Origin of the sequence: Pseudidiomarina aquimaris, assembly GCF_003987395.1 — a bacterium.
Taxonomy (GTDB): Bacteria; Pseudomonadota; Gammaproteobacteria; order Enterobacterales; family Alteromonadaceae; genus Pseudidiomarina; species Pseudidiomarina aquimaris.
The window spans coordinates 1-57,671 of sequence record NZ_PIPT01000009.1 but is presented as its reverse complement, the minus strand read 5'-3'; the positions used below and the strand labels follow the sequence as shown (position 1 = coordinate 57,671).

Genomic DNA, 57,671 nt, shown 5'->3' with positions numbered 1-57,671 from the left:
GGTGCCCCTTGCCCGCAGCTTTGACTATGCCTGTGAGAGTGCGCCTGCGTGTGGAGTTCGGGTGAAGGTGCCGTTTGGCAACCGGTCGCTGGTTGGCTTCAGTTTGGGCGAGGCGAGTGAAAGCAAGAGTAATTACCAGCTAAAGCCGCTTACCGCGGTGTTGGACGAAACCCCCTTACTACCTCAACCGGTGTGGGAGCTTTTGCAATGGGCGGCCGACTATTACCACCACCCTTTAGGCGAGGTTTTAAATCACGGGCTGCCGGTACTGTTGCGCCAAGGTGAGGCCGCGAGCTATAAAACCACTGAAGGCTTTCGAGTGACCGCCGCAGGTGCTGAGATAGAGTTGAACAGTTTGCGCCAAGCACCGCAACAGCAGCGCTTACTGGCGGCCTTGCGTAATGGACCCTTGCTGCGTCGCGATATCACCGCACAAGAATTTTCCGCCTCCGCACTTAAAGCTTTGCAAGACAAGGGGCTGATTGAAGGCTTCCAGCATGCGCCGCAAACCAATGCTGATTGGTCTTTTGCTATTGGCAGCGAACCGTTGCAGCTCAATCCTGAACAAGCACTCGCAGTGGCTGCGATTGGGGCGGCAAGCAAGCCGCAAACCTATTTGTTGGAAGGCGTAACGGGCAGCGGCAAGACCGAAGTCTACTTGCAGGCGATGGCCGATGTGTTACGCAAAGGCAAGCAAGTGTTAGTGCTCGTGCCTGAAATTGGCCTCACGCCGCAAACCCTACGTCGCTTCCAAAAGCGCTTTGCGGTACCGATTGTCATGTTGCATTCGGCGCTAACCGATCGCGAGCGACTGGATGCTTGGCTGGACGCTAAAAACGGCGGTGCTGCCATCGTTATCGGTACACGTTCGGCGATATTCACGCCATTTAAGCGCTTGGGCATGATTATTGTTGATGAAGAGCACGACGGCTCGCTGAAGCAACAAGAGGGTTTTCGCTACCATGCGCGCGACCTTGCCGTGGTGCGCGGGCAAAAAGAACAGGTGCACGTTATTTTGGGGTCGGCGACGCCCTCACTGGAGAGTATTAATAACGTTGCGCAAAAGCGCTACGCCCATCTGCAACTTACCCAGCGTGCCGGCGGCGCCAAGCTCGCTCGGCAGACCGTGGTGGACATCAAACAATTGCCGCTCAAAGCTGGGCTCTCGCAGCCGCTCATCGAACAGATGCGTAAAGAGCTTGACCGCGGACAACAGGTGTTGGTGTTCTTGAATCGGCGCGGTTACGCTCCTGCGCTACTCTGTCACGAATGTGGCTGGCTCGCCCAGTGCCGGCGTTGCGATGCTTATTACACGGTGCATCAGCGCCAACAAATGTTGCAGTGCCATCACTGCGGCGATCAACAACGCCTCCCGCGGCAGTGTTTTGATTGTGGTTCGACCCAACTGGTTGGCCGCGGGACCGGCACCGAGCAGCTCGAGCAAAGTTTGGCCGAGCTGTTTCCCGACTATCCAGTGCTTCGAATCGACCGTGACAGCACCCGCCGCAAAGGCAGTCTGGCGAAGCTATTGACCGATGCTACCGAAAACAAATATCCCATTTTGGTTGGCACGCAAATGATCGCTAAAGGCCACCACTTTCCGCACGTTACTTTGGTTGCATTACTGGACGTGGATGGCGCCCTGTACAGCTCGGATTTTCGTGCGGCAGAGCGCTTGGGGCAGCTCATCACGCAAGTTGCCGGCCGCGCGGGGCGTGCCAGTGCACCTGGTACGGTGGTGCTGCAAACCCACCATCCCGAACATGATTTGTTGCAAGATCTTATCCATAACGGCTATGCCGCCTTTGCGCGCTCGTTGTTGCGGGAACGCCAGCTGACTCAGCTCCCGCCGTTCACGCAGATGGCACTGTTTCGCACGGAAGCGAACGATGCAGAGCAGGCGCAGCTGGCACTGCAGGCCATTGCTGCACAGTTACCGCAGCATCCTGACGTGATTGTTTTGGGCCCGATGCCCGCAGTGATGGAGCGCCGTGCCGGTCGCTACCGTTTCCAGTTGTTGGTACAGAGCCAGCAACGCGGTTTACGTCAGCAAGTTTTACAGCACACTCTCGCCAAGCTGGAGCAAATACCTGAATTGCGTCGCGTGCGCTGGTCCTTGGACGTAGACCCACAAGACTTTAGCTAGTAAAATGCGGCGACTCCCGTAAATGAAAAAGGTTGGACGTAAATGAAAGAGCAGTTGGAGCAATTATTGGCGGCCGCGGTGGCCGAATTACAAGCACAAGGCACATTACCTGCCGAATTGAGTCCGCGTATCCAACTCGACCGTCCACGCGATAAGAGCCACGGCGATTTTGCTACTAACCTTGCGTTGATGTTAGCAAAGCCTGCGGGGACCAACCCTCGCGCATTGGCAGAAGCGCTGATTGCCGCGCTGCCAGAGAACAGCTTGGTAGCCGAGGCGACCATCGCTGGCCCAGGCTTTATCAATTTTGTGATTAGCCAAGATCAACTCTTACAGCAGCTCGAAGCCGCCTACCAAGATGCTCATGTGGGTGTCGCTAATGCAGAGCAAAGCCAGCGCATTGTCATTGATTATTCGTCGCCTAACCTAGCCAAAGAAATGCACGTTGGCCATTTACGTTCTGCGATTATCGGCGATGCTGTCGCGCGCGTGTGCGAATTTTTGGGCCATACCGTCATCCGCCAAAACCACGTCGGTGACTGGGGCACCCAGTTTGGAATGTTGCTGGCACATATGGAAGAGCTCGAAGGTAGCGAGTTGGCAATGGAGCTCAGCAACCTTGAAACCTTTTACAAAGCCGCGAAAAAACGCTTCGACGAAAGTCCGGAGTTTGCCAATCGCGCCCGTGAACTTGTCGTGGCGTTACAGTCAGGCGACGCTAAGTGCTTGCAACTTTGGCAGCAGTTCATCGATGTCTCTTTAAGTCATTGCCAAGAGGTGTACGACCGCCTTGGGGTAAAACTCACGCGTGACGACGTCATGGCTGAGAGCGCCTACAATGACGACTTACCACAAGTGGTCGAGGATCTGCGCAGCCAAGGTTTGCTGGTTGAAGACCAAGGCGCTCAGTGCGTCTTCCTCGATGAGTTCAAAAATAAAGAAGGCGAAGCGTTGCCGGTGATCGTGCAGAAGTCCGGCGGTGGTTACCTTTATGCAACCACAGATTTAGCGGCTGTGCGTTATCGCCAGAACCAGCTGAAAGGCGATCACTTGATGTACTTTGTCGATCAACGCCAAGGTTTGCACTTTCAGCAAATCTTCACCTTAGCGAAAAAAGCTGGTTTTGCCCGCGAAGACTTACAGATGGATCATTACGGTTTCGGAACCGTGATGGGTAAAGACGGGCGCCCATACAAGAGTCGCGACGGTGGGGTAACCAAGCTCGCGGACTTGCTTGACCAAGCTGAAGCGCGAGCGTTAGCTCTGGTGCAAGAGAAGAACACAGGTTTATCCGCAGAAGAGCAGGCGCAAGTCGCTAAAGTCGTTGGTATCAGCTCAGTTAAGTACGCTGATTTATCCAAGAACCGCACCAGTGACTACATCTTCGACTGGGACACTATGCTCAGTTTTGAAGGTAATACCGCACCTTACTTATTGTATGCCTACACGCGTGTGATGAGCGTATTTAACAAAGCCGGCGTGCAACCTGATGCGATTTCTGGCACCTTTGTCTTGCAAGACGAACGGGAACAAGCGCTGGCTAATTTATTAGTACGTTTTAACGAAGTGGTCCACACGGTGGCGAACAAAGCGATGCCGCACTTCTTATGTGGCTACTTGTTTGAACTTGCGGGTGCCTTTTCGAGCTTCTACGAAGCCTGCCCAATTTTGCAGGCGGAAGACGAAGCACTGCAGCAAAGTCGCTTAAAGCTTGCTGCATTAACGGCGAAAACTCTACGCCAAGGCCTTGAGCTACTTGGTATTGAAACATTGGATAAGATGTAAGCATGGATTACGCAAACCGCAAACGCCCGCCGCAACGGAAACCCGGCGGCGGTAAGAAAGGCAGCAAAAAAGCACCGGAGCGCAATGTACCATGGGGTATTGTGGTGCTGGCTATTGTCTTAGTGTTGGCGTTGGTTATTGGTTTGCGTTTCATCGCCGGTGGTAACCCCAATGCACCTGAACCGGTCACGCAAGAAGTACCGCCGAGCCAGCCACAGCCGACAGTGGAGCCCATTCCGGAAAAGCCTGAAGAGCGTTGGCAGTACATTGAAGAACTCGAGAACCTCGAAGTTGAAGTCGATGTCCCCGAGCGTGAGCTGGGGCCGCCTAAGCTGATGCAATGTGGTTCGTTCCGCAAGCGCGCTGACGCTGAGCGCTTGAAAGCAGCGATTGCTATGCAAGGTCTCGAGTCTGAAATTTATCCTTCCAACGGTGGCACATGGTATCGCGTCGTATTGGGTCCTTACGAGACCAAGCGTGCGGCCGAAGCCGACCGTCATACGCTGCAGCGTGCCGGTATCCACGGCTGCCAGATCTGGAACTGGAATCTCTAAGCATTAGATTTCCGTAAAGCCATTGAATTTCGCAATTACGCCCTCATTAAAGTTGGCATAGCAACTTAAGAGGACGTAATTGTGACCACAATAGTTTCTGTCCGCCGCGGTGACAAAGTCGTCATCGGTGGTGATGGCCAAGCAACTCTTGGCAATACTGTCATGAAGGGCAACGTACGCAAAGTACGCCGCCTCTACAACAACCAAGTCATCGCTGGCTTCGCCGGCGGTACCGCAGATGCATTCACTTTGTTTGAGCGCTTTGAAGCGAAGCTCGAACAGCACCAAGGCAACCTTGCTAAAGCAGCCGTTGAGCTCGCCAAAGATTGGCGTACGGATCGCGCTTTGCGTCGTCTTGAGGCTTTGCTTGCGGTTGCCGACAAACATACCTCATTAATTATTTCAGGTAACGGTGACGTGATTCAGCCTGAAAACGATCTTATTGCCATTGGTTCGGGTGGTCCGTATGCCCAAGCTGCAGCGCGCGCGTTGCTGGAAAACACTGAGCTTGGCGCCCGCGACATTGTCGAGAAAGCTCTGACGATAGCCGGCGAGATTTGCATCTACACCAATACCAACCAAACCATCGAAGAACAGGAGTCTGTGGCCGATGTCTGATATGACCCCACGTGAAATTGTCGATGAGCTAAACCGTCATATTATTGGCCAAGACAATGCGAAGAAAGCTGTCGCGGTCGCTTTGCGTAATCGCTGGCGCCGGATGCAGCTACAAGATGACTTGCGCCAAGAAGTCACACCAAAAAACATTCTGATGATCGGCCCCACCGGTGTCGGTAAGACCGAAATTGCGCGTCGTCTAGCGAAGCTTGCTAATGCGCCGTTTATTAAAGTTGAGGCGACTAAATTTACCGAAGTTGGCTATGTTGGTAAGGAAATTGAATCGATCATCCGCGATCTTACTGATACTGCGGTGAAGCAAACGCGTGAACAGATGATGAAGAAAGTGCGCTTCCGTGCTGAGGAAGCCGCTGAAGAACGGATTCTTGATGCCTTGTTGCCGCCGGCAAAAGGTTGGGCGGACGAAGATAAAACCGAGCGTGAGCAAAGTAATACACGCCAAGTGTTCCGCAAGAAGCTACGCGAAGGTCAGCTCGACGACAAAGAAATCGAGATTGATATTGCAATGCCGCAAATGGGTGTTGAAATCATGGCGCCTCCCGGCATGGAAGAAATGACCTCGCAGCTGCAGAACATGTTCCAAAACCTTGGCAAAGACAAAAGCAAGCCGCGCAAACTGAAGATCAAAGATGCGTTCAAGCAGTTGGTCGAAGAAGAAGCTGCGAAAATGCTCAATCCGGAAGAAGTGAAAGAGCAAGCGCTGAACTCGGTGGAGCAAAACGGTATCGTGTTCTTGGACGAGGTGGACAAAATCTGTAAGCGCGGCGATACCAGTGGTCCTGATGTCTCGCGCGAAGGCGTGCAACGTGACTTGCTGCCATTGGTAGAAGGTACAACGGTGTCAACCAAGCATGGCATGGTGAAAACCGATCACATCTTGTTTATTGCCTCGGGCGCATTCCAGATGTCGAAGCCGTCGGACCTGATCCCGGAGTTACAAGGGCGTTTGCCGATTCGGGTCGAACTGGATGCCCTGACCAGCAATGACTTTGTGCGTATCTTGACCGAACCAAATGCGTCTTTGACCACGCAATACAAAGCCTTGATGGCGACTGAAGGTGTCGATGTGGCCTTTACTGAAGATGGGATTCAGCGTATTGCTGAGACTGCATTCCAAGTTAACGAAACCACTGAGAACATCGGTGCGCGGCGTTTACACACGGTATTGGAACGTCTGATGGAAGACATTTCGTTTGGCGCGAGCGATTTGCAAGGACAGCAAATTAGCATCGATGCGGCATACGTTGACGAGCACTTAGGCAAGTTAGCGCAAGATGAAGACTTGAGTCGCTTCATTTTGTAACGTTATCGGCTATACTGTGCCTGAAACTATCCTTCTATCAATGATGTAACAGGCAGGGGAACGGCAATGGAATACAATACTTCGGAGCTTTGCGATCTTTACCCTGACATGGTCGACGTGGTCGAGCCCATGTTTGTTCACTACGGTGGACGTGTATCGTTCGGTGGCCAGTTGGTCACCGTGAAATGCTTCGAAGACAAAGGCGTCATCGAAGAGGTGGTGCAGCAGCAGGGGACCGGAAAGGTGCTGCTGATTGACGGCGGTGGCTCAAACCGCCGCGCCCTGATTGATATCGCTGTTGCCGAACTCGCCCTCGACAACGATTGGGAAGGCATTGTCTGCTTCGGCGCGGTGCGCGACGTTGACGCTCTGGATGAGCTCGATATTGGCATCATGGCACTGGCATCCATTCCCGTCGGTGCGCCTGCAGAAGGCATCGGTGAAGTTGACGTTGCGGTAAATTTTGGCGGTGTTACTTTCTTGCCAGAAGATCACCTCTACGCCGACACTACCGGTGTCATTCTTTCGCCTGAGCCGCTTGATATCGAATAATTTATGTATTTAATTCCTTGTGATCCCGAGGCGTGGTGTAAGCCACGCCAAGGGGAAGTCCGTCTTGGACAAACCCTTCATGCCCTTCCCAATTGCGACACTCCCGCTAACTACCGTAGCGCCTTGCATAAGGCCCGTGAAAAGGGTGCAAAGGTGGCACTTATTGGCGTGCCTGAGAGCATCGGTCCACGCGGTAACTTAGGTCGTGGTGGCGCCGAAACGGCATGGCCGGCGGCATTGCAAGGCTTATGCAACCTACAGGCGAATGCATTCATTGCGAGTCACGAGTTGCTGTTAGTGGGGCATGTTGATTGCGAGGATTTACAACAGCAAGCGGCCGCGCTGCGCACCACCGATGCGAGTGACGTTCAAGGTTTACGCGATCTGTGCGAACAACTTGATCAGCGTGTGATGCAAGCGTTGTTGCCGTTATTCAGTGAAGGTTATGAAGTTATTCTCATCGGCGGTGGCCATAACAACGCCTACTCGCTGTTGCGTAGTCTGAGCGAAGCCACGGAGCAGCAAGTAGCGGCGATGAACTTGGACCCCCATGCTGATTTTCGCGCGCGTGAAGGGCGGCATAGCGGGAACGGTTTTAGTTACGCCCATACCGACGGTTTCTTGGCGAATTATCATGTGGTCGGTCTGCATGAAGGCAAAAATAACGCCGAGAGTTTGCGTCAATTAGCCGACGCCGGTTTCACTTATACCAGCGTGCATGAACTTTATCAGGCAAACTGGACGGAACAATTGGCGGCATTTAAGGCGCAAGCGCAAGCCTGGCAACGTCCGCTGGGTATCGAAATAGATGTTGATTCGCTACAAGGCGTGCCGGCCAGTGCGATCAATTTTAACGGCTTGGGTATTCAGCATGGCTATACCCTAATTGCGGAGTTGGCAAAGCTACCGCAAACGCGTTATCTACATTTGGCAGAAGCTGCACCAAGCCTCCATCCTGCCGGCCGTGACGCCGGCGATATGGCCTGTGCTCAAGTGCTCAGTGAGTTAGTGCTTGCTTACTTGCATGGCTTTCAACGGCGAACCCCTTGATGCCAACAGCCGAGTAAGCGATCGGTGCCAAACTGATAGGTAAGCTCGGCTGCTTCAGTACAATCCCACAAACATAAATCCGCCCGTAAGCCGGTGGCAACACGACCACGGTCGCTCAAGCCCAGTGCTTGCGCGGCATGCACGGTTACGCCCTGCAAGCACTCTTCAGGCGTCATACGAAACAGTGTCGCGCCCATTTGGAGCATCAATTGCAAGCTCAATATGGGTGAGGTGCCAGGGTTGGCATCGGTCGCGAGGGCAATCGGCACCCCATGCTGGCGCAGCAAGTCGAGCGGCGGCAACTTGGTTTCACGTAAGAAATAAAACGCCCCAGGCAGTAGTACGGCAACGGTGCCGCTGGCAGCCATGGCTTTGATGCCCTCTTCATCGAGGTATTCCAAATGGTCGCACGAAAGTGCCTGATAACGTGCAGCAAGTGCGCTGCCGTGTTGGTTGCTGAGTTGCTCAGCATGCAGCTTCACTGGCAAACCGCGCTGTTGCGCCGCCTTAAAGACACGTTCAGTTTGTGCCGGCGTAAAACCTACTTTTTCACAGAACGCGTCGACGGCATCGACCAAGCCTTCGTCTGCCAGAGTTGGCAAAATCGAATCGACAATCGTATCGATGTAGCCATCGGCGTTGTCCTTGAACTCAGGCGGCAGTGCATGTGCAGCGAGTAACGTGGTTTGCACGCTTACGGGGTGGGCTGCGGCGAGTTGCTTCGCCGCGCGCAATTGCTTGCCCTCATGCTCAAGCGAAAGTCCGTAACCTGATTTGATTTCTAAGGTCGTGACCCCCTCACGGATTAATGCCTGAAGGCGCGGCGTGGCAGCCTCGATTAACTCAGCTTCACTCGCCGCACGCGTGGCGCGCACGGTCGCCGCAATACCACCACCTTGGGCGGCGATGTCGGCATAGCTCACTCCGTGCAAGCGTTGCGCGAACTCATCAGCACGCGAACCAGCCCAGACAAGGTGGGTATGACAGTCAATAAGACCTGGCGTCAGCAATTTACCTTGGGCATCAATAATTTCTGCGTCAGGAGGTGTCGCAGGGGCATCTGCGGCGCTGCCAACGTAACTGATCGTACCAGCATCGATACACACCACGGCGTTGGGCAGCAAGCCATAGCCATCGCCGTAGTGAGCCTGATCCATGGTTGCCACTGTTACATTTTCAATACGCTGTTGGCGCTGAGTCATACAACTTTCTCCCTTGTAATGCTTGTATATACAATTCGAGTTGCCTACACTCTAGCACATCTTGAGCAAGGACACCTATGGGTAAGCTGACGCATGGCTAAATTCTCCGCAATCAAACAGCATGTCTACAACAAAATAGCCTCTGGCGAATGGCCCGAGAACCATCCGGTAAGTTCTGAGAACGCCTTGGCGCTGCAGTTTAAAGTAAGCCGCATGACCGCGCGCCGTGCTCTGCAAGAGCTTGCGAATGAAGGCATTGTTATTCGTACCAAAGGTTCTGGTACTTTTGTCGCGCCGATCAAGTCGCAGACCTCGTTCATGGCAATTCGTAATATTGCCGATGAAATTCGCGCGCGCCAACACCGCTATCATGCCCAAGTTCATGTGCTGCGGCGTGAACATGCTTCTGATTTAGTGGCCGAGATGCTCAATCTTGAACCAGGTGACATGGTGTTTCACTCGGTGATTAGCCATTTTGAAAACGACTTACCCGTGCAAGTTGAAGAGCGTTATGTGAATCCAGCGCTCGCTCCTGATTACTTAAAGCAAAACTACAACGATTTGACGCCGCACGAATACCTCTGTCAGGCGCAGCCACTGACCGAGGCGAGCCATCAAATCGAAGCGGTAACACCCTCAAATCAGCTCTGCCAATGGTTGCTGTTAACCAAGCCAGAGCCTTGCTTACGTATTAACCGTCGCACTTGGAGTGCTGAGGGCGTCGTGACCTATGCGGTACTAACGCATCCTGGTTCGCGCTTCAGTCTTGGCGGACATCTGCAATTTTAATAAAGGATAACTGACAATGAGCTTTACTCGACTCGATACCAGCCGTACGATTCGTGCCCCACGCGGTAGTGAACTCACCACTTGCAACTGGCAAGTGGAAGCGGCCAAGCGCATGTTAATGAACAATTTGGATGCTGAAGTTGCAGAACATCCCCACGCACTCGTAGTGTATGGCGGCATTGGTCGCGCGGCACGCAGCTGGGAAAGTTACGATAAAATCGTCGAGGTGCTCGAGCGCCTCAAACCAACTGAAACATTGCTCATCCAATCCGGCAAACCCGTCGGTGTGTTTCCAACCCATGAGGACGCGCCGCGAGTGCTGATTGCAAACTCAAATTTGGTGCCGGAATGGGCCACTTGGGAGCACTTTAACGAACTCGATAAAAAAGGTCTGATGATGTACGGGCAGATGACTGCCGGCTCATGGATCTACATCGGTTCGCAAGGCATTGTACAAGGCACCTATGAAACCTTCGTTGCAGTTGCGAAGCAGCACTTTAATGGTGAAACCAAAGGTCGCTGGGTACTGACCGGTGGTCTCGGTGGCATGGGCGGCGCGCAACCTCTGGCGGCGACGATGGCTGGCTATTGTATGCTGGCGGTTGAAGTCGACGAGTCACGGATTGATTTCCGTTTGCGTACCCGTTATTTGGACCATAAAGCCACGTCGCTTGACGAAGCATTGGCGTTAATCAATGACGCTAAAGCTGAGGGCCGTGCGATTTCGGTGGGCTTATTAGGTAACGCCGCAGATGTCTATGCCGAACTCGTGGAACGCGACATCACGCCAGACGTGGTGACCGATCAAACCTCGGCGCATGATCCTTTGCATGGCTACTTGCCACAGGGTTGGAGCCTAGACGACTACAAAGCCAAGCAAGAAAGTGAACCTGAAGCGACGGTTCTGGCAGCGAAAAAATCCATGGCTGTGCAAGTCCAGGCGATGCTGACTTTGCAACAGCGCGGCGCTGCGACACTCGACTATGGCAACAACATCCGCCAAATGGCAAAAGACGTTGGTGTCGATCATGCATTTGATTTCCCGGGCTTTGTGCCGGCTTATATTCGTCCATTGTTCTGCCAAGGCATCGGGCCTTTCCGTTGGGTCGCCTTGTCGGGTGACCCAGAAGACATTTACAAAACCGATGCCAAAGTAAAAGAGTTGATTCCAGACGATCCGCACTTGCACAACTGGCTGGATATGGCCCGTGAGCGTATTAGCTTCCAAGGCTTGCCGGCACGTATTTGTTGGATCGGCCTGAAAGATCGTGCACGCATTGCTAAAGCGTTCAACGAGATGGTGAAGAACGGCGAGTTGAAAGCGCCGATCGTAATTGGTCGTGATCACTTGGATTCTGGCTCAGTGGCAAGCCCGAATCGTGAAACCGAGAGCATGCAAGACGGCTCTGACGCAGTTTCAGACTGGCCGTTACTCAATGCACTCTTGAATACTGCCGGTGGCGCCACTTGGGTCAGCCTGCATCATGGCGGTGGTGTAGGTATGGGGTATTCGCAACACTCTGGTGTGGTTATTGTGGCCGACGGTACTGATGCCGCAGAAGCACGTATTGGTCGTGTGCTGTGGAACGACCCAGGTACTGGCGTGATGCGTCATGCCGACGCCGGTTACGACATTGCGATTGATTGCGCGAAAGAACAAGGTCTTGATTTACCAATGGTGGAGGACAAGTAATGGCAGTATTCACTCTGGAACCGGGCAAACTAAGCCTCGATCATTTGCGCCAATGGTGGCAGGCACCACAACAGGTCGCCTTACACGCCGACGCAGCGGCGGCCATCGAGCGCTCCTCAGCGACCATTAGCGAGGTTCTCGCCGCTGGTAAAGTGGTGTATGGCATCAATACCGGCTTTGGCTTGCTCGCCAATACCCGCATTCCGCCAGAAAAGTTAGAAGATTTACAACGTCGCATCGTACTGTCACATGCCGCCGGTACTGGTGAGCTGATGGACGATACAGTGGTTCGCTTGATGCTATTACTCAAGGTGAATTCGCTCAGCCGCGGCTTTTCGGGCATTCGCCAGCAGGTTATCGACGGCTTGCTAACGCTATTGAATGAGCAGATGTACCCCTGTGTGCCGAGCAAAGGCTCAGTAGGTGCCTCAGGTGACTTAGCGCCGCTGGCACACCTAGTCTTGCCATTGATTGGCGAGGGACATGTGCGTTATCAGGGCGAGATTTACCCAGCCCAAGAAGGTTTGGCAAAAATTGGTATGCAACCGCTGACCTTAGCGCCGAAAGAAGGTTTAGCATTACTTAACGGTACCCAAGCCTCCACTGCGTTAGCGCTGCACGGGTTATTCCAGATTGAGCGCGTGTTCCACAGTGCTTTGATCGCTGGCGCCATGTCGGTCGAAGCGGCAATGGGCTCGCGCGCACCGTTCGATCCGCGCATTCATGAAGTGCGTGGCCAGTTGGGTCAGATCGCCGTAGCTGCGAGTTTCCGTCAGTTGCTTACCGACAGTTCAGAGATTGCTGCAGACCACGAAGACTGTGAAAAAGTCCAAGACCCTTACTCGTTGCGTTGTCAGCCGCAAGTAATGGGTGCTGTTTATGACCAATTGCAGCATGCCAGCACGATTTTGACTCGTGAGGCGAATGGCGTGACCGATAACCCATTGGTGTTCCATGACAATGGCGACATTATCTCTGGCGGTAATTTCCATGCCGAGCCAGTCGCCATGGCCGCCGATATGTTGGCAATCGCAGCAAGCGAAATAGGTGCGCTATCAGAGCGTCGCAGTGCGTTGCTGATCGACCATCATTTGAGTAACTTACCGCCATTCCTGGTCAATGACGGTGGGGTGAACTCAGGTTTCATGTTGGCACAAGTTACGGCGGCAGCCTTGGCTTCAGAGAACAAAACCTTAGCGCATCCAGCCTCGGTGGACAGCTTGCCGACTTCGGCCAACCAAGAAGACCATGTGTCGATGGCCACCTTTGCGGCACGACGCCTGACTGACATCGCGCAGAACATTCGCGATATCGTTGCCATCGAACTTTTAGAAGCTGCGCAAGGAATTGATTTCCGTCGCCCGCTGAAAGCCTCGGCGGCAATTGAGCAGGCGCATGGTTTGGTGCGCGAGAAGGTCGCTTATTATGATCAGGACCGCTATTTTGCGCCAGATATTGAAGCGGCAGCAGCGTTGATTTACAGCGGAAAATTGGGAATGTTAGTTACCGAAGGAGCGACCTTTTAACGCTCACTTCAACTGAAAGAGGACGCTCAGGCGTCCTCTTCTTCATCTTTCAGCGCTTGGCAGTCGACGCAGAGCGCAACGTCAGGTTTGGCCGCTAATCGTGCGGCGGATATTTCGTCACCACACTCAATACAATAGCCATACTCACCGCTACGCATACGTTGCAGTGCGGCATTCGCCGACGTGGCAGCGCGACTGTCGGGCTGTTCGGCGACGACAGTTTCTAATTTACTGCGGATGCGTAACAACTGCTGGGCGGATAAAGATTCACTCATGCTTACGTCCTTTTTGAAATTATTTTTTAGCCAGCACAACAAACTGCCCGGTAAACTCGGCCACCGGTTTATCGCCATCGAATACTTGTGATTTAAGATTCACCCGTGCGTTTTGTCCACTTTTTAAACTGGAAAGATCGCCGTTCATGTCTAGCAAGCGCGCTACAGCTCGCGGTTCACGGGTGATCGGCTTGTGGTAGTGAATGTTGCCATCGGCTAACACCACCGCCCCCGGCAGTTGTCGCTCGCGCAATTGTAAATGCAGCAGCCCCCAGCACGTCAAGGTTGCGAGTGAATAAATACTGCCAGCGAACATAGTGCCATGCACATTAATATTGCGTGACAGCTGGGCATGGGTTTCAAATTCACGTCCGGTGTACTGGCTAATGCGGATGCCCATGGTTTCCGAGATGGGGATCTCTTCGTGCCACGTAGCTTGCAGTTCCTGGCACCAATCCGGCCGATAAATAATGCGGTTGTATTCGGTTAAGGTTTTACGCAGTTGATGCTCGGCGCCTGGGTTGCTAACAGTGTCCGCTTCTTCGACGAGTTCGTAACCGCATTTCTGATAGAAGCCGAGGGTGTTGTCACGTGAGTTAATAACGATATGCTTCGCGCCTTCGTGGCGTGCGAGTTGCTCTAAAGCGTAAACAATTGCTACGCCATGGCCTTCGCCCCGATGTTCTGGCGCTGACGCCATGAAGCGGATTTGCCCCTCATCAGGACTGTTGAAATGGAGTCGACCTACAGCGACGGCCTGCCCGGCGTCGTTCACCACCATGCGGTGCAAACCCACCTGATCATACTCGTCTTTTTCCGAGCCGCGGGGCCGCTGAAAGGGCTCCCTTAGCACCCGATAGCGCAGGTCATAATAGGTTTGCCATTGTTGCTCGTTCGCGGGACTTATGACTTGATACATAGTTAATTTTTCTCCGTGTCGAGCAAAAAGGTGACCGGTCCATCGTTGGTCAGCGACACTTGCATGTCAGCACCAAACTCGCCCGTAGCGACCTCAATATCCAGACGCTGCAAAGCTTTGACAAAAGCTTGGTAAAGCGGTTCTGCTTGTTGTGGTGGTGCCGCGGTTGAAAAGCTTGGCCGGCGGCCACTGTTGGTGTCGGCCGCCAAGGTGAATTGTGATACGACCAGTGCACCGCCCTGGATATCACTGAGGCTGAGATTCATTTTATCGTCAGCATCGCTGAATAGCCGATAGCCAGCGACGCGTTGAGCAAGCTTGCTGGCGGTGGCCTCGTTGTCGCTTGGGGTGATTCCCAAAAATATCAGCAGCCCACCGTCAATTGCGCCTACGGTTTCACCGCCAACCTCAACTTTCGCCTGCGTTACTCTCTGCAGTAGTGCTTTCATCGCTTTCCTCAAAAAACTCCTCGATACTGGCGGTCAATTCCGCCCCAATCAAGACGATGGTCCAAGACAAGAAGATCCACAGTAACAGAATTGGAATCGCGGCCAAAGCACCATAAATGGCCTGATAGGACGGAAAAGCCGTCACATAGGAAGCGAAAGCAGTCTTGCTTATTTCAAAGAGGACAGCGGCAAGCAAAGCGCCCCAAAAGGCGTGGCGAACCTTCACCACGCGGTTAGGAAGCATCACATACATCAGTAAAAAGGCAATCACCGACGTCACAATGGGCACAACACTCAATAAGGTTGTGCGGACGCCTGAAACATAATCTTCGGCAAACGAGGCCAAGGAAATCAGATAAGAGCTTACAGCCATGCCAGAGCCCATCAACAACGGACCCAAGGTTAATATCATCCAATAAACGGCGAGCGCTACGGCAAGACGGCGGCGCTTAGTGTTACGCCAAATGCGATTCATGGTGGCATCGATGGTCGAAATCAGGTTGACTGCCACGACAATCACAAAGACAACACCGATGGCGGTCATCTGTGAAACGTTGCCTACAAATTCATTCAGATAGCGTGAAATTTCTTCGCCTGAGGTGGGCAATAGGTTAGCGAATAAAAAGGCTTCGATTTCGGCTCGCAGGGCTTCGAACATCGGAAACGCAGAAAAAATCGAGAAAATAACCACCAGCAACGGCACCAGCGCGAGCATGCTGACGAAAGTCAGGTGCCCGGAAATAATGGTGATCTTGTCGTCCATACAACGTCTGCCGAAATACTTCAGAAAGCTGATGGCGCATGCCAATTTGGCGCGCCAAGGTGACGTTGTAGAGCTGGTTTCGTCGCTCATGCTATTCCTTATGTTGACTGTTAAGGAGTCACTATAATCCCAAACCGCGGCGTTTGCGTAAAGTTTAATAGGAAAAGCGTTGTTTGCTGTTCGCTGTTTGATGTTCGATGTTTGGGAGGGTAGTGAAGCATATGAGGCATATTTTGGTGGTTGGTGCTGGCGGGGGGCTTGGGCAAGCCTTGGTCAAACATTACTTGAATGAAGGGGTGCTGGTGACGGCGTGGAGTCGGCGAGAGGCGTCGTTTATGCATGACAATCTCAATTGGCGACAGCTTGCGGATTATCGGCAAGACCAAATTGAGCCCGAGCTCATGCATCTCAATGATCTCGATGGTGTGATAAGTACCTTAGGTATGCTGCATAACGACGATTTTATGCCGGAGAAGCATTTGGGAGCGGTCAATGCGGCTCAGCTACGGCATTCGTTCGAAGTAAATACGATTCTCCCAATTCTGCTGCTGCAACAGCTGGTGTCGAAATTACCGCGTAAGCAGCCGGCGTTCTGGGTGCAGTTAAGTGCCAAGGTCGGAAGCATTACCGACAATTACTTAGGTGGTTGGTATAGCTACCGCGCGAGTAAAGCGGCTTTGAATATGTTGTTAAAAACGGCTTCGATTGAGCTCGGTCGCAGCCATAAGCAACTGGTGATTGCCGCGGTCCACCCGGGAACCACCGATACCGAGCTATCGGCGCCGTTCCAAGAGCGCTTGCCCGCGGATAAACTTTACACGCCGGAGCAGTCAGCGCAGCGCATTGCGCAAGTGATTGAAAATTTGACTACGGAGCAAAGCGGTAAGCTGCTACACTGGGATGGAACTGAGTTGCCTTATTAATCTGTTTCCCTATCTAAAAGGAGAAGCGCGATGCGTTGGTTAACAATCGCGACAGCCGTGGTTTTTTTAGCAGGTTGTCAAAGCGCCTACTACGGTGCCATGGAAAAGGTCGGTATTCATAAACGCGACATTCTGGTTGATCGCGTTGATGACGCGCGCGATGCGCAAGCGGATGCCCAAGAAGAATTTAAATCAGCACTCGAACGCCTCGATGAAATGCTGCAAATTGATGGCGGCGAACTCGAAGCCCAATACAAAGCATTGAATTCAGATTACGAAGCGAGTGTCGCGGCGGCGGAGCGTGTTTATGACCGCATTGAAGCGATTGATGACGTCGCCCAAGACTTATTCGATGAGTGGCGCGATGAATTAGAAGAATACAGTAATGACAATTTGCAGCGCCAAAGTGAACGCTCACTACGTGACACTGAGCGACGCTACAGTGCGCTGTTGCAAAGTATGGAGCGCGCGGCCGCAACCATGGATCCAGTTCTGGAAAAGCTGCAAGATAATGTGTTGTACTTAAAGCATAATCTCAACGCTGCAGCGGTCGACGCCATTCGTGGTGAGTATCGTAGTTTACAAGCTGACGTTGCCGAGTTAATCAAAGAGATGGAAGCGGCCATTGCCGAGTCCGACGCCTTTATTCAAGCTATGCAAGAGGGACAGTCATGAGTCTATTAATCATCGCAGGAAGCAGCCGCCAAGCTTCAATTAATCGTCGCTTACAAGAGCGTTTAGCTGAGGTGGCTGAGTTAAACGGCGAGCAATGCTACGTCTACCCGCCTGCTGAACTTGATGCTCCGCTCTATCAAGGTGACTATGAAGAAAAAAACGGCGTACCGAGTAATATTCAGAAGTTAGCAACTGCTATCTCAGAAGCGAGTAAAATCGTGGTGGTGACGCCGGAGTACAATGCGTCGATTCCACCGTTACTGAAAAATGCGATTGACTGGAGTTCACGTCTCGACACCAATCCTTGGATGGGCAAAACAGTCTTGCTAGCTGGTGCTTCGCCCGGCCAATTTGGTGCCGTGCGTGCGATGACCGACCTACGTGGCGTGCTAGCAAACCTCGGAGCATGGGTTGCGCCTGCAGTGGCAAGTATTGCCAAGACCGATGCAGAGAAAATTGCTGAGCTCGACGCGAAGTTCCTTGGCAACTTCCTGAAGCAAGGAGATTAAACAACCGTGGACTGGCAGCAACTGCTTGTAATCGAGCCCTTCACGTGGCCAGCCATTGGCACCGCGCTGCTGTGCGGCACTTTGGTGGGCTTTGAACGGCAGATGCGCGGCAAGCCGGTGGGGATTCGAACCTCATCCCTTATCACCCTTGGTACCTACCTGTTTATTGTAGGTGCAGCTTCGGTGATGACCGAAGCAACTGACCCTTCGCGGATTATCGGTCAGGTGATTACTGGCATCGGCTTTTTAGGTGCAGGGGTTATGCTGGCGCGCGATGGAGTCGTTGTTGGCGTTACCTCGGCCGCGACTATTTGGGCATTGGCTTCGATCGGCGTAGCGATCGGCCTCGGCCACCTAGAAACCTCGATTAAGTTATCGGTCGTGGTCGTCGGCGTGTTATTCGGCGTCGATTTAATGGAAGACTACTTTCAGTCACTGACCCGAGGCGTGCATAAAAAATACAAGGGCTGGAAAACCAGCTTCCGCCGCGACAAGCAGGGCTAAATGCCCTGCTATTGAATACCGGCTAGGTAGGTATCAATGGTGCGTTCTGCGGCGCGGCCTAGGTCGAAGTAATCGGTATCGAGAAGCCAGTTGTAGAATAAGCCGTCAACCAGGGCAAACAAACCGATAACAAAGGTTCTAGGTTCTACCTCAGCTCGGACACTGCCTTGTTGCTGCGCTAGTTCAACTAGTTTGACGAACTCTTCAATACACTCATTACGACCGCTTAAGTGACGCAGGTGAATCGGCAGCGTGTCTTCAACGTACTCGCATTTATGGCAAAGAATATTTACCAGCGCTTGCATGTGCGGGTCGTGTTGAACTTGATGCACAACATGTAAAGAGCGCTCGCGCAGTTGACGCAACGGTTCGTCGGGTAATTGGGCACGCAACTCATCACGCATTTCGTCGACCGGTAAACTAACTCGCTCCATAAGAGCGTAGATAAGATCGAGCTTGTTTTCGAAATGATGATAGATGGCACCGCGAGTAACGCCCGCAGCCTCTGCAACTTGCATCATCGATGTGTTGGATACCCCGCGCTCACTGAACAAACGTTCAGCTGCGTCAAGCAACTCATTTTTGGTTGTAAGGGCATCTGCTTTGGTACGTCGAACCACATTTCACCTCAAGTTAGACAACTGCCAAAGATTATACAGGATATTAATCAAACATTCATGTATGTATGTAAAGTCAGGTTGTAATTGACAGGAAATGACCGCACTTTGTAGATATACTGACAAAAAAGGAGCGCAAACATGAAAAACGAAGTTGATCAAAGATTAGTGCTCGATGCTTATGAGAAAATCCATGAGCATGGTAAAGCGGAACAAGGCAAGCATACCCTTGAGGGGATAACGGCCTACACTGACCACGACGGTTACACTGTGTTCTTAGAGGGGCACAATGTGCAAATGCGTCTGGAGTTCCATAATAAGTACCATTTTGACTACAGCAGCGAACGCGACTTTGATATGTTCATGCGCAAGCTTGAACAAATCAGTCGTGATTACCACAAACCGGGCCGTGAAGATCCTGAAGAAACGCATCGATAAACGAATAAGAGAGTCGGAGTAGAGTGAAGTGAGTAAACCGAAGGCTTACAGCATCGCTGAAGAAGTCGCACACGCAGTAACACATGGTATTGGCGCGATCGCCAGTATCGTGGGTCTCGTGGTGATGTTGGTATGGGCGGTGGCCTACGGTGATGTTTGGCATGTGGTCAGCGCGAGCATCTATGGTGCCAGCCTGATCATATTGTATTTGGCTTCAACGTTTTATCACGCATTTCCGTGGCCACGGGTGAAAAACTTCTTCCAGCAAATGGACCATGCGGCCATTTATTTACTTATTGCCGGTACGTATACGCCATTCGCCTTGGTGAACCTGCGTGGCCCTTGGGGCTGGGCGCTGTTAGGCATCGTTTGGAGTATTGCGATTATCGGCGTGATACTTGAGCTGGCCATCGAAGACCGCAAGAAGTGGCTCTCGCTAACACTCTACTTGGGCTTGGGTTGGATGGCTGTGATTGCGATAAAGCCAATGCTGACATTTGTCGACAGTGGTGGACTATTGCTGCTATTAGCCGGAGGATTGGCTTACAGCTTGGGCGTCATTTTCTACGTCTGGAAATCGTTAAGATTTCATCACGCCATTTGGCATATGTTTGTTCTAGCCGGCAGTGTGCTGCACTTTTTCTCTATCTTTTACTACGTACTGCCTCACCCCGACATGGTGTAATTCATGCTAGTGCCAGTGAACCTTAAAATTCGTTGGTTCGTGATTTATGCAGGCTTCGGCCTGCTCCTTTCGATTATTATCACCGCTATCGTAACGCAGGCGGCCACCCGACAGATTCAGCAACAAGTGGGTTTGAGTTTAGCCAACGTCGCGCAACAAGTGAGTTATCAACTTGAACGCGGCATGATTGAACGACTGCGTGACATGCAAACTGCGTCAAGGCTGATGTCGCGTCCACAAACTGAACAACAACAAGAGCAGCTGTCACGCTTAGTAGAGGCCGTGTTCGAAAGTTATGACGCCTATGCATGGATCGGGGTAACGGACACCAATGGGCGTGTGATAGTAAGTGCAAAAGACGTTTTGGAAGGTGCAGATGTAAGTAGGCGGCCTTGGTTCGAGCAAGCGTTACAGCAGCCGTACTACATCGGCGATGTACATGGTGCGTTGCTATTAGAAAAAATTCTCAATCCAGAGGGCAATGAACCCTTACGCTTCGTTGATGTATCAGTTCCTTTGCAGACCGCCGACGGTCAAATATGGGGTGTTTTGGGCAGTCACTTAAACTGGCAATGGGCGGAACAGGTGGAGCGGCAGGCAATGGCGAGTTTGCAGTCACTACCGGGGACCGACATATTGCTCGTTAGCTCTGAAAACCAGATCTTGCTGGGGCCCGACAATCTGCAAGAGCAGCCGTTAGCAACACAACTTAATCCGCAGGTCACCGCACGCGGTTGGGACGTACAACAGTGGATTGATGGTAATCAATACCTAGTTGGCTACGCGAAAATAAAAAGTAGCTCCGATTATCGCGGACCGGAATGGCAGATCATTGTCCGTCAACCTATTGAACTCGCGTTGCAGCCGGTCTCCGAGTTACGCTGGCAAGCGGCCTGGATTGGCCTTGCTGTCGCACTCACTTTTGCCTTAGTCGGCTGGATAAGTGCGGGACGCATCGCACGGCCCTTTGCTGATCTCAACCTGCGCCTCGAGCAAGAGGTGAAGGAGCGCACTGAGCAGTTGCGCGAGAAGAACAAAGCCCTGCAAAAGCTCGCGACAACTGACAGCCTTACCGGACTGCTGAATCGTCGTGCATTGTTTACCCAAGCAGAAAAATTACAGGCGCAAGCTAAACGTCATGGTCAAGCATTGGCCGTGGTCATGCTGGATCTCGATCACTTTAAGCAGGTGAACGACCGTTATGGCCATGCCATGGGCGACGAAGTCTTGGTTGCTTTGGCGGATGAAGTACGGCGTCAATTCCGTGATACCGATATTTGCGCACGCACCGGCGGTGAGGAATTTACCTTGATTCTTGATGGCAGCTCTGCGGCCGATGCGGCGGCTAAGCTCGAGCAACTCTCAAGCGCATTTAAGTCTAAGCAATTCACCAGTGGTGATGAGCAATTTAGCGTTTCGCTTAGCGCAGGTGTGATTGCTTGGGACCCAGAGCATAGCCTCGATAAGGCGCTAGATGCCGCTGATAAATTGCTATATCAAGCCAAACAAAAAGGCCGCGACTGTGTGGTCGCGGCCTCTGATACTTCTGCGAGTTAAGCAATACTTAACCGTCTTTACTACGACTCGCGCGCTTACGTTCAGTCTCAGTAAGCAAACGCTTACGAATACGGATCGACTTCGGCGTGATTTCCACGAGCTCGTCGTCATCGATAAACTCAAGCGCTTGCTCAAGTGTCAAGCGGATCGGCGGTGACAGGGTCAACGCATCATCGGTACCTGAGGCACGTACGTTGGTCAGCTGCTTACCTTTCAAACAGTTAACAGTTAGGTCGTTGCCACGGTTGTGCACACCAATAATCTGGCCTTCGTATACTTCATCACCGTGTGAAGCCATCAACTTACCACGCTCTTGCAGGTTGAATAGCGCGTAGGTTAACGCTTTACCGGTCGCATTTGAAATCAATACACCGTTCATACGCTGGCCGATTTTACCGCCTTTGTGTGGGCCGTAATGGTCAAAGGTTTTGTACATTAAGCCAGAACCTGAAGTCAGCGTCATAAACTCGGTTTGGAAACCAATCAAACCACGGCTTGGCACCATGAAGTCAACACGCACACGGCCTTTGCCATCTGGGGTCATGTTGGTCATCTCGGCTTTACGTAAGCCGAGCTTTTCCATGACCGCACCTTGGTGCTGTTCTTCGATGTCTACCGTCAAGTTTTCAAACGGTTCTTCCTTCACGCCGTCAACTTCGCGGATAATAACTTCAGGGCGTGATACGGCAAGTTCAAAGCCTTCGCGACGCATGTTCTCGATCAATACGCCCAAGTGCAATTCACCGCGACCCGACACGCGGAAGCGGTCAGGGTTGTCGGTTTCTTCAACGCGCAACGCAACGTTGTGCTTAAGCTCTTGTTGTAAACGCTCAAGGATCTGACGCGAGGTTACGAACTTACCTTCTTTACCGGCAAACGGTGAGGTGTTGACCTGGAAGGTCATGGTTACCGTAGGTTCGTCAACGCTCAGTGCTGGCAACGCCTCAACGTGACCGGCAGCACAGATGGTGTCAGAAATTTTCAATTCACCTAGGCCAGTGAAGGCAACGATGTCTCCGGCGCTGGCTTGGTCGGTTTCGATACGCTCAAGACCAAGGTAGCCAAAGATTTGGCCAACTTTGCCGTTTCGTTGCGAGCCATCCGCACCAATAATTGAAACCTGCTGGTTCAGCTTCAAGGTACCGCGTTTGATACGACCGATACCGATAATACCCAAGTAGCTTGAGTAGTCGAGTTGCGAGACCTGCATTTGCAGAGGACCATCGCGGTCGGCGTCAGGCGCAGAAACACGCTCAAGGATGGTGTCGAACAATGGCGTCATGTCTTCGCTCGGCGCATCAGGGTCAAGAGTCGCAAAACCGTTCAAAGCTGAAGCGTAAACAATCGGGAAGTCCAGCTGCTCGTCGGTTGCGCCAAGGTTATCGAACAAATCAAAAACTTGGTCCACGACCCAATCAGGACGGGCGCCTGGGCGGTCAATTTTGTTTACCACGACAATCGGCTTAAGGCCGTGATTAAAAGCTTTTTGGGTAACGAAGCGCGTTTGCGGCATCGGGCCGTCAACTGCGTCTACGACCAACAAAACTGAGTCGGCCATCGACAATACACGCTCAACCTCACCACCGAAATCGGCGTGTCCTGGGGTATCCAAGATGTTGATACGGTAGTCTTTGTAGTTAACCGCGGTATTTTTAGCCAAAATGGTAATGCCACGCTCTTTTTCAAGATCGTTGCTATCCATAATACGCTCTTCTGCGCCACCACGGCTTTCGAGCGTGCCAGACTGCTGTAACAGCTTGTCGACAAGGGTCGTTTTGCCATGGTCAACGTGCGCAATAATGGCAATATTGCGTAATTTGGAAAGTTCGGTTGCTTGAATAGTCATTAATAAAGCCTGTAAAAACGCGAGATGAAACTTTTTGAGAAGTGATCGCCGCGGACGGTTTCCCGCCATTGGTTAAAATAGCGGCGTATTATACGCAGTCACCCTAGCAGACGCCAGTTATTTTACCAACCGCTTGAGCAACTGTTCGATTGGCATGGGATGTGCGAAGAAAAAGCCTTGTACGCGTTCAACCCCAAGTTGGGTGAAGATATTGAGTTGTACCTCGTCCTCGATACCTTCGACGATGACACGTTTTTGCAAGTGAAGACAGAGTTCGATTATCTTCTGCACCACGGCGAACAGCTCTGGATCGTCAGCGATGCCATGCGTGAAAACACGATCGATCTTGATGATATCGGCCGGTAAGCGGTTGAGATAGGAAAGACTCGAAAAGCCGGTGCCAAAGTCATCAATGGCGACATGACACCCCATGTCGCGTAATTGCTGCAAGGCTGCGATGGTCGACATGGTTTCACCAGCAAACACACCCTCGGTCAGTTCTAAAGTAAGGTTGCGCGCCGCAACCTGATGAAAAGCGAGACGTTCCGCGAGGAATTTAGGGAAGTTGTAACGCTGCAATTGTTGCGCAGATACGTTGACCGTAACTTTGATATTTTGCAATTGCGGATAACGTCGAATATCCGCCAAGACCATATCTAAAACTTGTTCGCCAAGTGGGATGATTTGTCCGGTGTTTTCGGCAATCTTGATGAATTCCCCAGGTGAAACAAATTCACCATCCAAATTCCAACGCACCAGACTTTCCACACCGGTAATGGTGTGATTGGCCGTATTGAAAATGGGTTGATAGTAGACTTCAAAGTCTTTCCTATCGAGAGCAATCTGCAAGGCGTTACGCAGTCGGACCTGTTGCTGGTAGTCACGTGCCATAGCTTGCATGAAGTGTTGCGTAAGATTACCACCAATTCGTTTGGCTTGGCTCATAGCAATTTCGGCATGCTGAATTAACTGCAACGCTTCAATTGGCAGTTCTTCGTTGTTGGCGTTGCCGATACTCGCGGAAAGATGAATATCGATACCATCGATTTCATAGGGTTTGCGAACGGCTTGCAAAATACAGTCAGCACATTCGTTTGCACTATTTTCTTGGTTAGGCTCAAAATAAACCAAGAATTCGTCACCGCTAAAACGCGCAAGAACCGAGTTGGCAGGTGCACAGCGCTCAATCCGCCGCGCCGTTTCATAAAGTACTTTGTCGCCCAAGGTATGGCCGATGCTATCGTTTATGGGCTTAAAACCGTCCAAGTTAATAAAGAGCATGCTGCGCAGTTTGCGCAGCGCGATGCGATCGCGCTCGGCGAGAATTGTATTGAAGGCGTCGCGTCGCAAAAAGCCAGTAATATCATCGTGTTTTGCTAGGTAAGCGAGCTCATGCTGACGTTTTGCGGCGCGCTGTGAGTTGTCTTCAGCCAAAATGTAGATAAATACAAAAGCAAAAGTTAACCACAGCAACAGTTGGTCTAATTGCGCACTGTTTTGGATCTCTGAATAGTCCCGCAATACGCTATGAAAATTCATCTCGGCCGATCCAGCAATCGCTGCTGAACTCGTAATGAAGTGAGGTGCCTGCCGCATCAGCTCTGCAAGCGATAGCGTACCGGACGCTGAACCTTGCATCGAAATTAGCAATTGCGGACTAAATTCCAAGTAAGTTTCCATGCTATCGAAATAGCTCAAATACTGGGTCGCAATGACTTTATTTACATCAAGTAGGGTCAGTAACTGACGGGGTTCACCACTGGGTGTGTTAAACGGCGTCGAAATAATAAAAATGGGATCTGCAGTGGCCAACGATGCGCCATGAATGACTAAACGAATATCCTGTTCGGCCGCGGCAAGCCAATCCGAAAAGCGGTCCGATTTGAGCATGTCTGCAGCGAGAAATTCAGTCGCATAGCCGTTACTCAAGAGTACGTTTTGCTGTCCGTCATACAGAATAAAACCCCGGACAATTGGGTTATTTGCCTCGAAGTTCGTGGTGTCGAGCTCAATCAAGCGTGCCAACGTCGCTTCGTCTTGTGCGGTGGTAAAACGCTGTTGCATCTGCTTGGCGATATTGCTTTGCGTTTCTAAGGTGGCGTCGATCATCTGGGCGATGAGGTCGATTTTAGTTTCGGCTTTTTCACTTTGGCTGCGCAGTTCATTCAAGTTCAGTGTGTACCAAATACTCACACCGATGATAGTCATCACAATGATGATAACTTGCGAACGCAAGGCCGGCCGATAGTTGTCATTGTAGGTGTGCATAAGCACGCCTAATGCTATCGCCCCGAGACTGACCAGCACGGAAATTAAACTCAGGGCAATAAAGTTGGCTTGGTTGATAGCTAAGGCATTGTCGCTGAAGAGGCCCCAAACGGAGGCTTGAATAAAGAAGAAAATGAGGCTTGAGCAGGCAATACAAAAGCGCCAGACGGCACGCCCCAGCTTACTGTCGGGTTTGACGAAAAATAATAGGGCTGTACCGCACAGCAGTACCGCGACATAGGACAGCGGGAGTGCGATTAAGCGCACGTTGCCCTCAAACTCAATCAACCAGGCTACCGTGCCAAGTACCGCTAGCAAGCTGAGCCCCGAAAGCCAACAGCACCATTTAGAACGATACAACAAGCCATAAAGACCAATGCCAACAATCAAAGCTGAGTAAACAAGCGACTGAGGGACGACTGCCATAAGCAGTTCATTTTGGTAGAGAGCAAGCTCAATTGCGCCTACGACTCCAGTGACCACAAATAAGGTGGCAACGGAGACGACAAACTTTCGCGCAGCGCTGGAGCTTACTCGATAGAACATAGCATCATTCTTCTTTGGCTATGAATCAAACTTGCATGACTTTGTATGGGTGCAATAAGAATGATTATTAGTAGATTTTAGGCCAGCATACCTAGTTTTTGCATTGGTGTGGATAGGTTTTGCTAATTTTTTTGGAGGTTGTACCAGCCTAGACTTTTAATTTAGAAAAGTCTAAAATAAGCGCAATCTAAACTATTAGCTATGCTCACTATTTTGAGGAACGAATAATGACATTACGACAAGGCGTGATCGGCGTGCTAGCTCTGGCCGTGGGTGGCTTGTACCTTCTACCCTTTACGAGCAGTGCAGCCACCATAGCAGCTGAACAGAAAAGCTTGGCTGACTTAGTCCAGCTCCAAGGTATCGTGGAGGCAACTAACGCAGCTACCGTGTCGGCACAAGTGTCAGGGCGCGTGGAGCGCGTGCTGGTCGAGGTTGGTGACAAAGTCCCAGCCGGTGCGACTATCGTAACCATTACCTCGGTCGATCAATATCAAGCCTTGACCCAATCGGAGTCGCAGCTAGCGGCCGCCGAAGCGAATTTAACCGCTGCGCAACAAGAGTATGATCGCGTGATTCGTTTGGTTGAGCAAAAACTCGTGCCTGTCGCCGAGCAAGATAGAGTGCAAGCGAACTTAGATAGTGCCAAAGCACAGCAGCGCTCTGCCAAAGCTGCAGTGGCGCGAGCCCAAGAACAGTTGTCGTACACCGAAGTAAAAGCGCCTTACGGCGGTGTGGTAAGCGCACGCTTGGTTGAACCCGGCGAGCTAGTGCAGCCAGGCACACCTTTGATGAGCGGTTTTGAACCCGCCGAATTACGTATTCATGTCGACCTGCCAGCGCGCTATGCAGCCGCAGCTCAGCGTTTTGCATGGGCGCGAGTCGCAGGTATTGAGCCAAGCAAATTTTTAATTTTCCCAACCGCCGACCAGCAAACGGGCACCCAGCGTCTGCGTTTGAACCTTCCGGCCGATACCGGCTTCTTACCGGGGCAATGGCAAACCGTTAGCGTAAAAGTGGGTGAACACGACGGTGTCGTGATTCCTGCAGCCGCAGTCTACCGCCAAGGTGAATTAACCTTAGTCAAACTGGCGGATCAGAGCTGGCGCGCAATCCGCTTAGGTGGCCGTTATGGCGACAACGTTGAAGTTGTTAGCGGCTTAGATGCTGGCGAGGTGGTCAGCTATGGCGAATAAGATGGGGATTGCAGGGCGTTTAGCAGCGTGGGGCGAGCGTTCGCAAATAACGCCGTTGCTTGCCCTGTTCGGTTTAATGCTGGGCCTTATGGCGGCGATGATCACGCCGCGCGAAGAAGAGCCACAAATCGATGTGACCATGGCGGATGTTATGGTGGCGTTTCCTGGCGCGCGCGCCGAGCAAGTAGAGCAACAACTGGCGACGCCACTGGAGCAGCATTTTGCCCGCATGCAGGGTATTGAGCACATTTATTCGGTGTCGCAGCCCGGGCAAGCACTGATTACCGTTCAGTTCGAAGTCGGCGTGCCGCGCGACAAGGCGTTAGTAGAGTTATTTGATACCCTTGCTTCGTGGCAGCAACAACACCCGCAGACCAGCCAACCGCTGGTCAAAGCGCGTGGTATCGATGATGTGCCGATTTTAGGCTTAACCCTGACCTCGACCGAGTTGGATTTAAAGGCAGTCGCAGATACCTTGCGCGCGCCGTTGCAAAACGTCGCGGGTGTACGTGATGTCGAAGTGATTGGCGCTGAGCCCGAACAAATCGGCGTGACCTTGGATAGCACCGCATTAGAGCAGGTTGGCCTCGATTTTAACCGTGTCGCACAAGCGCTACAGAGTCAAAATGCCAGTGCGCAAGCCGGTTACCGTTTGCAACAAGGCCAACAGCTAGCGATTCAGGCGGGTGGCTTTATCGACAGCGAGCAGCAGTTGCGTGAGCTCGTGGTTGCGGTCGTCAATGGCCGTCCCGTGCGTTTGGAGCAGGTAGCGACCATTAGCTCCGGCGCAAACAAGGCATCGCGCTACGTCTGGTCACGCGAAAAGAATGGTAGCGTTGCGCCGGCAGTAACCATGACGGTTACCAAGAAAGCTGGCGAAAATGCGGTGGATGTTGCCGCCCGCGTACTTGAGCGGTTAGCGACCCTCGAGGCACAGTGGTTGCCACCGGCCTTAGACGTCGAAGTGACTCGCAACTACGGGCAAACCGCCGACGCTAAAGCTTCAAAACTCATTCAGAAACTCATTTTTGCGACCATTTCGGTGGTGGCGCTGGTCTTGTTCACGCTTGGCAAACGCGAAGCTGTGGTGGTTGGTAGCGCCGTGGTGCTGACCCTCGCGACCACCTTGTTTGCTTCGTGGGCCTGGGGCTTTACCCTCAACCGTGTGTCGTTGTTCGCACTGATCTTCTCGATTGGTATTTTGGTCGATGACGCCATAGTCGTGGTAGAAAACATTCACCGCCATTTAGGTATGGGCAAGTCGCTGAAAGAAGCGATTCCGCCGGCTGTGGATGAAGTCGGTGGGCCGACCATTTTGGCCACCTTTACCGTGATCGCCGCACTGTTGCCGATGGCGTTCGTCAGTGGACTGATGGGGCCTTACATGAGCCCGATCCCGATCAATGCCTCGATGGGTATGCTGTTGTCGTTGATCATTGCCTTGACGGTAACACCATGGCTGGCGCGGCACTTGCTGAAAGATTCAGGTCACTACGACGAGGGCGGCGAGCAAAAAGATGGCCGTCTGCAGCGCTTATTCGAGCGCGTCATGCGGCCCTTACTTGAGAGTCGCAAGAAACGTTATTTCATGGGCTTCGGCTTGATCGTTTTGATTGTCGCCATGCTCGGTCTTGCGGTAGTGCAAGCGGTGGTGATGAAGATGCTGCCGTTTGATGACAAGAGCGAAATCAAGTTGGTGCTGGATATGCCTGAAAACACCAGTCTCGAGCAAACCAACAAAGTCCTTGTGGCGCTTGCGGAAAAACTGGACGAAGTGCCAGAAGTTACTGCCACGCAAATCTACGCTGGCACAGCATCGCCAATTGGTTTCAACGGCTTGGTGCGACAATACTATTTGCGCAGTGCCCCATACCATGGCGATATTCAAGTCACCTTGGCCGACAAAGGGGAGCGTGATCGTGCGAGTCATGAAATCGCCCTAGCGATGCGGCCGTTGTTAACGCCTATTGCCGAAGCAGCAGGTGGTCGTTTGAAAGTGGTCGAAGTACCACCAGGACCGCCGGTGTTGGCACCGATTGTAGCTGAAGTCTACGGGCCCTCAGCGCAAGAGCGTCAAGCGGCGGCACAACAGGTGCTGGCGCAGTTGCAGCAAACTGAGGGCGTGGTCGATAGCGACAGTACCTTGGTTGCTGATGGCGTCGAAGAAATTTGGCAGATCAACAATGCGCGCGCCACGCAGTTGGGCGTGAGTCCGGCGCAAGCTGTGCAAGTTTTGCAAACCGCATTGAGCGGTATGCCGGTGACCTATTTGGCGAGCGTGAATGAGTTACAGCCGATTCCGGTGCAGCTGTTTTTACCAGCGGAGTGGCAGGGCCAGTTAGCACAACTTGAAAGCTTGACCGTGACCAATCAGCAAGGGCAAGCGGTGCCGCTAAGTGCGTTCATCGAGCGGGTCACCGTGCCATTGCAGCAGCCGCGTTACCATAAGGATTTGCGTCCGGTGGTGTATGTGACCGCAGACATGGCCGGCGAGCTTGATTCACCGCTCTATGGTCTATTCGATGCCGCTGCAGATATTGACTTGCCGCAAAGCTACATCACTCAACCAACCGAGTGGGATCAGGCTGCGGTGAAATGGGACGGCGAGTGGCAAATTACCTACGAGACCTTCCGTGATATGGGCTTGGCTTATGCGGTGGGATTGCTGCTGATTTATCTATTGGTAGTTGGTCATTTTGGTAGTTACGGTACGCCGCTGGTGATCATGGCACCGATTCCGCTGACGTTGATCGGTATCATGCCTGGCCATGCGTTGCTGGGTGCGCAGTTCACCGCCACCTCAATGATTGGCATGATCGCCTTGGCGGGTATCATCGTGCGCAACTCGATTCTTCTGGTCGATTTCGTCCGTGAAGCCGTGGCCGCGGGAACGCCGTTGAACGATGCCGTTATCAAAGCTGCCGCCGTGCGTACTCAGCCAATTGTGCTGACCGCAATCGCGGCAATGATGGGCGCGTTCTTCATCTTGGACGATCCGATATTCAACGGCCTCGCGGTCAGCCTTATCTTCGGTATTGCGGTATCGACCATCCTAACTTTAATCGTAATTCCGCTGCTGTATGCGTCATTGCTGAAACGCCGCAGCTAGACCCCGCATTCCACCGTTCGCCCTCTGTGCTAAGTCGCCGACTTATCCACAGAGGGCAGCCCTCTCTGGATAAGTTACGGTTGCACTATCATGGTGCGAAGATATGCACTATAATGGTGCAAAATTCGGCACAAAAGCACCAAAGCAGCCGCAGCAAGCCAGCAAAATCAGATTTATGTGTTATGTGTTTTTGTAAGGTATTGAATTTAATTACTTTGTCAAAAGTTGGCACACAGCTTGCAATTGCTTTCAACGAAGAACAAACAGCGAATAGCAAACAACGCTCTTCGTTTTTGTTTAAACGAACATCGAACATCGAACAACGGAGCAAACCATGTCGACACCACAAGACGTAATGCAATTTATTGAAGAAAACGAAGTAAAATTCGTCGATTTGCGCTTTACCGATACCAAAGGTAAAGAGCAACACGTCACCATCCCGGTGTCGCAGATCAACGAAGACTTCTTTGAAGAAGGCAAAATGTTTGACGGCTCGTCAATCAGCGGCTGGAAAGGTATCAACGAATCAGACATGGTTCTTATGCCTGACTGTTCTTCTATCGTCTTGGACCCATTCTCAAATGTGCAAACCATGAACGTGGTTTGTGACATCCTTGAGCCAGACACCATGCAAGGTTACGACCGTGATCCACGCTCAATTGCGCGTCGCGCCGAAGCTTTCTTGCAAAGCGCGGGTATTGCTGACACCGCATTGTTCGGCCCAGAGCCAGAGTTCTTCTTATTCAACGACGTGCGTTTCCACACCGATATGAGCGGCTCGTTCTACAAAATCGAAGCTGAAGAAGCGAAGTGGAACTCAGGTAAAGAATATGCCGACGGTAACTTAGCACACCGTCCAGGCGTGAAAGGCGGTTATTTCCCAGTGCCACCGGTCGACTCTGCGCACGATATCCGTAGCACCATGTGTGAAGTGATGGAAGACATGGGCCTCGTGGTTGAAGCACACCACCACGAGGTGGCGACTGCTGGCCAAAACGAAGTGGCCACTCGCTTCAATACGTTGACCAAGAAAGCCGACGAAATTCAGGTTTACAAGTATGTCGTGCACAACGTAGCTCATTCTTATGGCATGACGGCAACCTTTATGCCGAAGCCAATCGTTGGCGATAACGGTTCAGGTATGCACGTGCACATGTCACTAGCGAAAGACGGCAAAAACTTGTTTGCCGGTGACCAATACGGTGGTTTGAGCGAAACAGCACTTTACTATATCGGCGGTATCATCAAGCACGCACGCGCCATCAACGCATTCGCCAACCCAGCAACTAACTCGTACAAGCGTTTGGTTCCAGGATTCGAAGCACCGGTCATGTTAGCTTACTCAGCCCGTAACCGTTCAGCGTCGATTCGTATCCCGCTTGTGGCAAGCGCGAAAGCACGTCGCATCGAAGTACGTTTCCCTGACCCAGCAGCGAACCCGTACCTGTGTTTCACTGCCTTGTTGATGGCAGGCCTCGACGGTATCAAAAACAAGATCCATCCTGGCGACGCTATGGACAAAGACTTGTATGACTTGCCGGCGGAAGAAGCTAAAGAGATCCCAACCGTGTGTCACTCGCTGGAAATGGCGTTGGAAGCACTCGATAAAGATCGCGACTTCTTGAAGCAAGGTGACGTAATGACCGACGATATGATCGACGCGTACATTGCGCTGAAACAGAAAGAAGTGATGACTTTGAAGATGACCACGCATCCGATTGAATTTGATCTTTATTATTCGGTCTAATGCTTAGTCATAAAAACTAAAGCACGACAGGAGGCTCATTATGACCCGTACATCGTTAACAGCAGCGCTGCTACTTGGAGTCATGGTGAGCCTTTTTTGTGCGCCCGCCAGCCAGGCTCAGGTTTACAAAAAGGTGCTGGAAGACGGCACTGTGGTGTACACCGATAAAAAAGAAGCTGGCTCCGAAGAAGTTCAAGTCGAGTCCGTGGTAAGCGAGTTTGCGCCGGTCAAACGTGCTGCGACAAGCAGTGAAGACACTGGTGAGAGCGCTGACCAGGCGAGTGAAGATGGCAGTGTTCAAGCGAGTATCGAGATCACCAGTCCGGCTCATGAAGCAACGATTCGTAGCAATGAAGGTATCGTCGATGTGGCTTGGGCGGCACGCACACGCAATGTTGAAGGGCGCTTGAGTTACGAGCTGTGGGTCGACAATCAGTTGGCCTATCAAGGCCCTGCTGCGGGTGTCACCCTGCGCGAACTGAACCGTGGCGAACATCGTTTGCGGGTCAGATTATTTGATGAAAGCGGCAGCGAGCTTGCGGTTTCCGACACCACCGTCATTTTTATCCATCAGGCTTCGATTTATAACCCAGCACTGAATTCAAACGGCGTGAACATAGGTGGCGCGAGTGGCCAGAACTGATTGCACCAAAATGGTGCAACCAGATTTTGATCAGTTGCTCACCGCCATTGTGCAACTCGATGCCCAGTTGCACATTCGCTATATGAACACCGCCGCTGAAACTTTATTAGACGGCAGTCGCAAACGCCTACTGAACACGCCTCTCTTCAGCTTATTTAGTTTTAGCTCGCTTGAGCCCGAAGTGCTGCGCCATGCCCTACGTGATCAACAAAGCGTCTCGGATAGCGATGTCACTTGGATCTTTCACGATGGCCAACGCATTACCATCGAGTTTATCGCGCAGCCGTTGCAAAGCCACAACGGAGAATTCCAGGTGCTGCTAGAGTTGCGCCAAGTCGATCAAATTCGGCGCATTAACCAAGAGAATTCGCAGCAGCAACAATTGCAAGCAGCACACAGTATTGTGCGCGGCTTGGCGCACGAAATTAAAAACCCATTAGGTGGTTTACGCGGCGCTGCACAGCTCCTTGCGAGTGAGCTCAAAGATCAAGAGTTACATGAGTATACCGACCTCATCATCAGTCAGGCGGACCGCCTACGGAACCTCGTGGACCGTATGTTGGGCTCACACGAGTTACCGCAGCGCGAGACGACCAATGTCCATGAAGTTATTGAGCGCGTGATTGCGGTCGCCAAGTTGAGCGCCGCAGCGAACATCGAGTTTATTCGTGATTACGACCCGAGCCTGCCCGAGTTAACAATGGCAGCAGACGCCATTGAACAGGCGATATTGAACGTGGTCATGAACGCTTGCGAGGCACTGCAACAAGGTTCCAATAAGGGCAAGATCTTCTTGCGTACACGGGTGCTGCATCAGCAAACATTGTACGGCCAACGTTACCGCCAATGCGCGGTCATTGAGATCCAAGACAATGGCCCTGGAGTGCCAGAACAACTCAAAGAAACGCTGTTCTACCCGATGGTAAGCGGACGTGCAGGGGGCACTGGCCTCGGACTGGCCATTACCCAAAATGCCGTGCATCAACATGCGGGCAAAGTTGAATTGTTGTCGGAGCCGGGCGATACCCGCTTTTTGCTGTATCTGCCCTATATCGAGACACGCCAAACACAAGTACAGGAGTAAGGCATGGCGAGCGCACAAAGTGAACAACCTGTTTGGCTTTTAGATGACGACAGTTCGATTCGCTGGGTGCTCGAGCGTGCCTTGCAGCGTGCCAACATTCAGAGTCGCAGCTTTGCCGACGCCGCGAGTCTTTATCAAGCGTTAGAGCAACAACAGCCGTTGGTGCTACTGACCGATATTCGCATGCCGGGCGACGACGGGTTGCAAGTGCTCGATTACATGCAAAGCCATTATCCCCAACTGCGCGTGATCGTCATGACCGCTCACTCGGATCTCGATTCTGCGGTCAGTGCCTTTCAAGGCGGGGCCTTTGAGTATTTGGCGAAGCCCTTCGACATGGACGAAGTGGTGCACACCATTAGCCGCGCGTTGCAACTCGAACAAGCTGAGAGCAACAAGCTTGAGGGCGCCGGCGAAGTCTCGGGGATGATAGGTGCCGCTCCAGCCATGCAAGATGTGTTTCGTGCCATCGGTCGGCTCTCGCATTCAAGTGCTACGGTGCTGATCACCGGCGCTTCAGGTACCGGTAAAGAACTCGTTGCACGCGCCCTCCATCAGCACAGCCCCCGCAGCAACAAACCATTTATTGCGTTAAATATGGCGGCGATTCCGGCTGACTTGATCGAGTCAGAGCTATTTGGCCATGAAAAGGGCGCCTTTACTGGCGCCACGCAACGTCGCCGTGGACGGTTTGAGCAAGCTGACGGCGGTACCTTGTTTTTGGATGAGATCGGGGACATGCCGTTGGCGGTGCAAACGCGGTTATTAAGGGTGCTCGCCGAAGGCCAGTTTTACCCCGTCGGCAGCTATGAGCCGGTGCAGGTTAATGTGCGTATCATCGCCGCCACCCATCAGCAGGTCGAACAGCGCGTGCAAGAGAAAGAGTTCCGCGAAGATCTGTTCCATCGCCTGAATGTCATTCGCTTGCAAATTCCTACGCTCGCCGAGCGTCGTAGTGACATACCGCAGTTGGCACAGCACTTTCTGGCCAAGGCGGCCACCGAGCTGAATGCCGAACCCAAGCAACTCACCCCTGCTGCCCTCGCCAAACTCGAGGCAGCGCCATGGCCTGGCAACGTGCGACAGCTCGAAAATACCTGTCGTTGGCTAACCGTGATGGCGCCAGGACGTCGCGTTGACGTTGCCGACCTGCCCCAAGACCTTGAACAAACAGGCACAGCGGAGGCATTGAATTCGCCGCATAACGAGAACTGGCAAGTCGCGTTGCAACGCGAGATCGAACAGCGTTTAGCGAGCAACGAAAGCGAAATTTTAAGTGAGCTGATTAGCACGATAGAGCGTATTGCTGTAGATGCCGCACTGGCAAGTACCAACGGACATAAGCAACGCGCAGCCGAGAAACTCGGTTGGGGGCGAAATACGCTCGCGCGCAAGCTCAAAGAGTTCGTAAAAGATGCGTAAATAGACTATCTATTTAGAGGTGTCTTTACATAATGCTTAGTCTGTAAAGAGCTACAATAACAACACAGGGTAACTTATGAGCAAACTATTACTTGTTGATGACGATGCTGAACTAAGCAGTATGCTAGAGCAAATTCTCACCAAGGAAGGCTTTCAGCTGACCCTCGCCGCTGACGGCGAGACCGGTTTGGAACGCGCATTAAGCGGGTCGTTCGATCTGATCCTGCTCGACGTTATGTTGCCAGGTATCGATGGCTTTCAATTACTGCAACGGCTGCGTCAACAAGCACGCAATACGCCAGTGCTGATGTTGACTGCCCGTGGTGATGACGACGACCGCGTGGCGGGTCTCGAATTAGGTGCTGACGATTATCTACCGAAGCCATTTTATCCGAAAGAATTGGTGGCGCGGGTGAAAGCACTGTTGCGTCGCACGCCGCATACCAGCGTGCGTCCAGAGAAAAGTGAGTATGCAGGGTTCACGATCGATCCCGCGCAAAACGCGGCGATTTGTGATGAAACGCAACTCGACCTGACCCCCACCGAATTCGATATTCTGCGTACCCTCGTTCGCGCTCATGGCGAAGTGGTGAGCAAAGATGCACTGTCTGTGGCCGCTCTTGGCCGTTCGCTGGCACCTTTCGACCGTAGTCTTGATGTGCATATTAGTAATATCCGCAAAAAGCTGCCGACGGATCCCGAACGCATCCAGACCGTGCGTGGTCGCGGTTACCGTATCATCCAATTCGCGTAAGGCCTCCTGATGCGTTGGTATCACTCGCTTTCGCTGCGACTGCTGTTCCTGTTTTGGGTGCTGTTGTTCGCAGTGGCGAGCAGTGGTTACTTGCTAGCCTTATGGTTTAGTAAGCCGATAGCGCCAAGCCCCGTACCCGAAGCGGTGCAGTCCTCGCTGGCGCCGCTGCTTTCTGATGTAAATACCTTTCGGTCACTGACTCCCGGGCGCTTGTTGGCCGGTGATTATCGCGTAGCAGCGAGCTTAGCCCCAAGTGGACAAGAGCGTTTGCAGCTTGATCGCAGCTTAAGCGCCTCACACCGACGTCTGTTATTGTCGCAACTTGAAGCCGAAGAGCCGCAGCAACTGCCGATTGGCAATCGCATGCTCATTGGTCCCTTCAAGCTTGATGGTTATAGCTTGTTAGTCACCCGACCCATCACTGCCGATGAGCGCGAGCAACAAGTGGTTTCGGAGCAGCAAACACAGCGGGTGCAGACACTGGCTCTTTTAATCGGTAGTTTAGCGATTGCGATCTTGCTTGGTGCCTGGTTGGTGATGCCGTTACGGCGGCTAACCCATGCCACCCGCGAAATTGCTAAAGGCAGTGAAAAGCCAGAGCTGAAACGCTTGCCTAAACGCAATGATGAGCTCGGTGAGTTGGCGCGTGCGCTATCGACCACCGCATATGATCTTGCGGTATCGCGTGATGCGCAGCGGCGCTTACTCTCGGATGTTTCTCACGAGCTACGTTCGCCATTAGCGCGTATGCAGGTTGCGCTCATGCTGAGTCAAGATGACGACGACAGTATCGATCGCGAACAACATTTAGGTCAATTGGGCCGTGACCTCGAACGCCTCAGCACGATTATCGAACGCATTCTGTCGCTTTCACGCTTAGAAAATGGCTTAGTAAAGTTGCAAGCGGAACCGGTAGATGTGCGACAGCTAGTGTCGCAGCTTGTGAAAGACTTGGGCTATGTGGATGCGCAACACGGTCAACGATTGCAGGTACATGAGAGTGACGACTGGCCGGTCATTGACAGTGACCCTGAATTACTGCGCTTGATACTCGAAAACTTGATTCGGAATGCGCTGCAATACACTGACGAAGCAATCGAAATAAGTTGCCAGGCGACGCCAGAAAGTTACACTATTTTGGTACGCGACCATGGCCAAGGCGTCCCCGAAGACCAACTGGCGCAGCTCTTTACGCCTTTTTACCGTGCTGATCCATCGCGCAATCATAAAGCTGGCGTTGGATTGGGAATGGCACTTAGTCTGCGTGCCGCAGCCGTGCTCGGCGGCCATATTGATGCACGTAATCATCCCGAAGGTGGTTTAGAAGTAGCGGTGATTTTACAAAGGAGCACGTAAGTGTCCGAAATCGACCTAGTAACAGCGCTCGGTGAAAAGCCGAGCGACGACAACAAGTCCGCGTGGCAGGCGTTTTTCAATGACACGATCATGCCGTTTTGGCGTCAGCATGTGCAGATGCATGACATGGAACGTCCCCATCATGTCACCTTGCGTTATTTCCACATATTTCCGAAAAATGCTAAAGCTGTTGTGTTGCTCAGCCCCGGGCGCATTGAAGGCGCCATCAAATATCCAGAATTGGTGTGGGAGTTGGCGCAGTTAGGCTACGCCACGGCAATTGTAGATCACCGTGGGCAAGGCTATTCTGACCGACTCGGAGCCCATGAACACAATGGTCATGTCGACCGTTTTGATGATTTTGTCGATGATTTTGCCGCTTTTACCCGCGCCACCGAAGCCGCCGTAAAGGAGCATTATGGCCAAGCGTTACCGCTGCAATTAGTGGCGCACTCGATGGGCGGTGCGATTGCTGCACTCTACTTGGCGCGTTACCCGCACAAGGTCAAAAATGCGGTGCTATGTTCTCCCATGTTTGGCATCCAGACTGGCAAGATACCGCATTGGTTAGCGGCCAGTTTTGCGCATGCGGGCGCGGCATTGAACAACTTACTTATGCCCAAACGACCGTGGTTTATTATTGGTACTGGAGAGTATGTTGAAGTGCCATTTGCGCAAAATGAACTGAGTCAGAGTCTGGCGCGCTATCAAACATTCCGCCAGTTATATCAACAGCATCCTGAGGTCAAACTAGGCGGACCAAGCTTTCGTTGGGTTTCGCAAGCTTTGTCAGCAAGTCGCCGGGCGATTGCTGAAGCTGCCGATATCCACATTCCAGTGTTGGTACTACAAGCCGGCAGCGATTCCGTCGTCGACCCGCGCGGACAAGCTGAATTTGTCTGTGCGTTGTCGCACCCGAAAAGTCGCTTAGAGATCATTCCGGGTGCCCGACATGAGCTTTTTATCGAGGCGGATGCGTATCGTCAGCCAACGCTGCAGCAGACGTTGGCGTGGTTTCAGGAAAGCCGGTAGATTCTGGGGTAGCTGAAAGCGGATCCATGTGAATAATCACATCAGTATCCGGGAATAACTCACGTAAGCGCTGTTCTGCGCCGTCCGCAATATCATGAGCTTGCTTCAGAGACAGCTCATCTTTCAGTTCTACATGACACTGAATAAAGCGGGTAGGGCCTGACGCGCGGGTGCGCAAGTCGTGCCAGCCATGAATGCCTTTGGTGGCGCTTAGCACCGCAACTATTTGTGCTTTGTCTTCGTCAGGTAATTCGCGGTCCATGAGGCCCTGAAAAGCCTCCCAGCCAATACGAATCGCGCCATAAGCTAGATAAATCGCGATCAAGATTGCGAATACGCTATCCGCCCAATACCACCCATAAGCGCTCAACAGTAGGGCCGCAATCACCGCGCTATTGAGCAACAAGTCTGATTGAAAATGCAGGTGGTCGGCGGCGATGGCTTTCGAGTCAGTGTTACGAATAGCCGCACGTTGCAGGATAACTAAGCCGAATGTAAGGGCAATGGCCAGCAGCGACACATAGACGCCAATGTCAGCTTGCTGCACCACACTTCCTTGCCAGAGTTGTTGTGCACTGTGGACCAGTAATAACATGGCAGAACCAGTGATTAACGCCGACTGCACCAACGCCGCTAGTGACTCTGCTTTGCCGTGACCGAAGCGGTGTTCACGATCGGCTGGCTGCAGCGCATAACGGACTGAAAAGAAGGTAAACAAAGACGCAAGTCCGTCGAGCATAGAGTCTGTTGCCGATGCCAACATACTCGACGCATCCGTTGCGATCCAAGCCCATAGCTTTACGACAATCAGGGTAAAGGCGACGCTTACTGAGGCCCGCGTAGCAACCTTGACCCAAAAGCCATAATCACGTTGTTTGGCCATTATGCGCCCCCAGCAAAGCTGTGTTGCCGCCAAGCTTCATAACTGATGATCGCGACCGCATTGGAAAGATTGAGCGAGCGATTGTTCGGCATCATCGGAATGCGAATGCGTTGTTCGGGGCTAAATTGGCTGAGCACATTGTCAGGTAAGCCACTGGTTTCAGAGCCGAACAGTAACACGCACTCGCTAGGATAATCGACCGCAGTATAGTTGCTGCTACCTTTTGTGGTGCAAGCGAACATCGGTCGCTCGCCCATCGCTTGCGCAAAAGTTGCGAAGTCAGGGTAGCGCGCCACATTGCTTAAATCGTGGTAATCCAAGCCAGCACGGCGTAGTTTTTTTTCTTCAAAGTCAAAGCCCAAGGGTTCAATCAAATGTAATTGACAACCATTGTTGGCGCTAAGGCGAATAATATTGCCAGTATTGGCCGGCATTACAGGATTGTGTAGAGCAATATGAAACATTTACGGCGTTCCTTGCGGCGAATTTACCTTGGGCATATTCAAATAAAATTTGCTGCGTTGCAGCATTTCTTCGGTGTAAATCTCAGCGATTTCGCCACTTTCGACCAAGCGTCGAAGTTCACTATCAAACCAGTCCCGTAACCCATGCCCGCGCGCATCATTGCGAAATTTCACATGCAGTGGCAAAGGGTCACGCAGTTGCGCAACCTTGTAGGGGTACTCGCCCCACTCAGGCGCCTGATTACCATAGTCAATTACGCCTGCAACACGGCCCATATCAAGCATGGCAAAGCAGTCGAGCTGGTCATCAGCGGCATAAAACGTGGTCGATTCGGGGAATAGATAACTATACGAGAAGCTACGAATGTGACAGATCGGCCGTGGGTGCTCGCCCGCTTGGAGCTGGGTTAGGGTCTCTTCATCACGCGCAAACAAAAATAGCCCTTCGTCAAAATCGATATGATTTCGTGAACTGATTGAATGGTCTTGAGTGGCCACGGTGTAGTCGCCAACGAAAATATCGAAACGTTCGTCAACGTAGCCAAGGTAAGCGCGCGTAGGGCCGTTAGCAAACAGCCCCACTTGGCTACTGGCTGGGGTGAAAACGCGACGCATAAGCTCCCAATAGTAACCACTGCCATCAATCTCAATATAATTTTCCCGTAGACCCGCAGTGATGCTGATTGCGCCGAATTCGGAGGTGTTACTAACCATCGGCGCAGCGAGCATTTCAGCACCGGTCGCACGGGCGATCTCGCGCAAACGGTCGTTGGCCGCCATGCGGGCCAAGATAGCTTCAACTTGCGGAACTAAATAGGCATAGTCCTTGTACAAGAAGTGATAGCCGGTATTGCGAGTATAGGGCACCGTAATGGTGTAGGGACTACTAATCGAGCGCAGTTGCTGGGCCTCGAAATCATTAACAATAACTGCCTGTACGCGGTCATTTTCATACAACATTTGTAGCTGTTCAAAGTTGACCACTTTAATACTTGGCTTTTCGACCGTCTGCTGCGCAATAACATTCTCGACGGAGTGTGTTCCGCCGATATAGGCATAGCTCTCAATGGCCTCGAAATTACACAGACCACAATCGCGACGATCAGCGACCAATAGCACGCGCGAGTCAAATAGCGGAAAGTCGACACGGACGAGATTGGTAAATTCGTCACCAATGTTAGGCAAGCGGCCCAACTCACCGGAGATATGGCCTTTGTTGGCCTCCGTAAGACTGCGGTCGCGCGGCATTTCGACGAAGCTTATTTCGATGCCGAGTTCTTTGTAGACCTCGGTGATCACAGTCACTGCATATTCAGTGATCGGTGACGGATCGGGCATACGAAATACCAGCTCTTGCGGCTGTTCAGTAGCATCGGCAATAGGTGAGAACGTGGCTGGTGCAAGCACGAAACAGATCCCAACGATAAGCTTACTGAGGAGTTTTGAATTGAAAATCGTATGCAACTTCTGCGCCCCAACCAAGGTCGAAATAAATAATGCCAAGTTAGGCTTGCAGTATAGCACCTCGGGTAGGCAAAAAAAGGTGTTACACTGTGCGTCATAAGCGAGAGCCGTAACGTATAAAAAGTACGCACGTCAACGAGGAGTATGTACATGCGCAAAACCCTAATCACCTGCAGCTTAGCACTGCTGAGCGTGTTCGCACTGGTACCAGCAAGCCATGCGCAAGCTGAAAAGAAGCAGGAGTTCTATCCGTTGGTGTTACTTGGTGACGCGCTGGAAGTGTGTTCGAGCATGGCCTGGCAGCGTTGCGCCGATACCGACTGGATTGATCGCGACGCCATGCGCTATGACCGCTATGTGAATTTAAGCGGGCCTTACGTTGAAGCTTTGCTCGATGATAAAAACTGGTCGCCGTTGCGTCGTGACACGCGTGACGATCTGAAAGAGGCCATCGAATTGCTTCGTGACCGCGTGAAGCAAGACGTGATTTCTGAGCGCAGCTTTACCGAAGAGTTTACCCGTCGCGCAACACAATACTTGTATCAGCAGTTATCTGAGCGAGACTGGAACCTTATTATCGACCATCTGGAAATGCCAGTTCCGCGCGATGCTGCGTTCGGTGTGAATCTGTCCGCGACCAAGAGTCAGGTGAATATCGACTACATGCGACAAATTTTGTCGCAGGCCCAGCAAGTAAGCGGTGAAGAAACGCCGCATGTGTTGGTGGTAACCGCCGCCCAGCGGGATAGCTTGGATTTGGTCAATTACTACCTGCAAGCCTTCGCCGGCGCTGGTGCTGATGCCTCGTGGCTGCCGATTGATGCGGCCGTTAAAGCGGCGCGTGAAGCGAATGCTTGTGAAGCCTTGAATGACTACCGAGCAAGCGAAATGAGCGCATTTCGCCGTGATGTTGTGCATGCCGAGTTACATGCTCGTCAACTGGCGTTCTGCGAAGCTGGTGACGCACTTACCCAAATCCGCAATGCCGACGTGCTGTTTTTTGCCGATGGTAATCCAGACTTATTGCGCCCGTTATTAGTGACCGAACTCAACGAGCCCAATGCGCTGGCGGTTGGCATCGCGGAGCGGGTTGCTGAAGAGAAGTTAGTGGTGGCCGCTGCAGGACGTTCTGCCAATGTGATGACCAGCCAAGCGATGATCGCGGGCGGTAGTAGTCGTGAAGCACTTAAAGAAGGTGTATTCGCTACACGCTTGCCTGGTTTAGGTTGTCACAAAGACGATACCTGCCCACGCAACTTGAATGAAAATAGTGTCGCCTATCACCCGATTGGTGGCGCCGGTCTATTCCGCTGGGGTACCCTCGATACGCGCATGGGCGAGGAAGGTAACCATGGTCGCTTATTGCGTGTCGCAGCTACCAATCGGGTGCTTTTAGCTGTCGGTATCGATGCTGAAACTGCGCTTTTGGTTAGTCTACGAAGCGGTGACTTCAAAGTGGCCGGTGAGCGTGGGGTGTTTTTCGCCGCTGGCGCACAGCAAAACGAGCGTGCGGTTGCGGCGACCTTCCATTATCTGATGGCGGGCTCAAGTGGTACCTTCACTGGTAATGATGTGAACGTTGTCACCTTTGCGGAAGACGCCCAAGTGGTGCAAGTCGAGCCGACGACGAACTTTATCGCCAATCGCGGCTTGTATGATTCATTGCGACTGTTATGTCGCGAGCGTGAGGTGGTTGAGGTGAAGTGGGAGCAATTCACCATGACCTTGATGGGCGGTGAGGACACCAAAACCCAAACAGCGGGTGCCGAGTGTCAGGTGCAAAATGCGCGCATCGGCATGCAATACGCGCCTTCTGAAAGCTTCTAAACGTGAGGGCGTGGTTTAGGCCACGCCGTATTGTGCACGATAAGCTTTGACAGCCTCGAGATGCTGAGCCAACTCGGGGCTATCTTTTAAGTACTCAATAACATCATTGAGTTTGACGATGCTCACCACTTTAGTGCCGAAGTCCTTCTCAACTTCTTGAATCGCACTGAGCTCGCCTTTGCCTTTTTCTTGGCGGTCGAGGGCAATCAGCACGCCTGCCAACTCGGCATTGTTCGCTTGCACAATCTCCATCGATTCACGAATCGCGGTACCCGCGGTGATCACGTCATCGACCAACATGACTTTACCTTGCAACGGCGAACCGACTAGATTTCCACCCTCACCATGGTCCTTTTTCTCTTTGCGGTTGAAGCAATACGGCACATCTTTTTGGTAGGTATCGTACAGCGCAATGGCGGCTGCGGTCGCAATCGGAATACCTTTGTAGGCGGGGCCAAACAGCACATCGTAATCGGCCGCACTGTCTTGCAACGCCGCCGCATAAAAACGACCTAGCTTGGCCAAGTCAGCGCCGTGATTAAACAAGCCGGCATTGAAAAAGTAAGGGCTGGTGCGGCCCGATTTTAAGGTGAATTCGCCGAATTTCAGCACGCCACGATCAATGGCGAAGCTAATAAAGTCTTTTTGATACTGTTTCATGAAACCCGTTGCTCGCTGTTTGCTGTTCGATGTTTGAAAAACAATAATGTTACGCCAATGCTTGCTTCTGCAAGTCCATCAGCTCGCGGATGGCGTGACGCGCAAGGCCGAGCATCTCGTTCATTTCTTCAAACGAGAATGGTTCGCCCTCGGCGGTGCCTTGCACCTCAATGAGCTTGCCAGCTTCGGTCATGACCACGTTCATGTCGGTCTCGGCTTTCGAGTCTTCTGGGTAATCGAGGTCAGCCACCGCATGACCATCGTAAATGCCCACTGAAATCGCAGCGACCAAGCCTTTCAGTGGATTCGTTTTGACCAACCCCTGCTTGCGCATCCAATTCAGCGCGTCGACGAGTGCCACACAAGCGCCAGTGATTGAAGCTGTGCGCGTACCGCCATCAGCTTGCAGCACGTCACAATCAATAGTGATGGTGTTCTCGCCAAGCGCTGCAAGGTCAACACAAGCACGCAATGAGCGACCAATCAAACGTTGGATTTCAACCGTGCGGCCACCTTGCTTACCTCGTGCCGCTTCACGATCCATGCGGCTGTGCGTTGAGCGTGGCAACATGCCGTACTCCGCCGTCACCCAGCCTTGGCCTTTGCCTTTCAAGAAGCGCGGTACGTTGCGATCGACACTGGCGGTACACAGCACTTTGGTGTCACCGAACTCGATCAAAACTGAGCCTTCGGCGTGGCGGGTGTAATTCCGGGTGATGGTCACCGGACGAATCTGTTGGGCAGTACGGCCACTTGGACGCATGGCTGGCTCCTTAAATACTGGTTAACGCAAGCATGTTGCTGCGGAAAAATCGTGGCGGCGATTATATCAGATGTGAATGTGAAATTCTGTCGCGAGCGCAATTGGTCGTACAGACTTTTCATGCTTTTCCATTTTCACCAAACCATAATGCGACATGGTTTTTAGCGAGCGTGAAAGGTTGCTTGGTGCTCGACCCGATAGCGCAGCCAGCTCCTTTAATGACTGGGGCTGGTTCTCCGCGATCATTTTTAGCAGATCACGATTTTGGTCCGACAAGATTTCTGCGAGAGAGCGAATCGAGGGAAACCAAACTCGTGGCTCGTTATTCTCGGGTTTTACTTCACCCTTGGCGATCGCAATGAGTCTAGCGCGAATTTCAGCCTGTGGTTTTACACCTATATGCATGACGGACATTTAATGTACCTCGTTCATAAACGCATCAGCCAAATCGAAGAAGTCTTCGAGTAACTTTGCAGCATTGATAAATTCATAAGGGATGATGCTTCCATTAATTGTATGAATGTGGTCACTATTTTTAGGAGCTTTCCCATACGCAGTTGCTTTTTTAATCGGATGGGCGTTATCCATGCCAAGGATTCTTGTTCCTGACTTGTCGTGGAGCGTAAGTGAATATTTGATGCCATGAGGAACGCGAATACTCGGTTTAACTGTTCGTGCCTCGATAACAATCCAGTAGCCAAGCTCTTGGTAAATCACTGCCCCATCTAAATCCAGCAGCGCTTCAATAGTATAATCCACATCCATGTGAATATCACCTGATGATAAATGCTTTTGTTGATTTATTAGACCATGCTAACTGGATATGCGCGAGCTCAAAGATTGGTGGGATTTAAGCGCATGTTTTTGAGGGCAGAATTTTGCCTTGCGCGAAACAATGCTAAACTAGCGCCAATTCAAGTTAAGAGAGCACCGTTATGATTCAAAGTATGACCGGCTACGCCCGCCACGAACACAAAGCCGATTGGGGCACCGTGACGTGGGAACTCCGTTCGGTAAACCAACGCTTTTTGGAAACGTTTTTCCGTATGCCCGAACAGTTCCGTGGCATGGAGAACATGCTGCGCGAAAAATTACGCAAGCAACTGCAGCGCGGCAAAGTCGAGTCCAATCTGCGTGTGAGCTTCAACGAGCAAGCCGAAGGTGCCTTACAGTTGAACGAAGAGTTGGCGAAAAGCGTGATCTCAAGTGCGAATTGGATTGCTAACCAGAGCGCTTCTGCGCAGTTGAACCCAATTGATGTGCTGCGCTGGCCGGGCGTGGTGGCGCAAGACGAAACGGATATGGATGCCATGCAAAACGACGTGGTTGCCGCCTTTGATGCTGCGGTAACCGAGTTTATCGGCAACCGTCAGAGTGAAGGGAAGGCCCTTGAGCGCTTGATTGAAGAACGTTTGGAAGGCGTATCCGAACAAGTATCGGTCGTACGCAAGCGCATGCCAGAAGTACTCGAATGGCAACGTGAGCGCCTACGCACCCGCCTCGAAGACGCCAAAGTCGAGCTCGACCCGCAACGCCTTGAAGCTGAAATGGTCATGCTGGCGCAAAAAACCGACGTCGCCGAAGAACTCGACCGCCTCGACACCCATGTCGTCGAAACCCGCAAGATCCTGCGCAAAGGCGGAGCCTGCGGCCGTCGCCTCGACTTCATGATGCAAGAATTCAACCGCGAAGCGAACACCCTTGGTTCGAAGTCCATCAACACGGACATTACTAACGCCGCGGTGGAGTTGAAGGTTCTAATTGAGCAGATGCGCGAGCAGATCCAGAACATCGAATGATGTGCTACGTCGACACAAACCTTTAAACCGGTCCGCAGGTAGCCCGCACTTCTAGTGCGGGTCGAACTCACAAGCCCCGCAGATTAAGAAGTTATTTAGTGGTAGCCCACCGAATGTTTGACTGAGGAACCCTACATCCTTCGATAAAGCCACAAGCTCCTCGATTCAGAGGCTTTTCCTTTTTTGGTCTTTTTTTCCTAGAAAGTAAGCTCGGCATTATACCTTTGCGCGCCGCTCTTTTAGACTTCTTCCGCGCTGCCCTACCTAGTTTGGGTTTCTTCCGTCTAGCCATATCAGTCTCCTTATATTGCTACTTATATGAGTCAGGCGATGAAAGAAAAGTTCAGTTAGTTCGTTATATGACGAGAAATGAGTTCGATACCAGTCCACCTTTTAACGTTTAGTTTCAAAACATCGTGCACCTGTCAAATCATGGTGAAGCCTTTGCTGGCGATGGTAGGCGCTCAGGGAGCCCATATAAACGGGCATCATCACATTACCGGACAGTTCAACAGCGTCATCGCCAATAAGCTGCTGATATTTGCTGATGAAGTGGATCTCTCAGCGAGCCAAGTGGCCGACAAACTCAAGGCGCTCATCAGCGAACCAATTGTGCAATTGGAACGCAAAGGACTCGAACCGATAGCGATACCCAACTATGCGCGGCTGATATTTGCCAGTAACCGCGACTTTGTACTGAAAGCTGGCCTAAAAGAACGGCGTTACTTGGTACTTGAGCCATCGGCTGAATACGCTCAAGACCAGCGCTATTTCAGTAAGCTACACCAGTGGTTAGAAAATGGCGGAACGTCGTTTCTGATGGATTACTTGTTAAAGCTCGATATTAGCGAGTTCAACCCATACAAAGCACCGACCACATCGGCACTGATGGAGCAAAAGCTGCAAGCCATGCCATTGATATACCAGTATGCGTATCAGAACCTAAGCAGCGAGGCGCCTTTTGCAGGTAGAGCACGAATCTTGTCGACCGATGCCATCAACAACTTTTTGCACTGGTGTGAGAGCCATAATCATGAAGTGAGTTATGGAAGCGCCAGCAGCTCCGTGGGCAAACTTTTCAAAGAGATCGCAGAACAAGTTCATGGCCGGTCAGATCGAGGTGGCCGGTATTTTGAATTTGGTAGCGTTGATGGTATGCGCGAGCGATTCGCTGGACTTATCGGTGCTGAACCCCCTGACCTCTTCGACTAGTTGACTAGTGCGCGTTATTGATAATGATGTAGCTGGAACACCAATATCCCCAACGCTACATCGCTAGAGGTAACGCGTTTTTTCTGAGTCCTCCAAACGATAACAATACTCCTAAGCGTTGGTGCTCGTGAACGTATACGCAAAGAAGGAGAACGAACATGTGGCACGTTTTACAAATGTCAGAAGAGTACATCGAAAAATACTTAAGACTGACGGGCCAAACCCGTGAAGAGGTCGAGGCAAGGTTTGCAGCCGATCGTGAACGCGATATGCGAGACGACTTTGATGAATCGGACTGGGTGCAAGGCTGTGACCCAAGCCAGCGGGAGAAATTCACCATGCCAATCGCATTTGAGGTTGTTGAATAACCTTACCCACCTTTCCCACCTTACCCAAGGCCACTAACAAAGCACTCTTCCGATGGGGAGGGTGCTTTTTGCGTTAGGAACTACCCCTCCCAACTGGACGGCAATAGAGATGCTGACTCCATGAGCGTGGGAGGGGTAGGATAGGTAGATATCTAACTAATTGCTTACTGAATTTGAGGTTATCTGATTATCACAAGATGTGATATCGTAACATTATTAAATATCGTGAGAGACAGTATGATTTCGGGTATCAATGGTGGAAACTGCATACTTAGCTCAATGGCTAAGGTACGAGTAGAGAGCGGACAAATCAAATCTGCGCAGCTGATAGGCACCAAAGGTAATTACATCGTCGCTTTCGACGTTGATGAAACGGAATGGAATGACAAACCTTTGGTACTGAGCAGTTCCAGACAGCCATACGAGGCTAGAGTCTTTAAAAGTTCCGATGGCGCAATCGCTGAATTGAAACGGATTGGTATCAAATCGGTTTCAATAGAATTAATTGACTAAATTGATCATACAATAATTAGAACAAAAAACTTTGAACAGTGAGCTTATGAGAATGGAAGAAGAAACCCTTTTTACTAATCAAGAAACTGCAAATAGTAAGCAATTATCGACTCTAAAAAGACACTTTCCTCAGTGTTTTGATCGCGATGGAAAATTTATACAAGAACGTCTGTCAGAAATGTTAGGGGCTGAAGGAGTAGAAGTAACAAAAGAGACATATTCACTTAACTGGTTAGGAAAATCTTACGCACGATTATTGACCAATCTACCTCCTCAAACAATGTTACGAGGAGATACAGCTCATAATGAACAACCGCAAAATAAGTTTAGCCAAAACCTTCTGATCAAAGGTGATAACCTCGAAGTCCTAAAGCATATGGTGAACGCATATGCAGAGAAAGTGAAAATGATTTATATCGATCCGCCATATAACACCGGTAAAGATGGTTTCACGTATACAGATGAAAAAAAATTCACATCAGACCAGTTAAGCGAATTGGCAGGCATAGACACTGAAGAAGCTAAGCGGATCGTTGAGTTCACCAGTAAAGGCTCTAATAGCCACAGCGCTTGGCTAACTTTCATGTACCCGCGGCTCTACATTGCTCGAGAGTTACTCAGGCATGATGGTGTAATTTTTATATCGATTGACGAAAATGAATTAAATCAATTGAAAGTTATATGTGATGAGATTTTTGGAGAGGCCAATTTCGTTGAGAATATTGTTTGGAACAAACGTATTCCAAAAAATGATAAGGGTATCGGGAATATTCATGAGTACATTCTTGTTTACGCGAAAAGCCATGAGGTTAGTAAAGAGTTCTTAATGCGTAAAGAGGGAATTGATGATGTATTTGAATTCGTGGAGAAGTTAAAAAAATCTAAGACACCTATCGATAAGGCAGAAAAGAGCTTAAAAAAATTCTATAAAATGAATGGGTATGATCGTGGTATTACGCTTTATAACGGATTAAGCCGAGATTATCGCCCTTGGGGAAAAATTAATATGAGCTGGCCAAATGCTGAAACATTTGGGCCGAAATATGAAGTTTTACACCCAATCACCAATCAACCAGTGAAAATTCCTGACCGCGGTTGGCGTTGGAAGCGTTCAACGTTCGAAGAAGCGGCCATGATCGTTGATGGAGACTATACTGATATACAAGAATTACATGATGGTAGTGTTATTTGCGGCAGTATTTGGTTCGCGCAAAATGAAAGAACGCAACCAAGTTCAATTAAGTTTCTGGATGAGGTGGAAGAATTTCTACTACGCTCAATTATTTCTACGAAAAGTGATGGTGGCGTAGAAGTCGAGAAAATCTTTGGAGCAAAGGGTTATTTTTCCTATCCAAAGCCAACTAGTTTAATAAGAACATTGCTCGGGTCTATAGAAGCTAAGGATGGCGATATTTTCTTGGACTTTTTCGCTGGTTCAGGTACGACGGCTCACGCAGTGCTTCTGCTAAATGCTGAGGACGGTGTAGAGAGAAAATATGTTTGTATCCAGCTACCAGAAAAAACGGACAAAAAAAAGCAAGCATATAAAGATGGATATAAGACAATATTTGAGATTACTAAAGCTCGAATTATCAGATCTTCTGAGCAATTAAAGGTGCAATATCCAGCTTATGCTGGAGACCTTGGCTTCAAGATCTTTGAGACAACCAACGACTTCCGCATCAAAGATGATGTTACACCAAACCTTTCAAATTTGAGTTTTTTTGACGATGTAGTGCTGAGTGACGATGAATTCAAAACTCTGCTTACTACTTGGTGTTTGTATGATGGAAACTTTTTAAACGAGCGCGTAAGTGATGTCGACTTAGCTGGTTATATCGCGAACTTGTGTGGTGGTATTTTGTATCTTATAACCCCTGGCTTCACCCGTAACTCACTAAAGGAATTACTACAAAAGCTAGACTTTGATAAGAGTTTCGCTCCAACAAAAATTGTTGTCTTCGGCAACAATTTTGAAAGCGCAAGACTAATGGAGGTTAATGAGGCGTTGAAGAGTTATGCCAATAAAAAGTCTCTTGAGTTAGAGTTGGTGGTGAGAAACTAATATGTCACATGGATTTACTTTCGAAAGAAACCTACCGCACCAGCAGGCCGGAGTGAGTGCGGTTCTAAGTGTATTATCAGGAGCTGAGGCTCATCTAAATTCAGATGCAGCAAAGCGGTTACTTGCAAACCCAGAGATTGCAATAACAGATGCCCAATACTATTCAAATATTAAGATTGTACAAGAGCATAATAAAATAGAACATAGCCAGCAGCACTATGATGCGGAAAGCAACATTATTGATGTCTCTATGGAGACTGGCACAGGCAAAACTTATACCTATACCAAAACAATGTTTGAGTTGAACAAAATTTTTGGTTTAAGCAAATTCATTGTTGTGGTTCCAACGTTGTCTATTAAAGCAGGCACTGTTAACTTTCTCAAAAGTGATGCACTGAAAGAGCATTTTCGCAGCGAAGAACGTGAGATTAAAGTTTATGTTGTAGAGAGTCAGAAGAAGTCTAAAAAAAATACGAAGACTTTCATGCCACAAGCGATTCATGACTTTGTGGAAGTTAGCAACTTTAATAAAAAGTATATTCATGTTCTTGTAATTAATTCAGGCATGATAAATTCGCCATCGCTCAACGAAACGTATGATGTTGGAATTTTCAATAATCAATTTGATAACCCGTTCAAGGCAATAAGTGCTATTAAGCCGTTTATAATTATTGATGAACCGCATAAGTTCCCCTCTGGGAAAGAAACTTGGAAAAATATTGAGCGATTTAGCGCTCAGTATATCATTCGCTACGGTGCAACTTTTAATAACGATTATAAAAACTTAGTCTATCGACTTACAGCCGTTGATGCATTTAATAATGATCTCGTTAAGGGAATTGATGCATATATTGAAGATGTTATCGGGGATGATGATTCGAGCTTAAAGTTAATAAGAGTAGACGGGTCAGAGGCAACATTTGAGCTAAATGAAAACGACTCTAAAAGTCGATTTAGACTTCTAAAAGGTGAGTCACTATCTAAGACTCATAGCGCAATTCAAGATCTTTCGATTGATGCGTTAAATAAAACTACAGTTGTTTTAAGTAACGGAATCGAGCTTAAGGTTGGCAGCTCAATTAATCCTTATTCCTATGCCGAAACGCTGCAAGACAATATGATGCGTAGAGCAATCAAGGAGCATTTTAAACTAGAGCGGGATTTTCTGACGCAGAAGCCGCGCATAAAGCCCCTTACTTTATTTTTTATTGACGATATCGAGGGCTATCGTGATGGTAAAGAGATCTCAGGAAGTCTTAAGCAGAAGTTTGAAGAGTGGGTGGTATTCGAAGCTAAACAATTGTTGAAGACAGAGACAGATACTTTCTATAAAGCTTATCTCGAGCAAACTATTGCCGATGTTTCCTGCGTTCACGGCGGTTACTTTTCAAAGGATAATAGCGATAAAGATGAGAAGATCGAGAAAGAAATCAATGAGATATTACACGACAAGGAATCGTTGTTGTCGTTAAATAATCCAAGAAGGTTTATTTTCTCAAAGTGGACTCTGCGTGAAGGCTGGGATAATCCGAACGTGTTTCAGATATGTAAGTTGCGGTCTAGCGGAAGCACCACATCTAAACTTCAAGAAGTCGGACGAGGACTTCGGTTGCCAGTCAATGAGTATATGTGCCGAGTCAAAGACCACACATTCACGCTGAATTACTATGTCGACTTCACAGAGAAAGATTTTGTTGATTCACTAGTTAAAGAGGTAAATGAAAGTTCGTTTCAGGAGACCATCCCGAGTAAGTTGACTCAAGAATTAAAGGATAAAATACTTGGCAAGTATCCTGACCTATCTGCAATAGATCTACTTATGGAGTTACTAAGTAAGGGGATTATTGATAAGAACGAGAATTTCGTGGATTCAGATGCGTACCGATGTCTTAAAGAAAGGTTTCCGCAGGCATTCCCAGTAGGCGTTAAACCTAACAAGATAAAAAGAGCAGACGATCGGAAAAAGCGCACCAAAATGAGAGTAGGTAAATTTAGGGAGTTGAGCCAGCTATGGGAAATTATTAATCAAAAAGCAGTGCTTGAATACAAGATAGAGGACGAAAGTGAACTTTTAACATTGTTTAAAAACTTCTTGTTAACGGAGTCTGAAAAATTTAAGAAAACTGGAGTCCTGACTCGGATTGAAAAGTTTTACATTCATGACGATACAGCGATGTATAAAACAAGCTTTGGGGACGATGAGGACTTTACTAAATTTAGCACAATGACGTATCTTGAATTTTTGAATAAGCTAACTCAGGAAGTTTTTATAAAACGGTCGACCCTTCATAGAGCCTTTTGTGGTGTCAAGTCTACCATCGATATCACTGAGTACATGAATATCCAGACTATTCGCAAGATCAAGTCCGGCTTCAGTAAATATCTGCTACACAATTCGTTTAATAAGTTTGAGTTGGGTTACAACCTTATTTCCAACAAAGTTCATCCGACAAAGTTTACCGACGAGGAGAGTAAGCCGCTGGAGGATGTTTTGTCTAGCGACTTAGGCATGCATTGTGACGAAACGCGGCCACCTTTAGATTCGTATTTATTTGAAGAGGTCTTTTATGATTCCGAGCTAGAACGACTAAATATAACAGAAGGTGAAATCACTTCTGTGGTGGTGTTCACAAAAATACCCAAAAATTCAATCAAGATACCAGTGGCTGGTGGCTATACATATTCGCCTGATTTCGCGTATGTTGTGAAAACGACGGAAGGCGATTATCTTAATTTTATTATCGAAACCAAGAATGTGGATAGTAACGACAGCTTGCGAGATGAAGAAAAGCGTAAAATCAGGCATGCTCAGGAGCTGTTCAATCAGATCAGCAAAGATGTAAAAGTCGAGTTCAAGACTCAGTTTGCTGATGATCAAATTGTAGAACTCATTAGGAAGCAAGCAGTGAGTTAGGGAAATTGTAACCATAAGGCTTTTTTATGGCAGGAAAAAGGGGATTACACAGTGGGCTGGAGTCGAGTCTATCAGCGAACTTGATGGCGCATCAGCAGCTGACTTTATAAACCAATGTGCGCGTGGCTTAAGCGAGGATACAGCAACGCGACGTGCCTCCACACTTCAGAAATGGCTTAAACTTTTGCAGGGGCTATCGCGGCGTTATGATAGCTTTACTCCTTGAGTCGTCGGACCAGTGAGTATTTTATGGTCGAAAGAGTTGATTTTTGTTGTTTTCGAGAGATCTGAGTGCTAAGTTGAGCGCGTACTAGACAATTAATGTATTGTCAAGAACCAAGGGATTCGGCTCATTTGCTTGAAATCCCCTTTAAAGTGCGTATAATGCGCGCGCTGAATTTACTCAAGGACTAAATCATGGACATCGATAAACTGTTCGAGCTATCAAAGCGTGATACAAACGCTTCAAAGAGAGCAGCCGAAGGGTTCAAAGAGCGTCTGAAAGAGCGTGAGAAAGCGTTTGCTGAAGAATCTCGCAAGCTAGCTCCTTCTGAAGGTTTTTATGCGAGAAGCTATAATCTGTAGCTGAGAAAAAGTATATTAGGAGAGGCAGCTTATAGCTGCCTTTTCTTTTAAGGGACTAATAAAAATGGTTCATGCGTCATTCTTAATCTGCAAATTCGACAAGCCAACTCTGAGCAATATTATTCGTGAGCGATTTGGGACTGGATTTCCTGATATTTTTCAGAAACCCCAAATAAATTTTGCGTATAGCTATTTAAACGAGCTTAAGGCTAGAACTATTTTGCTCGAGACTGATTACGTTGATCGCGACTACCTTGAAGATTATTCTCAGTATTATGTGCGCTGTTTCAGTCGTTATGGTGAGCGATGCGCCCGCCTTCACTTTTTTGATGACGGTGGTGACGACACATTTCAGATAAGTCATGAGCAAATTCGCGAAGGTTTGACTGCGGGCCCTTTACAGTTAGAAGCGGAGCTTCAAAAGAGATATCTTGGATTTATTGTTATTAAGCCGATTCCAAGAACTTTCATCGGGAAATCTTGCCTTAAACTTTATCCTTGGCTTGCAACCAATAAAACCAAAAAAGTTATTGCCAATGAATATACTGTGAATTTATTTGGCATGAAGTTGACTGTCAACTCGGTAGCATTTCAAGAGCAGGATAAAGTTGTATCAGCGTGCGCAACTACTGCGATATGGTCTCTGATGCATGCTCAGAAGCAATCTTATCGACTACCAGAAACGCCATCAGCCAGTCGTATAACATTGGCCGCTATTAACCACATTGAAAACTCGTCGAACAGCTTCCCCAATGGAGGATTAAATATAAAGCAGATAATGCGAGCGTTCGATGTATACGGTTTTAGAACTCACCAAGTTGATTTAAAGAAAGACTCTTCCGAGTCAGCGTTCTTTGATACGGTCCGGTATCATATCAAGAGTAAAATCCCGTTAATCCTCGGCGGAGCCGTCTACAAGATTGAAGACGGTGAAGCAATTTACGAGGGAAATCATGCTGTCACTGTCTTAGGATACAAGGAGCACCCCGATAACAAAGCTCTTTATGTTCACGATGATAGATTTGGCCCTTACGCACGAACTTTGATCCGTAACATTTCTAGTTATTTAACAGAACTTAAAGTTACTGATGCTTCTGGCAGGCAGGGCGTTGATTGGGCAATTTTTTTTCAAGAAAAACGTGATACAGAAGATTCAAAGAATGATTGGGATGAAAAACCAAGACAGTTTATCGTACCTGATAACCTGATGCTGGTAACTCATCCTAAAGTTCGGATTCAAAGCCTTTATATTTCCAATACATGTGAGCTAGTTGTCGAACAGTTGGCGAGATACTTCAAAGAGCTGGCGGTAAACTCCAAAGAATTAGAATTAACACAAGTTAATTATGATATCGAGTTAGTGGGCTTAACTGATTTTCGCTCTCGCGTTGCCCAAGCGACAGACGTGTTACATCGTTATAAAATTCTAACAACGAATACGCCCAAATATGTATGGTTAGCGTCATTCTATGTTGAAAAAGAAGCGACAGCATTCGAAATTGCCTTTGATGCAACTGATATTCCTCAAGGTGACGCCGTGAAACACGTCGTCTTTCGGAGTGAAAAGTGGGAATACCTTCTCAAAGATTCCATGAAAGACCTTAATGAATATTCGGAGCCGGTATCGGATACTTCTGAGCATTTTTATCATTCGGTTATCAAGCACCTTACCGACTCTCGAGACGATCTTTGGAGTTATCTGGACGAACAGTTTGGTGAGTTACGAGCTCCAAACCTAGTCAAACAACATGAATTATCGGATGGTGATTTAAATAATCAGACGCCACAAACCTTTTATGGCCGAATCAGCGCTAGTATTTCTGACAAATTGCCCGAAGCACAACTTGATGATCCATACATATGGGTTATCGGCTTAGATGGTGCTTTGCATCTTGGTAAGGAAATTGACGGTAAAGGACATCCGACGATCGCGGCATTCAAATCAGCAAGAATTTCGGGGGAGATCTCAAAAACTGAAAAGGGCTGGAAGTTAATTCCCAAGTCAGGCAGGTATAGCGGCGATTATGGCGAGAAGCAGGGTAAATATTTAGAAAACGCTAAACAGAAGTTTCTAGAAGTATTTGGCTTGGAAGAAGAAAAAAATATATATACCGAAACTAAAGCCCCATAAAAGTGACCTAAACGACAGACCAACTGGATCCAAAAATGGATCCTAAATGCAAAAATCGCCACTCTTGAATTGTGCAACCATTTGTTTTTAAACAAAACAATATCAACATCATCCATTCAGATCCAAAACATCGAATAGACACTGACCTTTCCCCTGAAGTAACACCATATTTTCAATGAGATTTCAGTTTTTATGCCACCTGTTTTGCGTACTCAGCTGGCGGTAAATAATTCAGTGAACTGTGCGGTCGCTCTTCGTTGTAATGACGCTGCCACTGCTCAATATCGTACCTTGCTTCATCCAGTGTTCTGAACCAGTGCTGATTCAGACATTCGTTTCTAAACTTACCGTTCAGGCTCTCCACAAACGCATTTTGTGTTGGTTTGCCTGGCTGAATGAAGCTCAGACGAACACCTGTGGTTTTGCTCCAGAAGAACATCGCCTTACTGGTAAATTCGGTACCGTTGTCGCAAACAATCGAATCTGGCCGGGCGCGAATTTCAATTATTTGTGACAAAAATCGCGCGACTTGCTGACCTGATATCGACACTGAAACCAGCTGGCCAACGACTTCTCGACTAAAGTCATCAACAATATTTAAGACCCGAAAACGACGCCCGCTGGCTAACTGGTCGGAGACAAAGTCCATCGACCAACGCTGATTCACAGCGGTTGGGGCGTCCATCACAACGCGTGGTCGCGTTAGTTTTTTACGCTTTTTAGTGCGAACCTGAAGCCCTTGCTCCGTGTATAAACGGTACGTCCGCTTCTTATTTTTAACTAAACCTTCGCGCTTCAGAAGACCGTGTAGCATCAAATATCCGTAACGCGGATACTCGACTGCTAGCTCCTTTAAACGAGCCGTAACAGGCTCATCTTGGCGCTTTTTAGGCTGATATCGATAAGCGGTTCGACTCAGCCCGACCAACTTGCACGCAAGGCGCTCACTAAGCCTAAAGGTGGTTACTAAGTGCGTAACCACACGCTTTTTGCTGGCGGGCTTTACCACTTTTTTGAGACGACGTCCTTCAAGGCTTCCGTCTCAAGCATTTTTTCCGCGAGGAGCTTCTTCAGCTTGGTGTTCTCAGCTTCCAGCTCGCGCAACCGCTTCGCTTCGTTGACTTCCATACCCGCGTATTTACTGCGCCAGTTATAGAAAGTCCCGTTTGATATCCCCAGGCGACGGCAAATATCTTCAACCTTGGCTCCGGCCTCATGCTCTTTGATGGCCTTGATAATTTGTTCTTCGCTGTAACGTTTTTTCATGTTGAGATCTCCACTTGACCCATTTTAATGGAAATCTCATCGATGTCATGGTTCTATTCTTGGGGGAGACGTCACCCGATGTAATGGTCTCCTCCAACAATACGGCATCGCAATGTGCCAAAATGATACGTGATCATTTACATGCTGGAGGAGACACAGGTGAGTATTGTAACCAGAATCGGACTAGATTTGGCAAAAGAT

Annotated in this window: 51 protein-coding genes (1 of these 51 running past the window's edge); 35 read left to right on the top strand and 16 right to left on the bottom strand. The window is 50.2% G+C overall.

Going from position 1 to position 57,671, the window contains the following annotated elements:
* The 7 genes from priA to CWE21_RS11285 all read left to right on the top strand — a co-directional run.
* A protein-coding gene (gene priA / locus CWE21_RS11315) for a primosomal protein N' (protein ID WP_126834562.1) crosses the window boundary here: on the top strand, nt 1-2,146 show its 3' portion. It extends 65 nt beyond the left edge of the window; 2,146 of the gene's 2,211 nt are visible here — the last part of the coding sequence; its start codon lies off the left edge, out of view; it ends in the stop codon at nt 2,144-2,146.
* 42 nt (nt 2,147-2,188) lie between these two features.
* The gene (argS, locus tag CWE21_RS11310) at nt 2,189-3,931 is read left to right on the top strand and encodes an arginine--tRNA ligase (protein ID WP_126834561.1); all 1,743 of its coding nucleotides are present in this window, start codon (nt 2,189-2,191) and stop codon (nt 3,929-3,931) included.
* 2 nt (nt 3,932-3,933) lie between these two features.
* A complete protein-coding gene (locus CWE21_RS11305) occupies nt 3,934-4,485 on the top strand; it encodes an SPOR domain-containing protein (RefSeq protein WP_126834560.1) in 552 nt (183 codons plus the stop codon).
* An 81-nt stretch (nt 4,486-4,566) separates the two neighbouring features.
* Entirely contained in the window at nt 4,567-5,103 is a 537-nt protein-coding gene (gene hslV / locus CWE21_RS11300) for an ATP-dependent protease subunit HslV (protein ID WP_126834559.1), read from the top strand.
* Complete coding sequence (gene hslU / locus CWE21_RS11295; RefSeq protein ID WP_126834558.1) at nt 5,096-6,427, top strand: HslU--HslV peptidase ATPase subunit; 1,332 nt, start codon at nt 5,096-5,098, stop codon at nt 6,425-6,427. Before hslV ends, hslU begins: the two co-directional genes overlap by 8 nt.
* A 66-nt stretch (nt 6,428-6,493) precedes the next feature.
* Nucleotides 6,494-6,979: a ribonuclease E activity regulator RraA gene (gene rraA / locus CWE21_RS11290; protein ID WP_126834557.1), complete on the top strand. Its 486-nt coding sequence runs from the start codon at nt 6,494-6,496 to the stop codon at nt 6,977-6,979.
* Between the two features lie 3 nt (nt 6,980-6,982).
* Entirely contained in the window at nt 6,983-8,029 is a 1,047-nt protein-coding gene (locus CWE21_RS11285) for a formimidoylglutamase (protein ID WP_126834556.1), read from the top strand.
* On the opposite strand, the gene hutI is transcribed toward CWE21_RS11285, so the two are convergent.
* Nucleotides 8,011-9,231 carry an imidazolonepropionase gene (gene hutI, locus CWE21_RS11280; RefSeq protein ID WP_126834555.1) on the bottom strand — a complete coding sequence of 407 codons (1,221 nt, stop codon included), beginning with the start codon at nt 9,229-9,231 and terminating at the stop codon, nt 8,011-8,013. The two genes, CWE21_RS11285 and hutI, sit on opposite strands and share 19 nt — an antisense overlap.
* A gap of 93 nt (nt 9,232-9,324) precedes the next feature.
* Here hutI and hutC point away from each other — a divergent pair, with 93 nt between their 5' ends.
* The 3 genes from hutC to hutH are packed head-to-tail and all read left to right on the top strand — an operon-like array spanning nt 9,325 to nt 13,239.
* Nucleotides 9,325-10,020, top strand: a complete 696-nt coding sequence (gene hutC, locus CWE21_RS11275; protein ID WP_126834554.1) for a histidine utilization repressor — start codon at nt 9,325-9,327, stop codon at nt 10,018-10,020.
* 16 nt (nt 10,021-10,036) lie between these two features.
* Nucleotides 10,037-11,713 (top strand): urocanate hydratase, encoded by a 1,677-nt coding sequence (hutU, locus tag CWE21_RS11270; protein WP_126834553.1) that lies wholly within the window; start codon nt 10,037-10,039, stop codon nt 11,711-11,713.
* Nucleotides 11,713-13,239, top strand: a complete 1,527-nt coding sequence (gene hutH, locus CWE21_RS11265) for a histidine ammonia-lyase (RefSeq protein WP_126834552.1) — start codon at nt 11,713-11,715, stop codon at nt 13,237-13,239. The genes hutU and hutH overlap by 1 nt, the downstream gene beginning before the upstream one ends.
* A 26-nt stretch (nt 13,240-13,265) precedes the next feature.
* On the opposite strand, the gene CWE21_RS11260 is transcribed toward hutH, so the two are convergent.
* The 4 genes from CWE21_RS11260 to CWE21_RS11245 are packed head-to-tail and all read right to left on the bottom strand — an operon-like array spanning nt 13,266 to nt 15,735.
* Nucleotides 13,266-13,514, bottom strand: coding sequence for a TraR/DksA family transcriptional regulator (locus CWE21_RS11260; RefSeq protein WP_198675122.1), 249 nt, complete (start codon nt 13,512-13,514; stop codon nt 13,266-13,268).
* A gap of 19 nt (nt 13,515-13,533) precedes the next feature.
* A complete protein-coding gene (locus CWE21_RS11255) occupies nt 13,534-14,433 on the bottom strand; it encodes a bifunctional GNAT family N-acetyltransferase/hotdog fold thioesterase (protein WP_126834550.1) in 900 nt (299 codons plus the stop codon).
* Between the two features lie 2 nt (nt 14,434-14,435).
* Nucleotides 14,436-14,882 carry a D-aminoacyl-tRNA deacylase gene (dtd, locus tag CWE21_RS11250; RefSeq protein ID WP_126834549.1) on the bottom strand — a complete coding sequence of 149 codons (447 nt, stop codon included), beginning with the start codon at nt 14,880-14,882 and terminating at the stop codon, nt 14,436-14,438.
* Entirely contained in the window at nt 14,842-15,735 is an 894-nt protein-coding gene (locus tag CWE21_RS11245) for a virulence factor BrkB family protein (RefSeq protein ID WP_126834548.1), read from the bottom strand. Before CWE21_RS11245 ends, dtd begins: the two co-directional genes overlap by 41 nt.
* Before the next feature lie 131 nt (nt 15,736-15,866).
* Here CWE21_RS11245 and CWE21_RS11240 point away from each other — a divergent pair, with 131 nt between their 5' ends.
* The 4 genes from CWE21_RS11240 to CWE21_RS11225 are packed head-to-tail and all read left to right on the top strand — an operon-like array spanning nt 15,867 to nt 18,256.
* Complete coding sequence (locus CWE21_RS11240) at nt 15,867-16,568, top strand: SDR family NAD(P)-dependent oxidoreductase (RefSeq protein WP_126834547.1); 702 nt, start codon at nt 15,867-15,869, stop codon at nt 16,566-16,568.
* A gap of 30 nt (nt 16,569-16,598) precedes the next feature.
* Nucleotides 16,599-17,243, top strand: a complete 645-nt coding sequence (locus CWE21_RS11235) for a DUF2959 domain-containing protein (RefSeq protein WP_126834546.1) — start codon at nt 16,599-16,601, stop codon at nt 17,241-17,243.
* Nucleotides 17,240-17,752: an NADPH-dependent FMN reductase gene (locus CWE21_RS11230; RefSeq protein ID WP_126834545.1), complete on the top strand. Its 513-nt coding sequence runs from the start codon at nt 17,240-17,242 to the stop codon at nt 17,750-17,752. The genes CWE21_RS11235 and CWE21_RS11230 overlap by 4 nt, the downstream gene beginning before the upstream one ends.
* Nucleotides 17,753-17,758: 6 nt before the next feature.
* Nucleotides 17,759-18,256 carry an MgtC/SapB family protein gene (locus CWE21_RS11225; RefSeq protein WP_126834544.1) on the top strand — a complete coding sequence of 166 codons (498 nt, stop codon included), beginning with the start codon at nt 17,759-17,761 and terminating at the stop codon, nt 18,254-18,256.
* 8 nt (nt 18,257-18,264) lie between these two features.
* Here CWE21_RS11225 and CWE21_RS11220 read toward each other — a convergent pair whose 3' ends face one another.
* The gene (locus tag CWE21_RS11220) at nt 18,265-18,876 is read right to left on the bottom strand and encodes a TetR family transcriptional regulator (RefSeq protein ID WP_126834543.1); all 612 of its coding nucleotides are present in this window, start codon (nt 18,874-18,876) and stop codon (nt 18,265-18,267) included.
* Nucleotides 18,877-19,014: 138 nt separating this feature from the next.
* On the opposite strand from CWE21_RS11220, the gene CWE21_RS11215 reads away from it, so the two are divergent.
* Genes CWE21_RS11215 through CWE21_RS11205 form a run of 3 tightly spaced genes read left to right on the top strand, consistent with a single transcriptional unit; the run spans nt 19,015 to nt 21,553 of the window.
* Entirely contained in the window at nt 19,015-19,311 is a 297-nt protein-coding gene (locus CWE21_RS11215) for a DUF3081 family protein (RefSeq protein WP_126834542.1), read from the top strand.
* A gap of 28 nt (nt 19,312-19,339) precedes the next feature.
* Nucleotides 19,340-19,996, top strand: coding sequence for a PAQR family membrane homeostasis protein TrhA (gene trhA / locus CWE21_RS11210; RefSeq protein ID WP_126834541.1), 657 nt, complete (start codon nt 19,340-19,342; stop codon nt 19,994-19,996).
* 3 nt (nt 19,997-19,999) lie between these two features.
* A complete protein-coding gene (locus tag CWE21_RS11205) occupies nt 20,000-21,553 on the top strand; it encodes a sensor domain-containing diguanylate cyclase (protein WP_126834540.1) in 1,554 nt (517 codons plus the stop codon).
* A 7-nt stretch (nt 21,554-21,560) separates the two neighbouring features.
* On the opposite strand, the gene typA is transcribed toward CWE21_RS11205, so the two are convergent.
* Both typA and CWE21_RS11195 read right to left on the bottom strand, forming a co-directional pair.
* A complete protein-coding gene (gene typA / locus CWE21_RS11200; protein WP_126834539.1) occupies nt 21,561-23,399 on the bottom strand; it encodes a translational GTPase TypA in 1,839 nt (612 codons plus the stop codon).
* 117 nt (nt 23,400-23,516) lie between these two features.
* Nucleotides 23,517-26,213 carry a putative bifunctional diguanylate cyclase/phosphodiesterase gene (locus tag CWE21_RS11195; protein ID WP_126834538.1) on the bottom strand — a complete coding sequence of 899 codons (2,697 nt, stop codon included), beginning with the start codon at nt 26,211-26,213 and terminating at the stop codon, nt 23,517-23,519.
* A 227-nt stretch (nt 26,214-26,440) separates the two neighbouring features.
* Here CWE21_RS11195 and CWE21_RS11190 point away from each other — a divergent pair, with 227 nt between their 5' ends.
* The 9 genes from CWE21_RS11190 (at nt 26,441) to CWE21_RS11150 (ending at nt 38,556) form a co-directional block, all read left to right on the top strand.
* Entirely contained in the window at nt 26,441-27,409 is a 969-nt protein-coding gene (locus CWE21_RS11190) for an efflux RND transporter periplasmic adaptor subunit (protein WP_126834537.1), read from the top strand.
* Entirely contained in the window at nt 27,399-30,518 is a 3,120-nt protein-coding gene (locus CWE21_RS11185; protein WP_126834536.1) for an efflux RND transporter permease subunit, read from the top strand. The genes CWE21_RS11190 and CWE21_RS11185 overlap by 11 nt, the downstream gene beginning before the upstream one ends.
* Nucleotides 30,519-30,852: 334 nt before the next feature.
* Complete coding sequence (glnA, locus tag CWE21_RS11180; RefSeq protein WP_126834535.1) at nt 30,853-32,265, top strand: glutamate--ammonia ligase; 1,413 nt, start codon at nt 30,853-30,855, stop codon at nt 32,263-32,265.
* A gap of 40 nt (nt 32,266-32,305) precedes the next feature.
* Complete coding sequence (locus CWE21_RS11175) at nt 32,306-32,908, top strand: DUF4124 domain-containing protein (RefSeq protein ID WP_126834534.1); 603 nt, start codon at nt 32,306-32,308, stop codon at nt 32,906-32,908.
* A complete protein-coding gene (gene glnL, locus CWE21_RS11170) occupies nt 32,895-33,992 on the top strand; it encodes a nitrogen regulation protein NR(II) (RefSeq protein ID WP_241970287.1) in 1,098 nt (365 codons plus the stop codon). The genes CWE21_RS11175 and glnL overlap by 14 nt, the downstream gene beginning before the upstream one ends.
* A 3-nt stretch (nt 33,993-33,995) precedes the next feature.
* Nucleotides 33,996-35,414: a nitrogen regulation protein NR(I) gene (ntrC, locus tag CWE21_RS11165; protein ID WP_126834533.1), complete on the top strand. Its 1,419-nt coding sequence runs from the start codon at nt 33,996-33,998 to the stop codon at nt 35,412-35,414.
* Nucleotides 35,415-35,490: 76 nt separating this feature from the next.
* Nucleotides 35,491-36,168 (top strand): response regulator transcription factor, encoded by a 678-nt coding sequence (locus CWE21_RS11160; protein ID WP_126834532.1) that lies wholly within the window; start codon nt 35,491-35,493, stop codon nt 36,166-36,168.
* Nucleotides 36,169-36,177: 9 nt separating this feature from the next.
* Complete coding sequence (locus CWE21_RS11155; RefSeq protein WP_126834531.1) at nt 36,178-37,524, top strand: sensor histidine kinase; 1,347 nt, start codon at nt 36,178-36,180, stop codon at nt 37,522-37,524.
* Entirely contained in the window at nt 37,525-38,556 is a 1,032-nt protein-coding gene (locus CWE21_RS11150; protein WP_126834530.1) for an alpha/beta fold hydrolase, read from the top strand. It begins immediately after the preceding gene.
* Here the strand turns inward: CWE21_RS11150 and fieF are convergent.
* The 3 genes from fieF to CWE21_RS11135 are packed head-to-tail and all read right to left on the bottom strand — an operon-like array spanning nt 38,486 to nt 41,406.
* Nucleotides 38,486-39,439, bottom strand: a complete 954-nt coding sequence (fieF, locus tag CWE21_RS11145) for a cation efflux pump FieF (protein WP_126834529.1) — start codon at nt 39,437-39,439, stop codon at nt 38,486-38,488. The genes CWE21_RS11150 and fieF overlap by 71 nt on opposite strands.
* Nucleotides 39,439-39,903 (bottom strand): tRNA (cytidine(34)-2'-O)-methyltransferase, encoded by a 465-nt coding sequence (locus tag CWE21_RS11140; RefSeq protein WP_126834528.1) that lies wholly within the window; start codon nt 39,901-39,903, stop codon nt 39,439-39,441. The genes fieF and CWE21_RS11140 overlap by 1 nt, the downstream gene beginning before the upstream one ends.
* Nucleotides 39,904-41,406, bottom strand: coding sequence for a type 2 periplasmic-binding domain-containing protein (locus CWE21_RS11135; RefSeq protein WP_126834527.1), 1,503 nt, complete (start codon nt 41,404-41,406; stop codon nt 39,904-39,906).
* Between the two features lie 111 nt (nt 41,407-41,517).
* Between CWE21_RS11135 and CWE21_RS11130 the strand changes: the two genes are divergently transcribed.
* Nucleotides 41,518-43,194 carry a type 1 glutamine amidotransferase family protein gene (locus CWE21_RS11130; protein WP_126834526.1) on the top strand — a complete coding sequence of 559 codons (1,677 nt, stop codon included), beginning with the start codon at nt 41,518-41,520 and terminating at the stop codon, nt 43,192-43,194.
* A 15-nt stretch (nt 43,195-43,209) separates the two neighbouring features.
* On the opposite strand, the gene pyrE is transcribed toward CWE21_RS11130, so the two are convergent.
* The 4 genes from pyrE to CWE21_RS11110 form a co-directional block, all read right to left on the bottom strand.
* A complete protein-coding gene (gene pyrE, locus CWE21_RS11125) occupies nt 43,210-43,854 on the bottom strand; it encodes an orotate phosphoribosyltransferase (RefSeq protein WP_126834525.1) in 645 nt (214 codons plus the stop codon).
* A gap of 49 nt (nt 43,855-43,903) precedes the next feature.
* On the bottom strand, nt 43,904-44,617 hold the full coding sequence (gene rph, locus CWE21_RS11120) for a ribonuclease PH (protein WP_126773212.1): 714 nt from the start codon (nt 44,615-44,617) through the stop codon (nt 43,904-43,906).
* A 66-nt stretch (nt 44,618-44,683) separates the two neighbouring features.
* On the bottom strand, nt 44,684-45,031 hold the full coding sequence (locus CWE21_RS11115) for an HVO_A0114 family putative DNA-binding protein (protein WP_126834524.1): 348 nt from the start codon (nt 45,029-45,031) through the stop codon (nt 44,684-44,686).
* Nucleotides 45,032-45,382, bottom strand: coding sequence for a toxin-antitoxin system TumE family protein (locus CWE21_RS11110; RefSeq protein WP_126834523.1), 351 nt, complete (start codon nt 45,380-45,382; stop codon nt 45,032-45,034).
* 170 nt (nt 45,383-45,552) lie between these two features.
* On the opposite strand from CWE21_RS11110, the gene CWE21_RS11105 reads away from it, so the two are divergent.
* The 8 genes from CWE21_RS11105 to CWE21_RS11075 all read left to right on the top strand — a co-directional run bounded on the left by CWE21_RS11105 (nt 45,553) and on the right by CWE21_RS11075 (nt 56,204).
* Nucleotides 45,553-46,416 (top strand): YicC/YloC family endoribonuclease, encoded by an 864-nt coding sequence (locus tag CWE21_RS11105; RefSeq protein ID WP_126834522.1) that lies wholly within the window; start codon nt 45,553-45,555, stop codon nt 46,414-46,416.
* A 432-nt stretch (nt 46,417-46,848) separates the two neighbouring features.
* Nucleotides 46,849-47,628 carry a primase-helicase family protein gene (locus CWE21_RS11100; protein ID WP_126834521.1) on the top strand — a complete coding sequence of 260 codons (780 nt, stop codon included), beginning with the start codon at nt 46,849-46,851 and terminating at the stop codon, nt 47,626-47,628.
* A gap of 158 nt (nt 47,629-47,786) precedes the next feature.
* Nucleotides 47,787-47,996 carry a hypothetical protein gene (locus tag CWE21_RS11095; RefSeq protein WP_126834520.1) on the top strand — a complete coding sequence of 70 codons (210 nt, stop codon included), beginning with the start codon at nt 47,787-47,789 and terminating at the stop codon, nt 47,994-47,996.
* A 237-nt stretch (nt 47,997-48,233) separates the two neighbouring features.
* Nucleotides 48,234-48,509, top strand: a complete 276-nt coding sequence (locus CWE21_RS11090) for a hypothetical protein (RefSeq protein ID WP_198675121.1) — start codon at nt 48,234-48,236, stop codon at nt 48,507-48,509.
* Nucleotides 48,510-48,561: 52 nt separating this feature from the next.
* Nucleotides 48,562-50,574, top strand: coding sequence for a site-specific DNA-methyltransferase (locus CWE21_RS11085; RefSeq protein ID WP_198675120.1), 2,013 nt, complete (start codon nt 48,562-48,564; stop codon nt 50,572-50,574).
* Between the two features lies 1 nt (nt 50,575).
* A complete protein-coding gene (locus tag CWE21_RS11080) occupies nt 50,576-53,488 on the top strand; it encodes a type III restriction-modification system endonuclease (protein ID WP_126834518.1) in 2,913 nt (970 codons plus the stop codon).
* Between the two features lie 417 nt (nt 53,489-53,905).
* On the top strand, nt 53,906-54,073 hold the full coding sequence (locus tag CWE21_RS13380) for a hypothetical protein (RefSeq protein ID WP_157982769.1): 168 nt from the start codon (nt 53,906-53,908) through the stop codon (nt 54,071-54,073).
* 64 nt (nt 54,074-54,137) lie between these two features.
* Nucleotides 54,138-56,204, top strand: coding sequence for a hypothetical protein (locus CWE21_RS11075; protein WP_126834517.1), 2,067 nt, complete (start codon nt 54,138-54,140; stop codon nt 56,202-56,204).
* Nucleotides 56,205-56,394: 190 nt separating this feature from the next.
* Here CWE21_RS11075 and CWE21_RS11070 read toward each other — a convergent pair.
* Nucleotides 56,395-57,470, bottom strand: a protein-coding gene (locus tag CWE21_RS11070) for an IS3 family transposase (RefSeq protein WP_126834516.1) whose coding sequence is annotated in 2 segments (ribosomal slippage) — nt 56,395-57,221 and nt 57,221-57,470 — 1,077 coding nt in all. Because the reading frame shifts where the segments join, the coding sequence is not laid out codon by codon here.
* Nucleotides 57,471-57,671 lie beyond the last annotated feature (201 nt).

Coding starts and splice junctions, on each gene's coding strand:
- CWE21_RS11175 (WP_126834534.1), top strand. CDS start 32,306: ATGACCCGTACATCGTTAACAGCAGCGCTGCTACTTGGAGTCATGGTG.
- CWE21_RS11105 (WP_126834522.1), top strand. CDS start 45,553: ATGATTCAAAGTATGACCGGCTACGCCCGCCACGAACACAAAGCCGAT.
- hutI (WP_126834555.1), bottom strand. CDS start 9,231: ATGACTCAGCGCCAACAGCGTATTGAAAATGTAACAGTGGCAACCATG.
- dtd (WP_126834549.1), bottom strand. CDS start 14,882: ATGAAAGCACTACTGCAGAGAGTAACGCAGGCGAAAGTTGAGGTTGGC.
- typA (WP_126834539.1), bottom strand. CDS start 23,399: ATGACTATTCAAGCAACCGAACTTTCCAAATTACGCAATATTGCCATT.
- CWE21_RS11075 (WP_126834517.1), top strand. CDS start 54,138: ATGGTTCATGCGTCATTCTTAATCTGCAAATTCGACAAGCCAACTCTG.
- CWE21_RS11185 (WP_126834536.1), top strand. CDS start 27,399: ATGGCGAATAAGATGGGGATTGCAGGGCGTTTAGCAGCGTGGGGCGAG.
- CWE21_RS11190 (WP_126834537.1), top strand. CDS start 26,441: ATGACATTACGACAAGGCGTGATCGGCGTGCTAGCTCTGGCCGTGGGT.
- CWE21_RS11160 (WP_126834532.1), top strand. CDS start 35,491: ATGAGCAAACTATTACTTGTTGATGACGATGCTGAACTAAGCAGTATG.
- fieF (WP_126834529.1), bottom strand. CDS start 39,439: ATGGCCAAACAACGTGATTATGGCTTTTGGGTCAAGGTTGCTACGCGG.
- ntrC (WP_126834533.1), top strand. CDS start 33,996: ATGGCGAGCGCACAAAGTGAACAACCTGTTTGGCTTTTAGATGACGAC.
- CWE21_RS11285 (WP_126834556.1), top strand. CDS start 6,983: ATGTATTTAATTCCTTGTGATCCCGAGGCGTGGTGTAAGCCACGCCAA.
- CWE21_RS11115 (WP_126834524.1), bottom strand. CDS start 45,031: ATGTCCGTCATGCATATAGGTGTAAAACCACAGGCTGAAATTCGCGCT.
- CWE21_RS11255 (WP_126834550.1), bottom strand. CDS start 14,433: ATGTATCAAGTCATAAGTCCCGCGAACGAGCAACAATGGCAAACCTAT.
- CWE21_RS11080 (WP_126834518.1), top strand. CDS start 50,576: ATGTCACATGGATTTACTTTCGAAAGAAACCTACCGCACCAGCAGGCC.
- CWE21_RS11155 (WP_126834531.1), top strand. CDS start 36,178: ATGCGTTGGTATCACTCGCTTTCGCTGCGACTGCTGTTCCTGTTTTGG.
- CWE21_RS11195 (WP_126834538.1), bottom strand. CDS start 26,213: ATGTTCTATCGAGTAAGCTCCAGCGCTGCGCGAAAGTTTGTCGTCTCC.
- CWE21_RS11260 (WP_198675122.1), bottom strand. CDS start 13,514: ATGAGTGAATCTTTATCCGCCCAGCAGTTGTTACGCATCCGCAGTAAA.
- rraA (WP_126834557.1), top strand. CDS start 6,494: ATGGAATACAATACTTCGGAGCTTTGCGATCTTTACCCTGACATGGTC.
- CWE21_RS11240 (WP_126834547.1), top strand. CDS start 15,867: ATGAGGCATATTTTGGTGGTTGGTGCTGGCGGGGGGCTTGGGCAAGCC.
- CWE21_RS11090 (WP_198675121.1), top strand. CDS start 48,234: ATGATTTCGGGTATCAATGGTGGAAACTGCATACTTAGCTCAATGGCT.
- CWE21_RS11095 (WP_126834520.1), top strand. CDS start 47,787: ATGTGGCACGTTTTACAAATGTCAGAAGAGTACATCGAAAAATACTTA.
- rph (WP_126773212.1), bottom strand. CDS start 44,617: ATGCGTCCAAGTGGCCGTACTGCCCAACAGATTCGTCCGGTGACCATC.
- CWE21_RS13380 (WP_157982769.1), top strand. CDS start 53,906: ATGGACATCGATAAACTGTTCGAGCTATCAAAGCGTGATACAAACGCT.
- hutC (WP_126834554.1), top strand. CDS start 9,325: ATGGCTAAATTCTCCGCAATCAAACAGCATGTCTACAACAAAATAGCC.
- CWE21_RS11085 (WP_198675120.1), top strand. CDS start 48,562: ATGGAAGAAGAAACCCTTTTTACTAATCAAGAAACTGCAAATAGTAAG.
- CWE21_RS11305 (WP_126834560.1), top strand. CDS start 3,934: ATGGATTACGCAAACCGCAAACGCCCGCCGCAACGGAAACCCGGCGGC.
- CWE21_RS11130 (WP_126834526.1), top strand. CDS start 41,518: ATGCGCAAAACCCTAATCACCTGCAGCTTAGCACTGCTGAGCGTGTTC.
- hslU (WP_126834558.1), top strand. CDS start 5,096: ATGTCTGATATGACCCCACGTGAAATTGTCGATGAGCTAAACCGTCAT.
- CWE21_RS11235 (WP_126834546.1), top strand. CDS start 16,599: ATGCGTTGGTTAACAATCGCGACAGCCGTGGTTTTTTTAGCAGGTTGT.
- CWE21_RS11140 (WP_126834528.1), bottom strand. CDS start 39,903: ATGTTTCATATTGCTCTACACAATCCTGTAATGCCGGCCAATACTGGC.
- hutU (WP_126834553.1), top strand. CDS start 10,037: ATGAGCTTTACTCGACTCGATACCAGCCGTACGATTCGTGCCCCACGC.
- pyrE (WP_126834525.1), bottom strand. CDS start 43,854: ATGAAACAGTATCAAAAAGACTTTATTAGCTTCGCCATTGATCGTGGC.
- argS (WP_126834561.1), top strand. CDS start 2,189: ATGAAAGAGCAGTTGGAGCAATTATTGGCGGCCGCGGTGGCCGAATTA.
- hutH (WP_126834552.1), top strand. CDS start 11,713: ATGGCAGTATTCACTCTGGAACCGGGCAAACTAAGCCTCGATCATTTG.
- glnA (WP_126834535.1), top strand. CDS start 30,853: ATGTCGACACCACAAGACGTAATGCAATTTATTGAAGAAAACGAAGTA.
- CWE21_RS11245 (WP_126834548.1), bottom strand. CDS start 15,735: ATGAGCGACGAAACCAGCTCTACAACGTCACCTTGGCGCGCCAAATTG.
- CWE21_RS11230 (WP_126834545.1), top strand. CDS start 17,240: ATGAGTCTATTAATCATCGCAGGAAGCAGCCGCCAAGCTTCAATTAAT.
- CWE21_RS11100 (WP_126834521.1), top strand. CDS start 46,849: ATGGTGAAGCCTTTGCTGGCGATGGTAGGCGCTCAGGGAGCCCATATA.
- CWE21_RS11110 (WP_126834523.1), bottom strand. CDS start 45,382: ATGGATGTGGATTATACTATTGAAGCGCTGCTGGATTTAGATGGGGCA.
- CWE21_RS11215 (WP_126834542.1), top strand. CDS start 19,015: ATGAAAAACGAAGTTGATCAAAGATTAGTGCTCGATGCTTATGAGAAA.
- CWE21_RS11205 (WP_126834540.1), top strand. CDS start 20,000: ATGCTAGTGCCAGTGAACCTTAAAATTCGTTGGTTCGTGATTTATGCA.